The sequence below is a fragment of the Rhodococcus sp. NPDC080181 genome (assembly GCF_040702225.1).
GTDB lineage: Bacteria > Actinomycetota > Actinomycetes > Mycobacteriales > Mycobacteriaceae > Rhodococcoides > Rhodococcoides fascians.
Genome location: NZ_JBFBKN010000008.1, coordinates 56397 through 112276 on the forward strand (window position 1 = coordinate 56397; position 55880 = coordinate 112276).

A 55880-nucleotide genomic window follows, 5' to 3' on the forward strand; every position below is an offset into this window, starting at 1 on the left:
GGTAGGCACTGCGGTCGTCGGAGTGGTCCAAGTCCCACGGTGTGCCTGGCACGATCAGTTGCTGACAGCGGGCACACAGGACGGTGCCTGTTGCTACCCGTTTCTGCCAGATGGCGCGCAACTGTCGATGTCCTGCGCCGTAGCCGCGTTCTGTGGATGTGCCGCGTTTCTTGTCGGCGGCCCGTCGATGTGCTGGGCATTTGCCTTGCCCGGACTTGATGATCTGCGGGCATCCGAGTTCGTTGCATACTGCGTTGGCTGCTCTTGGCATTACGTCACCTCCGCGAGTACGTGAGTGACTGCCGTGTTTGCCTCACGCGGTCTTCGCGCATGGCGGCAGCAATCGAATCGGTGTGATAGGTGACGTTGGGGCGAGAAGCGTTCTCGGCCAGCGCACTGACTTGTCTGTTCAGTTCGCTGAGATCGAGTTGCCCACTGCCGTTCTGCCCGCCGACTGCTGCACGGAGCGAAGCCAGCTCCTTGAACATGTCGCTGTTCTGCTTGCCGGTGTAGACGTGCTCTGTGTCGCCGGACATGTTGAGCGCTGCCATTCCGTGCGGCAGTGGTCCACCTGAGTCGCGTAAGACAGCAGGCACGAGCAACTGATCCGCCAGCTTCTTCATCCACTCCTGAGGGTCGAACTTCATGTCAGGATTGACTTCGGCTGCCATACCCAGTTGATCCGCGAATGTTTTGCCGTACAACTGCTTCAAGCCTGTAGCGGCCTCACTGCCGTCGACTGGCTTGTAATTGGCTATCCCGGTCACGAGAGCGCCGATGCTGCCCATATCTTCGCTCAGTCCGATGACACCCAATGCATCCGATAGCTGCCCTGTGACAAACGACTTGGCGACGTTGCCGAGTAGATCGACTGGGTTTGATGCGGTTGCTGATCCACCGTTGGCGCTTGTCCCGCCCTCGGCCTGGTTCTTACGTTCGGCATCGAGAGCATTCTTTGCCCGCTGCAACGACAGGTCGGCATCGAGCTTCTCCGCTTCTGTGACACCGGCTTCCGCATACACTTCGTTGCGTGCAAGCCTGGCCTTCTCCACAGCCAACTCTGCCGACTTCAAACCGATCTCTTCGTCGCTGAGATTGGTTGTCAGCTCGGGTGCGTTCGGTGCTGGCGTCTTGTCGTCCTTCGATGCAGTTGCCTTGTCCCGCTTGGCTTCTAGATCACGCACCTTCTGCTCAGCCTGTGCAACCTTGATGTCAGCCTGATCGCGGTCAGCCTGCGTCTTCTTGTCGTTCGCGAACGTTGCGTCTCGGTCCTCTTGAGCCTGGCGTACTGCGACCATTGCGGAGTCAAGTGCGAGCTTGTCCTTCTCAGCCCAGTCCGCATTGGCAGCACCGTTGAAGCCTGCCGCGTTGTACCCGCTACCGCGTGCTTCGGATGCTGCAAGCAATGCATCAGCCTCGGCCATGCGTGCGGCGTAGTTGCTGCCGTCCGCGTACCCCGACTGCTGCACTCGTTGCGCTGCGGCTGCGGCATCCATGCTCTCGTAATCGAACTTCGCCAACTGCTCGTAGAACATGCCGGCTGCACGCGTCGGGTCCATACGATCTTCCGCAGTACCCCAAGCACCGTTGTCGCGCTGCTGGAAGACACCCGTTGAGTCGCGGTCGCCGTAGGGCAGGTTTTGCAGATCGGACTCTGCGAGACCTGTTGCGAGCGCTGCACGTATCCCGTTGGGTGTGATGCCACGGCGCTTGCCCTCATCGATGATGGCCTGCGCGATCTGGTCCCGTTCGGACAGCGGCATCTGTGCCGCGTAGCCGAGCGCACCTGGCATGCGATCCAACGAGGGAGGCGCTGCCATAGCCCAATGCACATGATTCGTGTGATCGCCCGCACCATCATAAAACGATGAATCGACCCGCTGACCATTCTTGATTTCCTGTCCCGCAAAAGCCGGGTCATCGTAAATCAACTCCAACGAATCCGGATAAGCCTCTGAAATCGCTTCTGCCAACGACAATTGCTCAGGGGTATTTCCGCTACCGTTTGAGAAATCTGCTGCGTTACCAGTCGAATGGTAGCCGTCATCAGTGTTGCGTAGACCTGAAGTCATTGTCAGACCGGGCACATACTTGTTAACCCACTCGGTCATGCCGCCGACAACCCCGCCGCCCTTAAATCCCGGAAGCTTCGGGAACGTGCCAGCATTGATCATCGCCAGCTCACGGTCATACTCTTCTGACGAATTACGGTTGACGATCCACTCGCCGGCATCCACATTCGCGATAGGCTTGCCCGCAGACGTGACACCCAAAATGCCGTCCACGACACCAGTACCAGGACCGGTAGTCGGCAGCCGGCCACCCGTCGCCTTGTCTGGGATCAGAACCGGAGCTACCGGCCCTTGCACGCCGTTTCGGTTGAAGTCGCGCTGAGCCTTTGCAGTCAACGCAGTGTCAATCGTGACAGTGACCCGCTTGTCCGGGATGTCCCGCACACTGGCGTCGATAGCCCGAATAGCATCAAGGGCTTCCTGCGTAGGCGCGCTAATCCGGACGATGCCAGGCTTGCCGTTGATGTCCGTCTCGACTGTTCCACCGAGTTCGACAATCTTCGCCCGAGCTTCGTCGGACAGTGCAGTGACCTCGATATCGAGCGGCTGTCCAACCTCACCGAGTAGGCCCCCAATTGCCTTAAGCTGCTCAGTTACAGTTCCGGCATTTTCGAGGCTGGCCAGCATGATGATCTCGTCGGGCAACAGCCCCTCGGCTTCCGCCATCTCCCGGATCTTCGAGATGGGCACGCCGTAGGTGTTGGCGAGGTTCAGGAGCGCTTGTTCGTTGCCGGCAATGGCCGCGCGCGCCTTATCCTGCGCGGCAGGCAGTGTGTCACCCTGCTCCAACGCGGCATCGATCGTTGCCTTCGTGACATTTGCGGTGTCCCGCGCGAGGTCACGCATCGTGTCACGGAGCTTCGACCCGTTCTCAGTCTGCGTGTTGACCGCACCGTTAGCGCCGACCAGCGCATCACCGAAACCGCGGGTTGGATCAATGGCGTCAGCAGTCGCATCGACAGTTTCGCGGATCGTGTCGTTGTATTTCTGCACCGCGTCCGACAGTGGGATCGCTTTACCAGTCATCACATCGAGGGCAGTCATGATCGCGTTGACCTGATCTTCGGATGACGCCGACTCGTCACCCAAAGTCTTGATAGCCGTCGACATGTCATAGAAACCGGGGGTTACGTTCTTGGCTACGTCGCGGGCACGCTGGAACTCGCCACGCATCTCAGCGACCTTGTTTGCCGCTTCCTCGCCACCCTCACCGGAATTACGAAGGACAGCTGCGAACGTGTCGAACTCGCTCTGAGTGCCGGAAATTTTGCCTGCCAACTCTTCAGTCGACAAACCAGTGCGATCAAACGCACCCTTCATGCGTTCGGCAGCGCCAGCAACTTCTTCCTGGGAGTTGAGCGCGTCGGTGCCTGCCTCGGCAACTCCCGAGAACCATCCCGCAATGTCCTGGCCGGCAGCTTTGAAGATCGCCATCGATCCCGGTGCAGTCGATGCCAGTTCGTTTTGCTTCTGCAGGAACGTATCGAACTGAACACCCACAGCACCCAACACGTCGTCTGAGATCGCACCCTGAGACGCTTGGAACGCTTTCGCCACATCCCGTTGTGCAGCGGCCATCGCGGTAGATGACCCGGTCAACAGATTCTGTTGCTTCTCAGCCTTGTTGAACTCGGAGTTGAGCGAATAGATCGCTGCACCAGCGGCAACGATTCCGAGCACCAGCGGTCCACCGAGTGCACCCATCATCGACTTCAGTGCGCCGCCTGCGCCACCGACACGAGCACCGACGACCGCCGTAGCAGCCCCCAGTACGCCCATCTGACGGCCCGCAGCAGCAGCAGCGAACGCCTGCGCAGCCATAGCCGTCGTGAACCTGGAAGTTGCGGCCGTCGTAGCCGTCATAGCTCCCGCGAGCGCCGCACCCACACCGGTAACCCGGAGGGCAACCAACGCCCCCGTAGCAGCCAGTACAGGGCCAGGTAGGCCACCTATAGCCGTTGCCGCAGAACCGAGTACGCCGATTACGGGCGCGACAGTCGAACCGACAGTCTTGAACCCGTCCACGATGTCCCCGGATGCACCATTGAGCTTTTCGGCACCGGCTCGGGCGTACTGCTCCATCGGGCCGTCGATCAGGTCGTACAGCTCAAGCGCAAGATTTTCCGTTGCATTCTGGATAGACGCCATAGCGCCCGGAAGGCCCTTAGACTTCGCTGCCGCGACATCCGCAGCAGTACCCTGCTTATCAACAGCAGTCCGCAAAAGATCAAACTGCGTAGCGCCCTGCTCCGCCGCGATACTCGCCAAACGCATAGCATCAGAACCAAACAAAGTCGCAGTAGCAGCCTGGTACTGCTCATCAGACATGCCCTCAGAAGCGACCTTCAACTGATCAAGCAGCGAACGCATGCCCACGAACTTTTCATTCGCGTCATACACCGAAAGCCCAAGCTCCTCGATAGCGCCCTGAGCAGGATTTCCCTGATCAGTAAGCGCCAGAAGAGCAGACTTCAACAGCGTGCCCGCATCCGAGCCTTGAATGCCAGCCTTAGCCAACAATCCCAAAGTGGCAGACGTATCCTCTAGGGTAAGTCCAAAGCCCTTAGCGACCGTGCCAGACTGCTGCAAACCCTGCGCGAAGTCAGTCATCTCGCCCGAAGCAGCATTGGCGATATTCGCTAGAACATCAGCAGACTTACCCGCATACGAAGCATCCAGCCCAAAAGCCTGCAAAGCTTGAGACTGAATCTCAGCCGCGCTCGCCGCATCAATTCCAGCAGCAGCAGCAAGTTGTAGCGTTCCTTTGGCCGCATCCATTGACTGTGCGACAGTGAACCCACCTTTTGCCAACTCGGTCATCGCCGCAGCCGCATCCGTAGCCGACGTATTCGACAAACTAATGTCGTTGCCAAGCTCTTTAGCGCGCGCAGACACAGCAGCCATCTCCGACGCGGTGGCCGACGAGACGGACTGCATCGTATTCAACGTGTTAGTCAGATCATTGCCAAGCGAGACAATCTCGCTGAACGCAGTAGCTGCACCAAACGAAACACCAAACGCGGCACCGATCTTAAGCGCGCCATTTAAGCCGCGATTAAGCGTGGAGTTAAAGTTGTCCAAATTAGGGACAACGTCGATATCAATTCTTCCGCCGGCCAATTCGGCCACCTACCTTCAATAAAACCCCTCGCGGGAATGTGTCTAGGCAGCAAAAAGCCCCGCAAGCAAAATTCGCTTGCGGGGCTCTAGATGCTGCGTTTAGTTGTTTGCTACTACTTCGCCCTGAATCAGTGCGAGAACCTGCGTCGGCGTCATTCCCTGCCGACCAAGCTCAGCGGCAAGCGGTACCACACCGCACTTCAACAGCTTGATCACAACGTTGACTGCGACGAGTCCACCCGCGGGGCCAGCCTTCGCCACTGCATCAGCAACCGTGGTGGCGATAGTTTCGCCGTCCTCAGTCGGCATCGACAGCAGCTTCGCGTAGAGCAGGTCTACGGCCAAGCGAATCTCGCCCGCATCGACCACCGCATCAGGGATACCTTGGGCATCGAATGTCAGATACTGGCTGCCACCGCTCATCGCGACGTGTACTGAGCTTGCGCCGCGGCGTAAGTCATCCTGCGCTCAACCTGATCGCGAACAGGAGCCATCACGCGTTCGTAAAGCGCAGCCTGCTCACCTTCGGTTAGCTGGTCAGCCGGGACGTTGGACCACTCGCTGATCCGAGCAACAGCGTCTCGCAAACCCTTATGGTCGATCTCCGCAAAAGGATCATCGGCATACTGCTCCAACATCGCGTACGCCTTTGACTGGCTGGGCTCGGCAGCGATTGCATGCCGCACTCGATACGGCACCTGCGCGAGCATCTTTGGGTCGATGCCCGATGCTAGAGAGGTCGGAAGGTTTTGCTTGCCGCCTGCGAACATGCGCGGCAACTGAGGGTCATCCTGGGCGTGAACCCGCGATGCGATCGCGAACTCGGCCGGCCAGGCGGCTCGATACTCGGCAGCAACTCCGTTTTCACTCCAGGGGTCTACCTCCGCGTAGACATTGCCGGAGAACAGGCTTCGCAAGTTTTCGGTGTTAGGCATGTAGTTTCCAATCTGATTAAGTGTGTGACTTCGGGTCTAGTTGTAGCTGCGAACGATTTGCGCCTGATGCTCGCGTTCGTCCTCGGGTGAGCGCACGAAAGGCTGGTTACTGGTGTCCGCTGGGAGTGCACGCCACTGTTCTTCGGTGACCTCTTTGATGAGATTGCATTCGAGGTTGTGTGCAATCTGCTCTTCTGTAGCCCAGTCAGGGACAGCCGCACCGTAGTGAAAGTAGCCGGCATCAATGCGTTCAACAGGTGCATTCGCAGCTTTCCGGATTCCCGTCCGTTCGGACTCCGTCTGACGTCTGAAGATTGCCACGGCGGACTTCACTTGGTAGTACTTCTTATCGCTCATTCATCAACCTTCACTGATTCTCGGATTAGATAACCCTCGTGCTTTTCGATCGCGTCCTGTGTTGCATCCGCTAACGCGAAAAGCTGGGCCTCGTTTATGGTCCAATTGAAATATGTTCCGTCGCGCTTCAAACGGGAGATCGTCCACCTAGGTTTGAGATCAGGGTTATTGACTTCCCGGATCTTCCACGAGGGAGGTTTCTTCGCCTCAGGCATCATTGCTGCCCTCACCGTCAGCTTCTACGGGACTTTCGCGACCCTCTGCAACTTCGGGTACCGGAACACCTGCAAGCGCTTCCTGGGGCTGCTGCGCCCACTGCGTGTACCGACCTTTGCCGCCGTACAGGCGGGGACAGTCCCTCACGCCGGCACCTTCGCCAGCTCATCAGCCAACACCCACACCAGTCGCTCCAGCCCGCCGTAGCGGTGCACAGCATCATCGAAAGCCAAATCGAACGCAACATCATCGGAATTGCGGCGCGCATTCACAGCACGCGCCCCAATAATCCGGTCGGTCTCACTAATCCTCGGAGCACTCACGCCATTACTTCCTGCTTGCCTACTGGAAATCCCGAATACTGTTCACGTCGAGCCTTCTGAATGGCTGCACAACGGTTCAAACTCTCGACTTCATACAGGACTCTTGAACGAGATTGTCGATATGCCACCACTTCATTGTGTTGACGCCACATACGCAGAGTGCGCGGGCTTCGCTCAATGTAGGTTGCGGCTTGCGGTTCGGTTAACCATCGGATTAGTTCAGGCATTGCCTAGTCACCTCCTGAGGGGTGTTGCCATCTCGGCAACGGTCGGATGGTAAAAAAGAGATGCCCCGAATTAACGGGGCCTGAGTTAGCGGCGGAGCAGCGTAAAGGCGATCACTTTCGCGCTCACGCCCACCTTAATTCTACCTATTCAGAGTGTCGCACCGGTTTATTTCTTGGGCCTTTGTGCCCGCGGCCAGGGCCTGCTGGACCGACTCGTCCGATCTGAAATTGAACGGCTTTTAGGCGATCCGAACTTGTTGTCAGCGCGAGCAATAATTCACTGGCTTCATAGACTGACTTTCCGTCCCGCCGTTTACGCCGTACCAGCTTCTTGCGGTGCCACCTGTAGATAGTGCTCGAACTTCGCCCTGATATTCGTACAGCTTCGTGCAACGTAATCCAACGTTCAGGGAAGTAGGGTGCGGGGTCATCTGAAGCTGAAACTATCGGGGGTTTCCGCATTGCGTCGCTCATCTCTTTGCGTATTTTGCCGACGATGTGGTTTCCGCAACCGACTGCTCGGATGATGTCGACGTTGCGGTAACCCTCGGCAATCATTTGTCGGACTGCGTTTGTTGCGGGGTGCCGGTTGCCGCGTCCCAGCCCTGCGCCTCTCGGCTTGTTGAGGTAGTTCTGCCGTTTGGTCTCTTTGGCGCGGAGTAGTTCGGATGCTTCCCATACGTGAATGCCTGCACGTGTGCGGCGATGGACTAATCCGGTCCTCGTCCAGCTCCTCAGAGTGCGGTCGCATCGGTCAATGAGTCGAAGCGCTTCTGCTTTTGGTAGCCAGTGTTTCGGGAACTCTTGCGCGGCCACGCCGCCGTCGATGGTTGGTGGTGTTCTCATCGAGCCCCCAGCAATAGGTCGTGGACAGCCGGCCACGTCTTCGAGTGAGTGGCTAGGAGACCGTGCAAACTTGCGTGCATCCCGGCAGGTTCGACCCAGTCGCGTGAACGCATGGCCATCAGCAGGCGGACGGATAGGCGGTCTGCTGGTCTCGGGTCGTCGTTGGCGATACCTCGGATGTATCCGGCAAGCTCGGGATGGCTGGGGTGGTAACGCCAGGTTCGGCCGATATCTGTCATGTCGACTCCACAAACTTCCGCCCAGTAGGCCAATATCTCCAACTGTTTGTCCGCGGCATCGATGACGTTGAGATCGGCCGGGGCTTGGGGTCCGGGTCCATTGGCATTCTTTGTTTCCGACGCCCCCTCTGGAACGGCTTTGGGTAGCCGGTAAAGTCCACCGCGCAGATAGGCAATCGCCTCGGGGATGGTCTTAACCATGACTTGAAGAGAGAACTGCATGGGCGGCTTAGGACTAGCATTGACGCTGTAAGCAATTTCAACCATTTAGGTACCTCAGGTATAGGGGATGCCATAAAGTCTGCGGAGAGTGTCCACAAGAGGGCAGCAATCGCTATCGGAGCAAACACAGCCAGAGAGTGTTTGTCGCGACCAACGTCACCAAGGGTTGCGCGGGAACATTTTTCTCCCACTTCGGGAACAATTAATTCCCGGTTTTTGGGCTTTGACCTGCGTAAAGTCAAAGTTCCTCTCAATACTCTTAGTCAGTGAAACTCGCACGTGGAACGCAGTTTGTAGTTTCCTGCTTTGAACTCCACCCCATACGGCGCAATGAGACAACGATCATTGGACCCGTGAGCCAACCAGCCGTTCTGCACTGCCTGCCGAACTACCTTCCGGGTATCCACATCAGAGTGCTTACCGAGCAGTTCGGTCAGTTTGCCCTTCGGCATCGGGCAGTGGCCGCGACGATCAATATGCGCCCAGCAATGAAGTGCTGCTTTCTGCCACGCAGGCACCGATCCGGTACCCAAACGCTCGAAAAGTTTCCGCTCCATAATGTTCCAGCCTCCGGGCATGCGAGTCGAGTTTGACCGAGGCTCCGGCCAATCTTCATCCGCCTGTACTAGGTCTTCCACCGATAGCTCCTGAAGCTAGAGAAACAACATGCGCGAGGTCAGCGTCATCGAGAATGAGCGCTTTGCTGGTGCCGTTGATGCCGACCTTGTGAAGGCGTTTGCCGTACTTATCGGACCAGAAGCTGGCGAGGTAGGTTTTAGGTTCCGGCATGTCGCTCCTGCTCCTCGTAATCGTCTAAGGCGTCTTGCAATCGATCGGCAAGTAGTCTCATCGCGGTCGGTGAAAGCTGCCAGAAAGATTCGCGTCCGCCATCTTGGCTTTTGCGGGTCACGATGAATCTCGTGGAAGTTGGACGCTTGCCGTTTGCACGGTCCAGGCGTGTCCGTTTGATTGTGAAGTCAGTAGGCATGGCCTTACCTTCAAAAGAGCAGGGAAAAAGAACGCCGACGCTATTTGCTGCCGGCGCGGAATAGCGCGGTGACGCGTTCCAAAGTTTCGGGCGTCAGAGGTGGCGCAGAATCAACCAAGAAACGGATGCGCTCAGCGAGCGCTGAATCACCGCGAGAGATAGCTGTGGACATGGCAGGGGCCTTCTTGCTAGGGAACGCGAAGAGCCCCGCAGCATCGAGCTGGGGGCTTCAAACGGGTGTCCGGCAAGCTGGCGCGGGTCAGTCTGATTGCAGACCCAGTCACAGAGCTTTTAGAACGTGTGTTCGATACTACACCTAGTGTCCCCCATCTGCCTAGAACACGACATCTAGGGATGGTTGACGCTGGGGTGTTCGATAACCATATGGGAGCGAAGTACCATCGGGCGCATTCCTGCGATTCAACGAGACGGGCACGCGTGGCTTAAGTCTGAACTATTCGCACATCCCAGAAGTCGAATGCCTAACTGCGCCAATCGATCCGCACATACTCAGGATCGAACTTCCGCAGACCCTTCGGCGACAGCTCGACGGTCACCACCATCAGCGCATCAATGACCTTGCCGCGGAGATCCGCCGACAACTCCGACCAACGTTCCTCAACATCGGTCTCCGACAATATGAGGTCCGCCAACGGACTCCCCATCCTGGCTGCGGCGAGCTTCGCATCCGCCGCCTCAGACAGAAGACGTACCTCAGCGTTAGCCACCTCGAATTGAGCGGCATCGAGAGTGCCGCGAGCGAACATCAGCGCCAACTGATCGGCGCGCGCCCGCAACGTATCCCGTTCAACCTGCACACTGACGGAATCGAACTCCGGCGTCTCAATCATCAACTTCGCATCCGGCCGGCTCAGTCGACCGATCACCAGACCATCCACATAGGCATCAAGCGCCTCACCCTGCCGACGCACGTGATTCGAGCTGCACTTGTACGCGCGCCGCTGTTTTGCGTCCACGTGAACTACGAGGCGACCCCCGCAAACCCCGCACGTATAGACGCCACTCCCCTGCCACTTGCGTTCAAACGACACCTTGCCCGCACGACCAGGATCAGAAAGGTACGCGAGTATCCCGCGGTGAGCATCGACATCGATCAGAGGTGTCCATTCCCCCGCCCCAACAACCGCACCGCGATGCACCCTCAGCGCCGCATACCGGGGATTCTTCAGCACCCGACGGACGCTGGTCGACACCCACTCTTTCCCATCACGCGAAGTTCGCAACCCTTGCGCATTCCACTCACGGGCCACCTGCCGAAGACTCTTCCCGGCAAGCACATCGGCGACAGCACTCCTGACCGCAGACGCCTCAGGCTCCAGCGGCTCACCATCCGGCGAATAGCCAAACGGTCTACGCGCCGTCTGCCAAACCCCCAACGCGGCCTTCTGATCGTTCGACCGCCTCCGCCGCTCACTGGTGTGTTCAGACTCCTGCCGCGCCACACTGCCAACAATCCGCGCAACCATCCGGCCCGCAGACGTAGACAGATCAAGCATCCCGCCCGACACCGTACGAATCTCAACACCGTGTGTCTCAATGATCGGAATGAACTTTTCCAACTCGACAGGCGACCTATGCAACCTGTCCGTATGCCAAGCAATCACAGCGTCAACCTGACCGCCAGCGATGTCTTTCAGCATGGCCTCATACTGGGGCCTGACGCGGCCTGAGAACGCACTAACGTCGTTGTCCGAGTACCGCTTAACGATCTCCCATTGCAACCGGTCTGCAAGCTGCTCGCAGTCTTCAAGCTGGCGCGCTACACCCAGCCCCTCACCCGACGGGTCCGAAGAAATCCTGGTGTAGATCGCGGCGCGCATCAACAAATCCTACCCGTTCAGATGTGTGGTACTTGACAGTCCATTCCCGCGAAGGTCGCCCCGCCCTTGAAGTCGACCAGTACCAGGTTCAACTGCTGCGGGGCGTGGGTGGACACCAACCCGAGAACGAGCGTACGCAGAAACTCCGACTTACCCGAACCCGTTGCGCCGATGCACAATCCGTGTGGACCCATGCCGTTCTCGGCAGACTCCTTCAAATCGATCTCGACCGCGCTGCCGTCGGGTGCGACGCCGATGGGTACCCGCAACCGGTCTCGACCGCGACGCACTGTCCACGCTCGATCCGTATCGAGCGCACCGACGTCGGCGATTCCGACGAGGCTGTTCCATCCCGACACTGCGGCCCCGTCGTCGGTGACGGTATCGACAGCGGAGGGCGACGACGGCGCGCGATACGGAGAAAGGCGTCGAGCAACGGCGTGTGCCTCGGTGGTACTCATCGCGTCCGCCACAGCGAAGACCTCGACTGCCGTGCCGCTGACCGCACCGATCGAGCCGTTCTCGACCACCAGCTGGAGCCCGCGACTTGCCGCCAGTCGCGTACACAACCCGGACAGGTCGACGATGGTGACGGAATCGAGGCCGGTGTCGGTGAGGTCGGTCGAACGGTTGGCGACCAGTCCGCCGTCCACCACGATCACCAACTGCGTGACCCCACTGTTCACCGCCCCACGTGCGAAGCGATTCCGCATCGACAGGACGTCCCCCAGCGCGCTCTCGAGCTCGAGGACACTGCCGAAGATCATTCGCGCAGAACCGGCACCGTCTCGCAACACGTCGTGTTGTGTGTGCGGCAGCCACTTGGTCCATTCCCACTGCTCCACGGTGTCGGGGCCGCAGACGACGGCAACCGCGAGGTGGTCCGGTCCGTGAAAGGTACAGAGATAGGCGACCATCGAGCGCACCATCGCACGAGCGGCATCGCGATCCCCGGCTATCGACAGAGCGGCGAATCCCCTCAGCGACACGGCAATCGGCAACTCGGCCACCACCGAGTGTGCTCGCACGAATCGGCGCAGCGACACCGCGGACACCGGTTCCAGCTCTTCCACAGGTCCGGTCTCGGGAGGCACGAGTCGGGTCGCCAAACGCTGATCGCCGAGCCCGACCCGCACGTGGGCGAAGTCGGCGTCCTGAGGCCGACGTTCCCACATACGGTGCGTTCCGGCCGTCGACCACAGAGTGCCCGGATCCGGGTGGCTCCACTCGAGTGCCCTGCGCTGATCTCGCTCGGTGTCGGCGACGTCTCGTCGAAGCTGGTCGAGATACCGCAGATAGTCCTTACGGTCCTCGTTCGCCTCGGCGGTACGTGCTCCCCCGGACTTGCCCCCGCCTGCCAACATGCCCACCATCGACATCAGCATCATGGCTGGGAACATCAACATCATCGGGTTCGCTGCCGCACCGGAAGTGAACATGAGCGCAACCATTCCGACCATGGCGGCGACCATCACCAGCGGCATCAGCTTCATCAGGAGATTGCCGGGTACCGCGCGCGGCACGGGAGGCGGCGGTTGAAGTACGACCTCGCCGCCCGGTGACCGAGGTACTTCCCGGCGCGCGCTGCGAACGAAGCGCACGGTACTCATCGATCAGCCCCCACGGCCGCGCCCCCACAACTGCATTCGCGGCGACCTCCCCCCGAGGCCGCGTGGACGACAGGCTAACGCATGCACAACCGGAGGGTCCACCGTTGCGTCGAAGCATCGGGATACAGAAATAGAACGGCACCGCATTCGGTTGAACGAAGAATGCGGCTCCGAGGCCGCACATGTTCGACGAACGAAAGGTCGGCTTCCGTGTCCGTACCCCTGTCCATCCTCGATCTCGCACACGTGGGCGAGGGCGAAACAATCCGAGACAGTTTCGACGCCAGCGTGACGCTCGCCCAGCACGCCGAGAACTGGGGTTACCAGCGCATCTGGTACGCCGAACATCACAACATGAAGACGATCGCATCGTCGGCGACGTCGGTGTTGATCGGGCACGTGGCCGCACACACGAAGCGAATTCGACTCGGCTCCGGCGGGATCATGCTTCCCAACCACGCGCCGCTCACCATCGCCGAGCAATTCGGCACGTTGGCCACGTTGTTCCCGGACAGGATCGATCTCGGACTGGGCCGCGCCCCCGGCAGCGACCAGGTGACCATGCGCGCCATGCGCCGCGACCCCGCGTCCTCGGACCGATTCCCCCAGGACGTCCAGGAGCTGCAGGGGTACCTGTCCCAGCAGTCCCTCGTCCCCGGGGTCAGTGCCACGCCGGGTGCCGGCACCGAGGTGCCGCTGTACATCCTCGGATCGTCTCTCTTCGGCGCACAGCTCGCGGCAGCCCTCGGCCTGCCGTACGCATTCGCGTCGCATTTCGCACCCGACGCACTCGAACAGGCCGTGGAGATCTATCGCCGCGACTTCCGTCCGTCGGCGCAGCTGTCCGAACCTCACCTCATCGTGGGCGTCAACGTGATCGCTGCGGACACCGTCGCCGAGGCTCAGGCCCAGTTCCTCCGAACCAAGAGAAGCCGCGTTAGCCTGCTGCTCGGACGGGGTCGCACCTTCACCGACGAGGAAGCCGACATGGTGCTGGAAGCACCCGCGGGGCAACAGATCTCGAAGATGACGAAGTACTCGGCCGTCGGGACGCCCGACATGGTCAGGGAGTACCTCGACCGATTCGCCGAACGCACGGGAGCAGACGAGTTGATCGTCGCCTCGGGCGTCTCCGATCGTCGATCCTGGCTCAGGTCGTTCGAGCTGCTGGCCCAGGTGAGCGAGCTGGTTCCTGCCTGACTGCTGCGAGCAGGTCTCGGCGGAGGCGACGAGCGGTCGAGTGTCGGCGTGATGTCGTAGGGTGTGGACGCACGATGCCCGGGGGGCGGGCATCGACAGTGCACTGCACGCATCCGGGGGGATATCCATGACACGCGCCGACAGCCGTCCCGCAACGACGAACACACCGTCCGACGCAGCCGAACCGACCATCGCATCGGACCCGGCCCGACGTGCGCAGGGGCTGCGTGCCGTCTTCGCCCAGGACGTGTGCCGGGTGACGGTGTCGGCGAGGTCGACCCAGGTTGATATGGCACTGCCCGTGGACGTTCCGGTGTCGCTGTTGATTCCGGGGATCGTCGACATGATCGCGTCACGAGCGGAGCCTGCGGAAGGACCGGGTCCGGTCGGGAGCCGGACCGCGGACTCCGGATCCGACGGGTTGTCGGGGGCCTGGACGCTGTCCCGTATCGGACGCCCGCCGCTACCGTCGACGTCCACACTGTCGGAACTGGGCGTACGTGACGGCGACCTGCTCGTGTTGGGTATCGCCGAGCGTCCGACACCGACTCCGTTGTTCGACGATCTCATGGATGCCGTGGCCCGTTCCGGCACCGACGACGTTGCTCAGTGGACCGCGCGTACTGCACGCACGGTCGGTTCGATCATCACGGGCTCGACGGTGCTGCTCGCCTGCGGAATCGTTCTGAGTGACCCGGTTCGATCCGGTGCCGAGAACACGAGCAGCCCGGTCGAGGCAGTCGCCGCGGTCACGGCCGCGGTCCTGTTCGCCGTTGCGGGGATGATCCTCGGCCGGCTGTACGAGCAGGTGGCCGTCGCGGTGCTTTTCGGGGGATGCGCGTCGGCGCTGATGTTCACCGGTGGAACTCTGTTCGTGCCCGGCCAGTTCGGGGCAGCTCACGTGATGTTGGGTTCGGCCATGGCAGGCTCGATCGCGCTGTTGTCTCTGCGAATCGGCGGTGCCGGGCTCGCCGTGTTCACCGGGTCGATCGTGCTGGCAGTGTCGGCGTTCGCCGCGGCGGTCTGCGCGTTGTTCACCGTGATGACGCCGGCGGCCATCGGTACCGTCGCAGCACTGGTAGGTCTGACCGGAATCGCCGTGTCGGCCCGACTGTCGATGATGCAGGCGCGGCTTCCGTTGCCTCCGGTTCCCACCGCCGGTGCCCCACTGGACACCCCCCAGGAGGCGGAGCTCGATTCGATGTCGTTCGCAGATCTGCAGGTGGCAGCCACGCGCGCACGGAGCTACCTGACGGGATTGCTCACGGCGTTCACGATCGTGGTGGTGATGGGAGTACTCGCTGCGGCGGCGAGCGACACCGCGACCGGTTCCGGGTGGCCCGGCATCGCCCTCGCCGCACTGTGCGCGCTGGTGCTACTTCTGCGTGGACGCACGTATGCCGTTGTGACACATGCCGTCCCACTCGTCGGTGGTGGTGCGGTCGTCCTGTTCTCGCTCTCGGTCGGGGCAGTGATCACATTTCCGGACCGTGCACTCGAGTTGTTCGGCGCGGCGTTGGCCGCCGCCGTCGTCGCATCCGTGTTCGGAGCCCTGGTTCCGACCCGCAACTATTCGCCGGTGATGCGGCGATCGGCCGAACTGGTGGAATACGCCGCGATCGCCCTCGTCATTCCGATCGCAGTATGGGTGTGCGGTCTGTACAGCGTCGTCCGCGGACTGTGACCGCGCGCCGGCGTCGTGCGCACACCGTTGCCGCGCTCACTGTCCTGACCCTCACTTACGAAGCACTGATGGGACCGTCCTTCGCGCACGCCGAACGCCCGCTCATCGATCCGGTGCAACTGCCACCGCCCAGCCCTCCCGCGCCTTTGGAACCGACCGAGCAGAAGAACGCGTGCGCCGTCCCCTCCGAAACGATCGACGCCCAGGAAATTCCGACGGCGCAGCAAGCACTCGACTTCGCGTCCGTGTGGCCGATCACTCGCGGAGCCGGTCAACTGATTGCCGTCATCGATACGGGCGTCACGCCTCACCCACGTCTGCCGGGTCTGATTCCTGGGGGCGACTACGTCGGCACCGCCGACGGATTGTTCGACTGTGACGCGCACGGCACGATGGTGGCCGGTCTCATCGCCGCGCAGACGGCCTCGGGCAGCGGTTTCGCCGGCGGCGCTCCGGACGCCCGCATCCTGTCGATCCGTCAGTCCAGCAACGTGTTTCAAGTCGTGGACAACAGGACCGACCAGGAGAAGTCGACCGAACCCGAGAACGCTGCCGGGTACGGAAACGTACGGACGATGGCCATGGCAATCCGGACGGCGGCCGACGCAGGCGCATCGGTCATCAACATCTCCGAAGTGGCGTGCGTACCGGCCGGCGCAGGCGTCGCCGACGGCCCACTCGGCGCAGCAGTGCAGTACGCCGTTCGCGAGAGAAACGTCGTCGTCGTCGCCGCGGCGGGCAACTTCGGGAGCGACGCGTGCAGGGCACAGAACCCCATGCCCGACCCGGTCCGGCCCGAGGCGGACCCGTGGGAAGGGTTTGCGACCATCGCGACACCTGCCTGGTTCGACGACGTGTTGACCGTCGGTTCGGTCGAGTCGGACGGTTCGCCGTCGTCGTTCAGCCTGGCCGGACCATGGGTGGACGTGGCTGCTCCGGGCTCCAACATGACGTCGCTGTCGCCGGCGGGCAACGGCCTGGCCAACGGCATTCGGGGCACCGACGGCGTAGTACCGATGACCGGAACCAGTTTCGCCGCACCGCTCGTCGCTGCGACAGCGGCACTGGTGCGGGCGTACAGGCCCGATCTGTCCGCTCTCCAAGTGATCGACCGCATCGAGCGAACAGCTCATGCGGCGGCCGACGGATGGAATCCGTCGGTCGGCCACGGAGTCGTCGATCCACTCGCTGCGGTGACCGACGTCGTGACACCGACGCAGCGAACCGTCCCCGCAGATGCGGTCGCGATCGGTGCGCCGCTCCCACCGCCCGCCGCCGATCATCGGCCACGCGATGCGGCGGTGACCGGGTCGGTGGTGGTCGCGGTGATTCTGGGTCTCGGAACGGCAGTCTCCATTCCCCTGCGCCGACGGCTGTGATCGGCCCGCCCACTCGCCGGGACTACTTGGACGGAAGCGCGGCTGCCTGCGGGTCCGCCGCGACCCCGTCGTGCATGGTCAGCGCCTGACCACGCCCCAGAGTCGGCCCGCTGCCCAGCAACTGCAGAATCTGCCACGGTGCAGGAGCCGGGAGTCCGAAGCCCAATGCCGACGCTGCATCCGCACCCTCGACTCCGTAGCGAACTCCCGTGTCGGCGACGAAGAAGACGCCGTCCTGACGGGTACTGGCAGTCGAGATACCGGTGCTTCGAACGAATCCGCCGCTACCCGGTGACAGATGGACCTGGTCGACCGAATCACCGCCGCCGTCCGCCTGAGCCAGTTCCACCGGTGAAGCGGTGGTATCGAGTGGCAACGACCGTCCTGCGGATTCGACCAGCTGCGCAGTCGGCCCACCGTCGGCGACATCGAGTGGTGACCATGTCAGACACCCGACCGGCCGCCGGCCCGAGTCGACGATGTCGGGAGTCGTCGGCGGGAAGGTCGATACGTCGAGCCCGGACATCGTCTTGGGAGCGTCGGCCAGGACGTCGGGATTGACGGCCGTGATGTCGGGGCTGCCCTGCGAGTCGGCGAACTTGACGAGTAGGGCTGCGGTTTCGCTGATGGCTTGGATGCCGTCCTCGAGCACGACGTAGTACCGAACGTCGCGGCCGGCAACCTTGACCACGGAGCCGACAGGCCGGTTGTCGAACGGGTAGGCGGGGATCTCACCCGCTCGCGCTATGAACGGAGCCGTCACCGCAGGCACCTGCGGTACCGCGTTGAGCAGACCGGCACTGACCGGCGTCGGCGTCGCATCCTCGAGACCCAGCGCGCGAACGACAGCTCTGTCCGCCAGATCGACCGGCGACTTGGTGCCGTCGTGGACGAGATACGCCGCACCGCCCGAAGTCCACAGGAATGCCTCGGATGGGCCGAGCGCAGCCGCGTTCTCGCCGTAGCGGGGCTCCCCCACGATCACTGTCGTCGACGTGACGCCGGCGATCGGATCGACGGTGTCGCACACGGTCCACGACTCGGCCTCGCCGTCCGGGTCGTGCGGCAGCGCCGACGGGGCACCGGGAATTCCGACCAGCGCACCGCGAGGTCGCGACGCCAGTTCCGACTCCTTCACCGTCACAGGGTTGTCGGGCCTTCCCACGATCAACCGCGCCGAAGCCAGGTTCAGCACCGGATGGAACACGCCGTCGACGCTGACGAACATGGCGGCCGACTCCTTACCGACCACGATCGACGCGTCGCCGATCTTGTCCTGAGGCCGAAACAGCGCCAGGGCAGCGCAGCCCGCCAGACCCACGCATGCGACGACGACACCCACCATGAGCGCGCGCGACTGCGACTTCATCGGGTCGTGCAACATCCGCGCGTCGCGCCTGATGAGGGCATGTTCCATTCGTCGGACGAGAAAGCGGTATCCGCCGACCTGCCATTTCGTCGTCGGAGTAGATGCCACGATTCCTCCCCAGGATTGTGCCGACCCGATCCCCCATCGGGTCACGCGACACAGTACAGTTCGTCCGCACCCATCGGCGACCGCGTCGGCGACGATCGATCGGGCTGCAACCTTCGGGGGGAGGGTATGTGATGACGCGTTCGAGGAGACGACGGCGCACGTCGGTCGTGTCGTTCGCCGTGCCATCTGTTCGAGGGTTGCTCGCGGCCGAAATAACTACTGTGACAACAACTCTCGCCCTACTCGCGGCCGACGTGCCCGTCGAGTGGACGCTCACCGCCGCAGCGACGGTGTCGCTCGTACCGTTCGTCGCCTTTCGGCGAACGTCGATCGCCGGCTGGCTGGTCGTCGCTCTGCGCTTCGGATCCGGCCGAGCCCCTGCCGTCGGGGTGACAACAGAACATGTCGACCCCGACGGCCGGCCCGTCGGTGTGCACTGGCAGCGCGATACCGTCACGTGCACCGTGGAGATCATTGCACCGGAACACGACACGACGGTGCTGGCGCGAACGCGAGCCGACACACGACACACGCTGCCCATCGAGGCGTTGACGTCGTGCTTACGGCAACACGACGTCGAGGTTGCCGCAATCGACATCGTCGCGCTCGGGTTTCGAACCGCCGACGGTTCGGTGGCCACCGACGTGTACGAGGGCCTCATCGGCCCGTTGCCCGCCGTCGCGCAGCGGACGGTGTGGGTGTCCGTCACTCTGGACGTACGAGCCAACGCCCGGGCGATGGCGGCGAGGGGCACGGGCCGGACGGGGGCGGCCCGAACCGCGGTCGTTGCAGCCCTCCGCATTGCACGCGCCTTGGAGTCTCATGGACTGTCCACACGGCTGTCGACGGCCACAGAACTCCGAGCCGCGGCATTGCACCTGAGCCGGGGTGTCGACACCGACGACCTGACTCAGGTGTGGTCCTACGCTCCATTGCCCGGCGTCGCGAGTACGGGTTACGGAATCGATTGCAGCACAATCACTGTCGAGGATCTTTCGACCTTGTGGGCGACACCGTCGCTGGGTACGACCATGTCCGTTCACCTGCGCCCCACCGACGAGCCGAGCCGCGTCCGCGTTCGTGCGTCGTGCAGATTCGCTGCGCGAGAGGCAATCTCGAGGCCCGATGTTGCTTCACTGACCTCGATGGCCGGACGTCAACGAGACGGCATTCTCGCTCAATTGCCACTGGCTGTGGCAACACACTCGGCAGTGATGCCGGTCGGAACCCTCTCGACCTCCGCACTGCAGGCCTGGGCGTTCCCGGTGAGTGGTTGCGGCCAACTACTGGGATCGGATACGAACGGAAACGGTGTGGCAGTGCGGATCTTCGGGGCGAACCTGCCGCGGGTCAGCATCGTGGGCGAGCTCTACCTCGCCCAACAGCTTCTGTTCCGAGCCGTGGCGATCGGAGCGCGAGTTGTCGTCAGAACGGACAGACCGCACGCCTGGGGAGCCCTCCGCGACGCCATCGGGGAGCCCGAGCGGTTTCTGGTCGACAGCGACCACACACGGGTGCGGCCCTCGTACGACGTCGTCGTGGTCGACTTCGCAGACGGCTCCATCTCGCTCGATCACCAATCTGTCCCCGGCGTCACTGTGATCTCGCTGACCGAGCACGAACCGCCGCATGATCCGGCGGCACCCGGGCCGACCCGACAGAGATTCGCCGCGACACTGTCGATCGTTCAGCCGCGTGCGTCCGGTGACCGTATTCGGGTGCGTTCGGGTCCGATCGACATCGAACTGACGCTGGTCACCATTCCGCAGGAAACGGCGTTCATCGGTCGACCGAGAAGTCTTCGACCCACCGTCCGAGTCTGACAGTGTCAGCCGGGGTACGGGACGCGCGCCCGCGCGCTCGACACTGCGCCGGCCCACCACTCGAGTTGGTCGAGCAATCGCCCCAAGGAGTCGACAGCAGCGGGATCGTCGACGCCACCGGCCTCGTCGAAACGCCGACGCACGCGATGAAGTGATACCGAATCCCGTACCGACACCATGTGTAGCTCTGCGGCGATGAGGCGCAGTTGCTCGGCCGCTCGCACACCACCCGCCAGACCGCCATAGGAAACGAATCCCACTGGCTTGGAACGCCATTCGTACTTCACCGTGTCGAGCGCGGTCTTCAGCGAGCCGGGCACAGCGTGGTTGTATTCGGGAGTGACGAGGACGAACGCGTCGGCCTCGCCCACGATGCGGGTGAAACGTTCGGAGCCCTCGCTCGACGTCAAGCTGTTCGGGAGATCGAAGTCCGCGAGATCGACATCCACAACCGTGAGAGAGTCGCGCGCCGACGCCACGCTGCGTACCCAGGCTGCGACGGTGGGGCCCACCCGCCCCGCCCGAACACTGCCGGTGACCACCGCGAGACGAATCGGCTGCATCGTGTCGGCACCGGACCCGGCGCGATCGTCGCTCATCCTTCTCCTCCACAACATTCGTCGCCGACTATTGCCGGTCGAGTCTCCCGGGTGGCAGCATTGCGCGCGGCCAACATGTCGGCGGGTGGATAGTCGACCCGCACCAGGGCAAGTCCGTGGGCCGGGGCCACTGCCACCTCGCTCGCACGTTCTCGACGACCGAGCAGGGAACGTGCCCAGTCGGGGGTTCGTCGTCCTTCACCGACGGCCTGCATCGCCCCGACCAGACTGCGCACCATCGACCAGCAGAACGCATCGGCGCTGACGTACGCGGTCAATCGATCCCCCTCGCGTTCCCAGTCGAAGCGCTGCAGTTCTCGCACCGTCGTGGCACCGTCTCGCCTCTTGCAGAACGCTGCGAAATCGTGCAGTCCGATCAGTGCCTGCGACGCCTCGCGTACCGCGTCCAGATCGATCGGCCGAGGCCAGGACACGACTCCGGCGACATCCAGAGGATCGACGCCGTAGAGCGCTGTGCCGAATCGGTACTCGTAGTGACGGCGATATGCCGAGAACCGAGCGTCGAAGTCGGGCGAGACCCCCGTGATCGCACGAACCCGGACGTCGGCGGGAAGGAAGCGCGCCATTCTTCGAATCAACCGGTCGTGCTCGTCCGGCACACCCACGGCGTCGAAATGTGCAACCTGACCGGTCGCGTGAACTCCGGCGTCGGTTCGACCGGCCACCGTCAGCTCGACCGGTTGACGGAGCACAGTGGAGAAAGCCTCCTCGAGCACGCCGCACACGGTTCGGATACCGGGTTGCCGAGCCCAGCCGGAGAAGTGCGTGCCGTCGTACGAGATGTCGAGCCGGTATCTGGTGGGGACCGACAAAGCGGGCCCGCCATCTCCTGAGGAAATGGCGGGCCCGCTTCGGTCGTGCTCGGAGCTCACAAGGACTAGTCCTTCTTCGCATCCTCGGCCTCGGGGGCGTCCGACGCGTGAGCGTCGTTGTCCTCGATGCCTTCGATGACTGCGTCGGCGTTGGCCACCTCGGCGTCGGTCGCGTCGGCTTCGACAGCCTCGACGACGTTGTCGTCTGCCGTGTCTTCGGCCGGAGCCTCGGTTGCGGCGGGAGCAGCCTTCGATGCCTTCACGCGGCGTGCGCGGTCGGCTTCGTTGGACACCGTCTGCTCGTTGACGAGCTCGATGATGGCCATCGGCGAGTTGTCACCCTTACGGGGGACGGTCTTGATGATGCGCGTGTAGCCACCGTCGCGATCGGCGAAGAAAGGCCCGATCTCGGCGAAGAGCTTGTGCACGACATCTTTGTTGTTGATCGTCTTGAGAACCTCACGACGATGGGCCAGATCACCCTTCTTGGCATGGGTGACGAGCTTCTCGGCGTGGGGACGAAGGCGCTTGGCCTTCGACTCGGTGGTGGTGATGCGGCCGTGCTCGAAGAGTGACGTCGCCAGGTTGGCCAGGATGGCCTTCTGGTGTGACGCCGACCCGCCGAGACGGCGGCCCTTGGTGGGCTTGGGCATGATGAATCTCCTAGTAAGAGCTCCAGCGAGCTGATTACAGCTGTTCTGTCTCGGCGTAGTCCTGCTCGGCGCCTTCGGTATCGCCGAAGGAGCCTGCGTCGGTGTCACTCCACGTGCCGGTGGTGGCGTCGTAGCCAGGCACGGTGCTCGGATCGAACGACGCGGGGCTGTCCTTGAGGGAAAGGCCGAGCGAGTGCAGCTTGACCTTCACCTCGTCGATGGACTTCTGCCCGAAGTTACGGATGTCGAGCAGATCGGACTCGGTACGACCAACCAACTCACCGACGGTGTGAACACCTTCGCGCTTGAGGCAGTTGTAGGAACGAACCGTCAGGTCCAGATCCTCGATGGGGAGTCCGAAGGATGCGATGTGATCGGCCTCGGCGGGCGAGGGTCCGATCTCGATGCCTTCTGCTTCGACGTTCAGCTCACGGGCGAGGCCGAAGAGCTCAACCAGGGTCTTGCCCGCCGAAGCGAGCGCGTCCCGCGCGGTGATGGAATTCTTGGTCTCCACGTCGAGAACGAGCCGATCGAAGTCGGTGCGCTGTTCGACGCGGGTGGCCTCCACCTTGTAGGTGACCTTGAGCACGGGCGAGTAGATCGAGTCGACCGGAATACGGCCGATCTCGGCACCCGATGCCTTGTTCTGAACGGCGGGGACGTAGCCGCGACCGCGCTCGACGACGAGCTCGATCTCCAACTTGCCCTTGTCGTTCAGGGTCGCGATGTGCAGATCCGGATTGTTCACCGTGACGCCGGCCGGAGGCACGATGTCGCCTGCGGTGACAGCGCCGGGGCCCTGCTTGCGGACGTACATGGTGACCGGCTCGTCTTCTTCGGAGCTCACCACGAGTCCCTTGAGGTTCAGGATGATGTCGGTGACATCTTCCTTGACTCCGGGAACGGTGGTGAATTCGTGGAGGACGCCGTCGATACGGATGCTGGTGACAGCAGCGCCGGGGATCGACGACAGCAGGGTGCGGCGGAGCGAGTTGCCGAGTGTGTAACCGAAGCCGGGCTCGAGCGGCTCGATGACGAATTTCGAGCGGTTGTCGGCGATGACCTCTTCGGTCAGCGTCGGGCGCTGTGAAATGAGCATTCTGTGTTCCTCCTGTACGGGCGTCCGCTATTTGACGCCCACGTGTGGAGGCGAAGACGCATGTGAGCCTCGCGGGGAGACTCACATGCGTGCTGCGCCTTACTTCGAGTAGTACTCGACGATGAGCTGCTCCTGGAGCGGCACATCGATCTGTGCGCGCTCCGGCACCCGGTGAACCAGGATGCGAAGACGGTTGGGGACGACCTGCAGCCACGGAGCCACCGGACGATCGCCGTAGCTCTCACGAGCGATCTGGATCGGCAGGGTCTGCGCGGACTTCTCGCGGACATCGATGATGTCGTACTGCGAGACGCGGTAGCTGGGGATGTCCACTCGCTTGTTGTTCACGAGGAAGTGGCCATGGGTGACCAGCTGGCGTGCCTGACGACGCGTACGTGCGAGACCCGCACGGTAGACGACGTTGTCGAGGCGAGTCTCGAGGATGGTCAGCAGGTTCTCACCGGTCTTGCCGGCGGCCCTGTTGGCTTCCTTGTAGTACAGACGGAACTGCTTCTCCATGACGCCGTAGGTGAAGCGAGCCTTCTGCTTCTCCTGCAGCTGGAGCAGGTACTCGCTCTCCTTGATCCGCGCGCGGCCGTGCTGGCCGGGCGGGTAGGGACGACGCTCGAACGCCTGGTCGCCTCCGACGAGGTCGACGCGCAGACGACGCGACTTGCGGGTGATAGGACCGGTATAACGTGCCATTTTCTAAACCTTTCCTTCCCGCTAGACCCGACGCCGCTTGGGCGGACGGCAGCCGTTGTGCGGCTGAGGGGTGACATCGGAGATGGTGCCGACCTCGAGGCCTGCGGCCTGAAGTGAGCGGATCGCGGTCTCACGGCCGGAGCCGGGACCCTTGACGAACACGTCGACCTTCTTGACGCCGTGCTCCTGAGCCTTGCGCGCAGCGTTCTCGGCTGCGAGCTGTGCGGCGAACGGAGTCGACTTGCGCGAGCCCTTGAAGCCCACGTGTCCCGAGGACGCCCACGAGATGACGTTTCCGGCGGGGTCGGTGATCGACACGATCGTGTTGTTGAACGTGCTCTTGATGTGCGCAGATCCGTGCGGGACGTTCTTCTTGTCCCTGCGACGCGTCTTCTGCGCCTTCTTCGGACCGGTACCGCGTGCTTTGGGGGGCATTACTTCGCCTTCTTCTTGCCGGCAATGGTGCGCTTGGGTCCCTTACGGGTACGCGCATTGGTCTTGGTGCGCTGTCCACGGACGGGCAGACCACGACGGTGGCGAAGACCCTGGTAGCAGCCGATTTCGATCTTGCGTCGGATGTCGGCCTGCACCTCGCGGCGCAGATCGCCCTCGACCTTGAGGGACTCGTTGATGTAATCGCTGAGCTTGCGCAGATCGTCGTCGCCGAGATCCTTGCTGCGCAGGTCGGGGCTGACGCCCGTTGCTGCGAGAATTTCCTTGGAGCGGGTACGGCCGACGCCGTAGATGTAAGTCAGTGCGATCTCCATGCGCTTTTCGCGCGGCAGATCCACACCTGCGAGACGTGCCATGTGGCATTTCCTTTTCTTGTCCGGAGGTCTGCTCCCAGTCCGTCCCCTGTGTCCTTCTCACCGCTGGGGTGGGAAGCGTCTTTCAACAAACTCAGTGGGGCCCCGGCCTCCGTGCCGGGGGTCTGCCGCAACGCGTGTGTTGCGGTTGGTGCTGGGAGGTCATCTTCTAGCTGTTGCCAAGCCGACGTGCGTGATGCTCGGTGGTTATCCCTGACGCTGCTTGTGACGCAGGTTGTCGCAGATCACCATGACGCGTCCGTTACGACGAATCACCTTGCACTTCTCGCAGATCTTCTTGACGCTCGGCTGAACCTTCACGTCGTTGATCTCCTGTGTGTAGCTCGGACGCGCTGCGAGCAGCGGACCGAGCATGGTTCTCCCCGACCGGACATGGCCGAGGAAGCTCTTACTTGTAGCGGTAAACGATGCGTCCACGCGTGAGGTCGTAGGGCGAAAGCTCTACCACGACGCGATCCTCGGGAAGGATGCGGATGTAGTGCTGACGCATCTTTCCGCTGATGTGGGCGAGTACCTTGTGGCCGTTTTCGAGCTCAATGCGAAACATCGCATTGGGCAGCGGTTCGACAACTCGGCCCTCTACCTCGATAGCACCGTCTTTCTTGGCCATATCCTCCGCGATCCTGGCTCTCACACCTGGTTGATTGCATCTGTTTCCGTTACCGTGATGCCCACTGACCGACTCCTCGGAACCGAGTCGGAGTATCGCCGGAGGGCCGCACAGCCCTCGAGGCATGCGAACATCCGGTACGCAGGGCGCACCGTCGATCTATGTTACCGGCAAAGACAGATCTGGCCAAATGCGCGCGAAGCGGGCACGAAACGCGTCGGATGGCGACGTTAGATTAACTGAGCTAACCTTTCGTCCGCCCGCCATCGTTCAGCCACCGAGCCCGCAAGGTGCCCTCTTGAGTTCCAACCCGTCCGGCCCAGCCGTCTCCGTGATCATTCCCGTACACAACGCCAGAGATGTGCTCGACGAGCAACTACGCGCGCTCGCACACCAGGACTACGACGGCCCGTTCGAGGTCGTCGTCAGCGACAACGGCTCGACCGACGGAGTGCGCGAGTTCGTGGAGGACCACGCACTACGGGCCCACTTGAATCTGAAGTACGTCGATTCGTCCGGCACCCCAGGCGCGTCGCATGCCCGCAATCGCGGAGCGGAAGCAGCCGAGGGCCCGCTGCTGGCCTTCTGCGATGCCGACGACGTCGTACACCCGACATGGCTGCGGCGCATCACCGCCGAACTGGACAGCTACGACCTCGTGGGAACCGGCCTGAGCACCGAGGCGCTGAACTCCGAAGCGACGCGCGCCGCAGTTCCGTTCGCCCCACCTTCGAATCAGGGCAAGTCGCCCTTTCGCCCGTTCGTCATCGGGGCGAGTATGGCGTGCCGCGCGTCGACCTACCGAGATCTCGGCGGGATGCTCGAATTCGTTCATGCCAGCGAGGACATGGAATTCTCCTGGCGCGCACAGCAATCGGGTGCCCGCCTGCACTTCATAGCCGAGCCGCTGGTCGAATATCGTTTGCGCACCGGCCGCCGGGACAATTGGAAGCAGGCCGGGGCACTGGGATACGGATCGGCCCACGTCCGCGGAATGTATCGGGCTGCCGGATGCCCGCCCTTCCGAATCCGCACAATTTCCGTAGCGCTCCTCGCGCTCGCGGTACGAAACCCATTGCTGCCGACCGCAGTGACTCGGATGCCGACTCGCCTCTGGCTACGCCTGACGGCCGCCCACCTCGGACTCATCCGAGGGGGCCGCCGGTACTCGTCACTCACCTGGTGAGCGTTGACCTGGTAGTTCTAACGAGGCCGAACCGTCAGGATTCGCGGGCCGTCCTCGGTCACCGCGACCGTGTGTTCCCAGTGCGCCGCACGAGAACCATCGGTGGTCACCACGGTCCACCCGTCGTCGAGAATGTCGGTCTCGTAGGTACCGAGCGTCAACATCGGTTCGATGGCCAGCGTGGAACCCACCACGAGCTCCGGTCCTTTGCCCGGCGCGCCCTCGTTCGCGAGGAACGGGTCCATATGCATTTCGCGGCCGATTCCGTGGCCGCCGTAACCGTCGACAATTCCGTATTTGCGACCGTGAGCATCCTCGGCCGCGTGCGTACCGGACTCGATGGCGTGGGAGATGTCGGTCAGACGATTGCCGGGGATCATCGCAGCGATCCCGGCCTCCATGGAAAGCCTGGTCGCGTCGCTCAGCAACGCATCGGCCTCGATGATGTCGCCGACGCCGAACGTCCACGCCGAATCTCCGTGCCAACCGTCCAGAACGGCACCGCAGTCGATGGACACGAGATCACCGGCGACCAACAACTCGTCCGCCGACGGAATGCCGTGCACGACGCGGTCGTTCACCGAGGAGCAGATGCTGCCGGTGAAACCGTGGTACCCCAGGAAAGAGGGCACCGCACCGGCATCACGGATGACCGCCTCGGCAACTCGGTCGAGTTCGAGCGTCGAGACCCCGGGCTTGGCTGCATCTCGTACGGCGACGAGAGCGGCACCTACCACGGCACCGGCTGCCGCCATCGCGTCGAGCTCACCAGCGCTCTTGAACGGGACGACTTTTCGTTTACGGCCGAACGCCATTACTTGCCGTGGTCCTCGATGGACTTCAGCGCGCGGGCGTTGACTTCGTCCACCTCACCGATCGCATCGACGGTGACCAGCTTGTCGGAGTAGTAGTCCAACAGCGGTGCCGTCTCGTCGCGGTACACCTTGAGCCGATTACGGATGACGTCCTCTTTGTCGTCCTCACGGCCGCGCGCCAGCATACGGTCCACGACGACGTCCTCGTCGACGACGAAGGACAGCACTGCATCGAGATGCGCGTTCAGGTCGGAGAGGATGTCGACCAGAGCTTCGGCCTGACCGACCGAACGCGGGAAACCGTCGAGCAGGAATCCGTTGACGGCGTCGGGCTCGGCGAGTCGACTGCGCACCATGTCCACGGTGAGTTCGCTCGGCACGAGGTCGCCCGCGTCGAGGTACTTCTTCGCTTCCAATCCGAGCGGGGTCTTCTCGCCGATGTTGGCGCGAAAGAGATCGCCTGTCGAAATGTGTGGCACGCCCAGCTTCTCGGAGAGGAGGACGGCCTGAGTGCCTTTGCCGGCACCGGGGGGACCGAGCAGAACAAGTCTCACTTGAGGAACCCTTCGTAGTTACGCTGCATCAGCTGGCTTTCGATCTGCTTCACGGTGTCGAGGCCCACGCTGACCATGATCAACACGGCGGTACCACCGAACGGAAGGTTTTGAGCTCCGCCCGAACTGCCGATGTCGAGGAACAGGTTGGGAAGCACCGCAATGGTGCCCAGGTACACCGCACCGGGCAGCGTGATGCGACTGAGAACGTAGTTGAGGTAATCGGCTGTCGGCTTACCCGGTCGGATACCCGGGATGAATCCACCGAACTTCTTCATCTCGTCGGCCCGCTCTTCGGGGTTGAACGTGATCGCCACGTAGAAGTACGTGAAGAAGACGATCAGCCCGAAGAAGATAGCGATGTACACCGGGTTCGCCGGGTTCACCAGATACTCGTTGATGATCCGCTGCCACCAGCTCGGATCGGTTGCGGTGCTGGCGGACGTGAGCTGGGCGATGAGATTGGGTAGGTAGAGGAGCGAGGACGCGAAGATCACCGGGATGACGCCGGCCTGGTTGACCTTGAGCGGCAGATACGTGGACGAGCCGCCGTACATCTTCCGGCCGACCATGCGCTTGGCGTACTGGACCGGGATTCGGCGCTGACCCTGCTCGACGAAGACCACACCGGTGATGATGAGGAACGCTGCGAAGCAGACGAACCCGAAGACCAACCCGCCGCGGCTCTCCAGAATCGAGTTGCCCTCGGACGGGATGCGCGAGGCAATTCCGGCGAAGATCAGCAGCGACATTCCGTTGCCGACACCGCGCTCGGTGATGACCTCGCCGAACCACATCACGACGGCTGCGCCTGCAGTCATGACCAGCACGATGATGACGAGCCCGAAGATGGACTGGTCGGCGATGATGTCCTGCTGACATCCCTGGAGCAATTGGCCGCGCGAAGCGAGGGCCACCAGGCCGGTCGCCTGCAGGATGGCCAGTGCGATCGACAGGTAACGCGTGTACTGCGTCATCTTGGCCTGGCCCGACTGTCCCTCCTTGCGGAGTTCCTCGAACTTGGGAATGACGACGGTGAGCAGCTGCACGATGATGCTGGCGGTGATGTACGGCATGATGCCGATCGCGAACACCGAGAGCTGGAGGAGCGCTCCACCGGAGAACAAGTTGATCAACGAGTAGATGCCCGCCGAATCTCCACCGGAGACCTGGTCGATGCATGCTCGGACATTGGCGTAGTCGACACCCGGCGACGGCAGTGTTGCACCGAAGCGATACAGGGCCACCAGACCGAGCGTGAAGAGGATCTTCCGTCTCAGGTCAGGAGTCCTGAGGGCCGACACGAAGGCGGAAAGCAAAGATCCTCCTGGCACGACTGCGTTGACGCCGCGAGTGCTTCGTCGGGAGCGACTGATGCTCCCGTGAGCCTCACGAGCATGGACTGCGGACGACATACATCGACCGCATCGGTACGAACTTCTCTGAACTCTAGAACTCTAACAGTGCGCATCGACCGGATCGACGGTCAGTGTTGGACCCTGGCCGATCGGTCGACACACACGACATTCCGTGTAGGCAACGATGGCCGCAGCTCAGCTACGAGAGCTGTGGCTGCGGCCATCGTCACGAACTGCTGCTCGACGCGCTGCTACTCAGCACATCGAAGCAATGCTCATACCTCGGTTGCAGAACCGCCGGCAGCGGCGATCTTTTCCTTGGCGGAGCCCGTGAACTTGTTGGCCGAGATATCGACCTTCACGGTGAGGTTTCCGTCTCCGAGAACCTTGACGAGCTCGTTCTTGCGAACAGCTCCCTTGGCGATCAGCTCGGGGATACCGATCTGACCACCCTCGGGGAACAGGCGCTCGATGTCGCGCAGGTTCACGACCTGGAACACGACACGGTTGCGGTTGGTGAAGCCCTTGAGCTTCGGGAGCCGCATGTGGAGGGGCATCTGGCCACCCTCGAAGCGTGCCGGCACGTTCTTGCGTGCGCCGGTTCCCTTGGTACCGCGACCTGCGGTCTTGCCGCGCTTGCCACCTTCACCACGGCCGACGCGAATCTTCGTCGACTTGGATCCGGCTGCGGGGCGCAGGTGGTGCAGTTTGATGGTCATGGTTAGACCTCCTCAACAGTTACGAGGTGGCGCACCGTGTTGACCAGTCCGCGGTTCTGCGGGTTGTCCTCGCGGACGACCGTCTGGCGGATGCCCTTGAGCCCGAGAGTACGCAGGCTGTCACGCTGGTTCGCCTTCTGGCCGATGGTGCTCTTGATCTGAGTGACCTTCAGCTGAGCCATTACTTCACCGCTCCTGCCTGTGCGCGTGCGCGCAGCATTCCGGCGGGTGCAACCTCTTCGAGGGTCAGGCCGCGGCGAGCCGCAACTTCCTCGGGACGCTGCAGACCCTTGAGGGCTGCGACGGTCGCGTGCACGACGTTGATGGCGTTGTCGCTACCGAGCGACTTCGACAGCACGTCGTGGACACCGGCGCACTCCAGCACTGCGCGAACAGCACCACCGGCGATGACGCCGGTACCGGCGCTGGCCGGACGCAACATGACGACGCCGGCAGCGGCTTCGCCCTGGATGGGGTGGGTGATGGTGCCGGCGATCATCGGGACGCGGAAGAAGCTCTTGCGAGCCTCTTCGACACCCTTCTGGATGGCCGCGGGAACTTCCTTGGCCTTGCCGTAGCCGACGCCGACCAGTCCGTTGCCGTCACCGACGATGACGAGGGCGGTGAAGCTGAAGCGTCGACCACCCTTGACCACCTTGGAGACGCGGTTGATCGTGACGACCTTCTCGATGAAGTTCGACTTGTCCGCAGCGTTGCCGCCACGGCCGTTGTCACGACGATCGCGACCGCCACCACCGCGGTTGTCGCCGCGCTGGTTGTTGTCGCCACCTGCGTTGGGGCCACTGTTCTGTCCGGCGGGGCCGCTTCCGCCGTCACGCCGTTGACGTCCCGGCATCAGGCTGTCCTTCCGTTGTCAGTCATTGTCATCATCAGAACGTCAACCCGCCTTCGCGGGCAGCGTCTGCGAGTGCCGCGATGCGGCCGCTGTAGTTGTTGCCGCCGCGGTCGAACACGACTGCCTCGACGCCGGCTGCCTTCGCACGGCTGGCGATGAGCTCGCCGACCTTCGCGCTGACGGCCTTCTTGTCGCCCTCGAGTGCGCGCACATCGGCTTCGATGCTCGACGCGCTGGCCAGCGTGTGGCCCGCCAGGTCGTCGATCAACTGCACGTGGATGTGACGCGAGGACCGGTTGACGACCAAGCGCGGACGCTCGGGCGTTCCGGAGATCTTCTTGCGAAGGCGGAAGTGACGACGTGCCTTCGACAGGCGACGCTTCGTCGAGACGTCGGTGCCGCGCGGTGTGCGCTTGACGACGTTCGCCTTGTCTGCTGTTTGCTGGCTCATATCACTTACCCGTCTTTCCGACCTTGCGGCGGATCACTTCACCCTCGTAGCGGATGCCCTTGCCCTTGTACGGGTCCGGACGCCGCAGACGACGAATGTTGGCAGAGATCTGACCGACCTTCTGCTTGTCGATGCCGACAACGGTGAATCGCGTGGGCGACTCGACCGTGAACGTGATGCCCTCGGGTGCTTCGATCAGCACGGGATGGCTGTAACCGAGTGCGAACTCGAGGTCCTTGCCCTTGAGTACGACGCGGTAACCGACGCCGTGAATCTCCATCTTGGTGGTGTAACCGTTGGTGACACCGGTGATGAGGTTCGCGACGAGAGTGCGCGAGAGACCATGCAGCGAGCGGCTCTTACGCTCGTCGTCGGGCCGAGTGACGGCGATGGTGCCGTCGTCGGCGCGGGCGATCTTGATGGGCTCGGCGACTGTCAGGCTCAGGGCACCCTTGGGGCCCTTGACCGCAACGTCCTGGCCGTCGATGGTGATATCGACGCCAGCGGGGACTGCGACCGGCAATTTTCCAATACGTGACATGGTGTGGCCTCCCCTACCAGACGTAGGCGAGGACTTCTCCGCCCACACCCTGCTTGGCAGCCTGACGCTCCGTGAGCAGACCGGTGGACGTGGAGATGATCGCCACGCCCAGGCCGCCGAGAACCTTGGGCAGATTGGTGGATTTTGCGTACACCCGGAGACCGGGCTTGGAGACGCGTCGCACGCCGGCGAGGCTGCGCTCACGGCTCGGGCCGTACTTCAGATCGACGATGAGGGTCTTGCCCACCTCGGCGTCTTCCGTGCGGTAATCGGAGATGTAGCCCTCGCGCTTGAGGATCTCGGCGATGTTCGCCTTGAGCTTCGAGTGGGGAAGCTTCACCTCGTCGTGGTACGCCGAGTTGGCGTTGCGCAGACGGGTCAAGAAGTCTGCAATTGGATCGGTCATCGTCATGGTGTGACCTGTGCACCTTTCTCGCAGCGGTTCCCATGCAGCACGCGCGGGCTGGTGCCTTCCGGTTCCGGAGAACCCATCGGGCCTGGCTCGTCACATCGTGGGCCTACAGCGAAGTGAACATGTCCTGACCGACTGTTGCCGGTCAGGGGTTGCGCTCCAAGCAATGCATCGCTGCACTGCCAGGTGTTACGAGCTTCCGCATGTTCAATGCTGACGTACGGAGAACTCGAGGTTGCGTTCTGTATTGCAAGGACTCGCGTGCAGGCACGACGAAGCCCGGGCAACCGCTCTAGTGTAGGGAACCGGGTGCCATTCTCAAAATCGATCGTGGTAGTGCTCCAGGGGCACGCTGCCGGTGCGAGGCGGCAAACACGACCGCGTTCGTCGGTTCGGTGCAGTAGCCTTCCGACATCATTCCATCGCTCCGGGGGGTTCGATGCATTCGATTGGTTTTTTCGAAACGGTCGGCGTCCGGCCGTGGCCGGGTCCGTCCCGGAAGACGCTGTGAGAGCCGATCCGGACCGCATACGTCGAGCCGCAGCCCGAATATCCGGTCTCGCCGATGCGCTGTGGGACGACATCGACCTCATCCGCCGTGACGCCGACGAGTTGATGGATTCCTCCTGGACGGGCAACGCGGCCGATTCCCACGCAGTTCTGTGGGCGGAATGGGTCGATTCGGCTCGGAAGATGTGTGGCGCGCTGACCGAGGACGCTGTGCTGCTCGATCGCGTTGCAATCGACTACACCGCAGCGGACAAGAAGATCGACGCGCACGTGATGGATTCCGGCCTGCGGTTGGACCGTTGATGGCACGCTATGTCGCCGACGTCGAGCGGATTCTCGCTCTTGTCGATCGCGCGCATGTAGTTGGAGCCACGATCGAATCCGCGATCGCCGATGTCGAGCGCGAGGTGAACGATCTCGGCATCGAATGGGAGGGCGAAGCGGCCGAGGCGCACCGCTCGAAGCACGAGCTACTCCGGCAGGAACTGAACGATATGCGAACCGCGCTCGCCCAACTCGGCACGCTGGCACGAGGCGCCCATGATCGCTACCGCGCAGCCGTGGACCACAACAAGCGAATGTGGCCCTGATGGCCCCGATCAGCGTCGACCCGGACATCCTTGCCGATGCGGCTTCCCGGTACGGCAGCGCCAAGACCATATCGAGCGGCGCGATGGCGGAACTCGCCGCGGAACTCGACCGCAACTGGGGCTGCGCAGGCACCGACAACGCCGGAAAGTCTTGGGCCGACAGTTACGATTCCGCGGCATTCGACGCGGTTTCCACAGGAACCGACATCACGAATGCGTTCGGCAAACTTCACGATCTGCTGGCGGCAACCGGCATCAACCACGCCAACGCGGAGAATGCGAACACCGTTCCGCCGCCCCCACCGCTACCCACTCCCCCACAACTTCCTCATACGGATACACCGCGCTTCAACGGTTCCTACGGCGGCGACACCGACGCTCCGATGGGGTGGGGCCTGATCACGCGATGGCTGCAGGGCCACATGTGGCCCAACGGCGATCCGGACAAGTTGCGGGGTCTCGGAAGCGCGTGGCGCACCGCCGCCGAGGAGCTACGCCGAGCGAGCGACGAAACGAACTCCGCATGGACCGGCATCGAGGAACTTGCCTCCGACGAATTGCCGCAGGTCCTCGCCCAGATGGACGGCGTCTTCATCGCTGCGCACAACGTCGCCGACCAATTCGACATTCTCGCGAGCGCTTGCGGCGAATGGGCCACCACCATTCAGGAGGCTCACCAGAGCGTCATCGATATCGTGGGGACGGCCATCGTTGCCGGCACGATCGCCGGTGCAGTTGCCGGCTTCTTCACACTCGGTGTGGGAACGGTCGCCGTCACGGGCGCAACGGGCAGCGTCATTGCCGGAAGTGTCATCGCCGTCCTCACCGGAGTGGAAGCGGCGTCGGCAATTGCCGTCGGTGTCACTGTGGCAACCGGGGCGGCGGCCATCGGAATCGCATCGGACGTGCAACCGCTCCTCGAAGCGAGTCCGACGACATTCCACGCAAACACTGGTGGAGGAAATTGGCACTACCATCCCGCGCCCCGGGGCGGTCTGCCAGGCTTTCCAAACGCCACACGAGGAAAACCGCTCAACCGCAGAACGCGGTGGACTGACGACAAAGGGAACATCTACGAATGGGATAGCCAGCACGGCGCAGTCGAGAAATACAGCAAGAACGGCAAGCACTTAGGCGAATTCGATCCGAATACCGGAGCACAAACCAAGCCCCCAGATCCCACTAGAAAGCCTGGTCGATGACCAACCAAGGCCCGACATCCTGGCAACTCGAACCTGACACGACGCCGGTTCACGACCGCTCGAGAATAAGGCAGCACGGTCTGACTACTACCAACAAGGAGAAGACAATGTGGTACTTGGAATCATACGATAACCAAACCGATTTGATCGCGGACAGCTATCTCCTGACTGCTATCACCGGAGACGAAATCAGAGAACTGATTGACGTCGATGAAAGTGAACTTCCACTCGAAATGGGACCGTACCCAGTCGCATTGGCCGACGTGCCGAAGTTCGCCAAGTACATCGAGGGCGATTTCAGAGTCAGCTCCGATAATGAATACTTCATCGGCTTGTTCACCGACTGAGGAATGGGAAATTCGATACGTGGGTGGTGAACTACCTGAGACTGGAGCACACGTGATACCAGAATCTATTCGACTGATCAAGCGATTGCCGGTCACACGGAACGCGCTTGTCCTCGCTAACTTCTGAAAACTAAGATGTGGCACCTAGAGAAATTCGATAAGACTACCCAACTCCTTATGGGCGAACATGTCCTTCACGACATGTCAGCCGCGGTAGTCGGGAGGATTCTCGGAATAGCAGATGACGAGAACGAACTTCCCATTGGGATTCGTCAACACGACGTTCCGCTGTCCAAGGCGTCAGAGTTTGCAGCGTTCCTGAACGAGGACTTCACTCTGGACGAGAAATGCGAGTACAAAGTTGGCTATTCTTCAGATTGACGATCACCAACAACACGTCCTGCAGCGTAGACCTCGGTATCGTTATCGCTCTGGTCGGATCTCAATCTCAGTGTCCGCACCTCAGCGATGAACGTCCACCGGACGATCGGCCACATCGGACAGGCAACAGAAGATATCGATTCGTATGCACTTACCGACATGGGGTCCGAATGCACACGAGGAACGGGCACCGCCTCGACAAGTTCGACCCAGTCACCGGCGATATGACAAAAGCGCCGGTGCCCGGCCGAAAACCACGGAGATGACAAATGTGGTACCTGGACGCGTACGAGGAAAAAATCTGAGCTTCTTACCAAGAGCTACCCGCTTCGGGGTGTTACCACCACGATCATAAAAGAGTTGATCGAAGTAGACGAAGGATACGGACCAGTTGAAGCCGCAATGCACGAGGTTGCGCCCACGGATTTGGCAAAATTTGCGAAATATATTGATGGCGAGCTTTCGATCGACTTCAGCTGCAGCTATTTCGTAGGCCTCTTCGCAGACTGAATCCAAGGAGAAGGCGCACCACGACGCGGCGGCCTGGAGGTTCAGATACGAGCCTCGGGCACGTTCCAACCCTGTTCCAATGTCGTCCGTGAGACTCACGCCGCGTCGACGCCGCTCTGGACTCCACCGCAGAGACGATGAAGCGCGGGCAACCGCTCAGTTCGGCGCGGCACACGCGCAGCCAAGCCATTCCGCAATCCGCAGACCCAGTTGGACACCCGAACTCCCACTTCTTCGCTAACGTCGGACCATGACGGACTCGAAGGCAGTCGACATCGACCACCTCACCCACACTCTGCGCGACCGCAACATCGTCGGCGTGACCATCGGCTGGGTCGACAACAACGGCATCGTCCGATCCCGCACCGTGCCCACCGCAGAATTGACTGCAGTCGCACGGCGTGGAGTGGGAGTCACCGCGGTGTTCGCGGTATTCGATTCGCATGACGGGATCACATTCGCCCACGAAGGACTGTCGACGCCGTCCGGCGATGTGCGGTTGATTCCGGTGATCGAGAGCGCGTCGAGCGTGGTCGCCCTGTCCGGACAGCCGGGGCTGGCCTGGGCGCACGGACGACAGGTCTCGGCGGACGGCACACCGTGGCCCTACGATCAGCGCTCAGTTCTCGAGCGGCAGGTGCAGAAGGCGTCCGATGCCGGTTTCGAGGTACGGGCCGGATTCGAGATCGAGTTCGCCCTGACTCGCGAGTCGGACGGACTGTCCGCTCATCGCGGACCTGCCTACTCGGCGAACGCACTCCGCGATGTCGATCAATTCGTAGTACTGCTGCTCGAGGCGCTGTCTGCGAATGGCCTCGACATCGGGCAGATTCATGCCGAGTACGGCGGCTCCCAGCTGGAGATCGCATTGAGTCCACTCGATCCACTTGCTGCGGCCGACGCGCAGGTACTCGCGCGGCAGACCATCCACTCAGCGGCCAAAGCCCAGGGCCTGAGGGCAAGCTTCGCTCCCCTGCCCTCGTCGAGCAGTGCGGGTAACGGATGGCACCTACACACATCACTGGTTCGCGACGGTCACAACGCTCTGACCGGCGACGGAGAGTACGGACTGTCCGACACCGGGCAGGCGTACATCGCGGGCCTCGTTCGAGAACTCCCGGGACTCACTGCCATCACGGCACCGAGTTCGGGGTCACTGCTGCGTCGTCGACCGGGGTACTGGGCAGGTGCCTTCGGATTCTGGGGCGTCGAGAACCGCGAGGCTGCAGTGCGACTCGTACCGGCCACGCCCCTTCTCGGCCCGGAACACACCAACGTCGAATTGAAGGCGTGCGACGCGTCCGCCAATCCGTATCTAGCGCTGGCCGTCACGATCGCGGCCGGTCTGGCGGGAGTGGCGGATTCGGCGCAGTTGCCGTCTCCGGTCCAGGAGGACGTAGGAGGTTGGGACGATGCTCGTCGGGATGCCGCGGGGATCTCCCCACTCGCGACGACCCACGCGCAACAGCGCGAAGACCTCCTGTCGTCCGCACTGGTCCGAGACGTGTTGGGCATGGAACTTCTGGGCGCGTTCGTCGCCTGCCGGGACGCCGATGCCACGTGGGCGGAGAGCCATACCGAGGACGAACTGCTCGAATCGCTGCGCTGGATCTACTGACGTGTTGCGACGGTTTGTCGGGGCAACCACAATCGTCTCGGCCCTCGATCATGCTCTGCCACAACCGGATCAACTCTGCGGACCGTTCTCGGCATCGGTTGCGCTGACGGCCGTCATGGGCGACGACGCACCGGGCGTAACGGCACTCGCGGTCGCGTCGAGGTCCGCGATCTGGCCGGGTGCAATCGACTCGGCCCGTCCTCCCGGAACCCCCCGAATCACCGACGGGTGGGATCTACTGCCGAGAGCCGCATCGATCGACGCAGCCGGGACCACGGCAGCAGGTCTCACGGAGGGCATCGAGACCGCGACCGATCACCGCGTCGCCGTGGTTCCCATCGTGGGGCCCTCCGTCGAGCGATTGCGTCTACTTCTCGACCGTCTTGCCGACGGGCCTTTCCGCTTCGCATCGTTGGCGAATGTACATACTGCAGAGTTGACCGACTTCGACTGGAACGTAGGACATTTCGTGACCGTCTGGGGATTCGATCCAGTCGAGGACGTAGTGGCGATTGCCGACACCTACCGGGAACTCGGAGACCCGGACATGCCGCCTGGATGTAGAACCGTCTCCACCGATGCCCTCGCGTCGGCGATGTCCGAGCGTGGCCTGCTGCTGCTCGTCGACAGCCAGGATCATCATGCGGCGGTGGATCTGGTCCGCTCTCTGGATCTACGACACGACGTGTGGTCGGTGTGAAAGTCAGGACCTGAGCAACGCAAAATGGGCGTGGGTTCCTTTCGGAACCCACGCCCATCAGCGTGGTGTGGTGAAGCCCGGAGGCTTCAGATCACCAGGAGCTCTTGCGAACTCCGGGAAGCTCTCCGGCGTGTGCCATCTCGCGCACGCAGATACGGCAGAGGCCGAACTTGCGGAACACGGAATGGGGACGGCCGCAGCGGTTGCAGCGAGTGTATGCACGCACCGCGAACTTCGGCTTCTTGTTGGCCTTGTTGACCAATGCCTTCTTCGCCATGGACTCAGTTCTCCTTGAACGGGAAGCCGAGGTGCTTGAGCAGCGCGCGGCCTTCTTCGTTGTTGGTTGCGGTGGTTACTACGGTGATGTCCATGCCGCGCGGACGGTCGATCTTGTCCACGTCGATCTCGTGGAACATCGACTGCTCGTTGAGGCCGAACGTGTAGTTTCCGTTGCCGTCGAACTGCGTGCCCGAGAGGCCGCGGAAGTCCCTGATTCGGGGAAGGGCAATGGAAACCAGACGGTCGAGGAACTCCCACATGCGGTCGCCACGGAGGGTGACGCGTGCGCCGATGGGCATTCCTTCGCGCAGCTTGAACTGTGCGATGGACTTGCGAGCCTTGCGGATCTCCGGCTTCTGGCCGGTGATGGCAGCGAGGTCTGCAACTGCGCCGTTGATCAGCTTGGCGTCACGGGCGGCGTCGCCGACACCCATGTTGACGACGACCTTGACGATGCCGGGGATCTGCATGACGTTCTCGTATGCAAACTCGGTGTTCAGGGCGTCTTTGATCTCAGCGCGGTAGCGCGCCTTGAGGCGGGGCTGTTCGCCCGCGATGTTCTCGGTGGTAGTCATCTCAGATGTCCTTCCCGTTCTTGCGGGAAACACGAACGCGCTTGCCGGATTCTTCGTCGGTCCGGTAGCCCACGCGAGTGGGGTTTCCGTCCGAGTCGACAACTGCGACGTTCGATACGTGGATCGGGGCTTCCTGAGTGACGATGCCACCCGAGGATGCGCCGCGCTGGTTGGCAGAGACCGCGGTGTGCTTCTTGATGCGGTTCACGCCTTCGACCAGAACCTTGGAGTCAGCGGGGTAGGCCTGAATGACCTTGCCCTTGGCACCCTTGTCCTTGCCTGCGATCACGAGAACGGTGTCGCCCTTGTGCACCTTCATTTACAGCACCTCCGGGGCGAGCGAGACGATCTTCATGAACTTCTTCTCACGCAGCTCGCGGCCGACCGGGCCGAAGATGCGGGTTCCACGGGGGTCGTGGTCCGGCTTGATCAGCACCGCAGCGTTCTCGTCGAAACGGATGTACGAGCCATCCGGACGGCGACGCTCCTTGACGGTGCGGACGATGACGGCCTTGACGACCTCACCCTTCTTGATGTTTCCACCGGGAATGGCGTCTTTCACCGTAGCTACGATGATGTCGCCGATTCCGGCGTAGCGACGTGACGAACCACCGAGAACGCGGATGCAAAGGATTTCCTTCGCGCCCGTGTTATCAGCGACGCGTACTCGCGACTCCTGCTGAATCACTAACTTCTCCTTGACCTGGATGTACGTACGTGCCGGATTTCCGTCCCGACACGCGCGGTCGGCTGCCGAGAGCGGGCGCACGAAGACACACCGCTGCCACAGGCAACCGGTCAAGTGTAGGGGAACGCCGATGCCAGAGCCAAATCGCCGTCACGGAGACGTGCTCGCCCCCTACGTGTCGGACCTTGTCGGTACGGTTCGGAGATGGGGCAACAGGGGTGGGCGGGGAGCAGCTGTGACCGGGAACGGTGAGACCGCAGGCTGGTGGTCGAGTCTTCCCGCAGATCGAGTGACTCGACTTCGCGGGGCGTCCGAACGCGAGCTCGCCGAATCCGCGAACCCGCTCCCCGCCGACGCACCTGCGATCGTCTTCTTCACTGTCGACGAGCCGGCATCTCGTCGTTCGGCAGACCTGGTCGAGATGGTGGTCACGTCGCTGGAGACCGCAGCGGTCCACTCGACCGCGCTGTGGCTCCCCGAGTTCGAGCACAACGCAGGGACCTCCACGTTGGAGCGGCGTGCCGCTCGCACGTCCGCCGTTCGCCTGGCTGCCGACTCGGCACACTTCGGCCCCTACATAGCGGCTCTGGCCGAGTCGGCCTCCTCGGGACGGCCGATACGCCGGGCGGTGTTCACCGTCGAGACCCGCGCGGCAGGTTCGGCGCGAGCTCTCGCGGCAGCTCACGGCCGCGACGTTGTCGCTCTCGTGCTGGTCGTACCCGACGCCGTGGACGCCGACTTCGTGTCGACCGCAGCGGAATGGCTGTGTGCTCACGCACGGGCGGGCGTGTGGCTCACCGGCGGTGGCTCGTCGAGGATGGACAGATTCCCGTCCGTATCGGTGCGCGCACCCGAAGTGCCTGCCGGCGTCAGCACTGTCCTCGATCGCTTCCGGCCGTTGAGCTATCCGCCGATCGCCGGGCACCCACACCCGGCGAGCGATCCGGAGAAGCGCCTGTACAGAGCGCTGGACCAGCACGAATGGGCCACCGGTCGAGAGCACAATCGCTCGATTCGGCTCGGCGAACTCAGCCGTCCGTTCACAGTCGACGTACTGTGGCGCACCGAGAGAGTCATCGTGGAAATCGACGGCGACGAGCACCGTGCCGCCCAGCGCTTCGCCGAGGACCGCGTGCGCGACAACCAGCTGCAGACACACGGGTACATGGTGTTGCGGTTCACCAACGCTCAGGTGATCGACGACCCGCACCGCGCTGTGGCTACCATCCGCGAGGCAGTATCGAGAAGACGATCGAAGGGGGATCCTCGATGAGTACCGAAGACCTGAACGGCACCGAAGCAGCAGTACTGCTCGTTCTGATGGCCGAAGCGAGTCCGGTGAAGAACAGCGCCCTCAAGGGACTCGGCCCCGAACTACCGAAGGCTTCCCGCGACAAACTGAAGAATGCGGGATTGATCGAGGTCGATTCTTCGGTGCGCCCGATGACCCTGGAGCTGACCGACAAAGGGTGGCGCACCTGCGGTGAGCTCATCGGCGGTGAACCACCGGCTCGGTCGACAGGCGCAGGCAAGGCCATGTTCACCGTGTTGGCAGGGTTACGTCGCTGGCTGGATCGCACCGACAGCCGTCCGGCCGATGTGTTCTCGCCCCGCGGGGACGAGACCGCCCCCCTCGACAGCTCCGAGAAGGCCGACAAGACCGTCGACATCGAGGCCTCGATTCGCACCGCGTACGCGTCGCTCGCACGTGAACCCGGTAGCACCGTTCGGCTGTCTCGCTTGCGAAACGAGTTGCGAGACATCCCTCGTGGCGATCTCGACGATGCTCTCGCACGGCTGCGACGCGCCGCGGACGTCTCGCTGATACCCGAGGAGAACCAGAAGACGCTGACCGACGAGGAACGCGCTGCAGCCGTCGTCGTCGGTAATCAGCAGAACCACCTTCTCTCGATCGAATCATGATGGGCGTGAACTCCACGATGACGGACAACGAGCAGATCCGGGCTCTGGAATCGGTACGGCTGAGCTGGGCCCCGACCCCCGACGACGTGTGGCGTTCGCAGTCCAACGTGCACGTTCCCGGCATGCACGAGCGGGTGTTCCTCGAGGTGATGAACGCCTACGACGACGCGGAGACGTCGGATGACGCCAGTCCGCTCGGAGTCGTCGTACGCGGGCCGGCCGGATCCGGCAAGACGCATCTGCTGGGGCAGGTGCGCGAGGAGGTGCAGCAGAAGGGCGGGTACTTCTTCCTGATCAGGCTGCTCGACGCCGCGGGCTTCTGGCGATCGACTCTCATGGGGATGCTCGACGACCTGATGCGGCCCTCCGGCCAAGGATCCGACAGCCAACTCGCACTTCTGCTGCGTCGCTTGTGCACGATCGGCGACATTCCCGACGAACAACGCGCAAAGATCATGGGCGAGAGCATGATCGACGCCGAGACGCTGAACGACTTCGTCACCGCCGTATACAAGGTCCACCCCCGACATCGGCGTACCTCGCAGCACACGCTGCGCGCCTTGGTGCTGTCCATCGCCCCCGATTCGGCCGTCCAGGATCTCGGTGACGCATACCTGCAGTCGATCGACGACGTCGATGCCGAAGAATTCTCGCCCTGGGGAATCCGCCGGGCCGAGCTCGGTCACCAAGGCATTGCCGAGAACATCTCACGGCTGCTGGCCATCACCGGTCCGACAATTCTCGCGATAGACCAGATCGACACGTTGGTCGCGCAATCCCGAACGGGATCGGATCAGGAGTTCGCCGACGCACAGGAAGACAAGGTCGTCGAGCAACTGGCGCACGGTCTGATGTCGCTGCGCGAAACGCTTCCTCGCACCGCGTCGGTACTCTCGGCACTGTCGAGCGCGTGGGAGTTGATCGCCGCCCGCGGCGTGGCACCGATGCGCGACCGCTTCCGAGTGACGCAGCCTCTCAAGCCGATTCCGTCGTCCGACATCGGACGCCTGTTACTGGGACGACGTCTGGCGGCGTGCTTTCTCGAGGCCGGCTTCACCCCGCCGCATCCGACGTGGCCGGTGGCACCCGACGCATTCGAGCAGGCCCCGGACTTCACTCCGCGGCAGCTGCTGATCGCGGTCGACCGTCACATCAGGCACTGCCTCGACACCGGCGTCGCGTCGGAGTTGGAGAGTTTCACGGACAAGTCCGGGCCCGCGGATGCGCAGGACCTCCCCAAAGCACGGGTCGACGAACTCGACATACTCGACGATCGCTACGCAGAACTGCGCAAACAGGTCGACGTCTCCATTCCGCTGAAGCCCGACAGTGAGGACTCGATCGTCCCCGCACTCCTGTCTGCGGGCCTGACCGCGTGGATCCACGAGCATCAGTCCTCGGACGACAGCCTTGCCCAGGACCCACCTCCGAGCGGCAAGCCTGCCCTGCATGCCAGGCTGCGACATACCGTCGACACCGATACGGACGACGAGGAGCACTGGTGCTTCCGCGCGGTCACCTCCGGCAACGCCAGGGCCGCGTTGGCCCGTGTGGAGCGTGCAGTGACCACGGCCGGCCTCAGGGCAGACATGCCGAAACGGCGACTGATCCTCATCAGAAACGACCCGTGGCCGAATGGCGCGAAGACCGAGCAGACCGTCGCCGCTCTGCGACGTGCCGGCGGCATTGTCGTGCCGCTCGGCGACGAGGACCGCAGGGCCTTGGCGGCTCTGTCGGTGCTCCTCGCCGAGAACTCCCCCGCTCTCACGTCGTGGTTGCTCGCACGCAAGCCCGCACACGAGGTCGAACTGTTCTCCTCCGTGTTGCCTGCAGTCAGCGTCGTCGACGACGACACCGCATTGATCGAACCCGAGAACACCGTCGCGGCCGAGCCGATTGCGAGCCGCCGGCCGTCGATCGTCGCCGGTTCGGAAGTGAGCACCGGTGCGGACGTCGCAATCCAACTCGAAGCGCTGCGTAAGCACACAGCGATCTTCGCGGGTTCCGGATCTGGGAAGACGGTACTGATTCGCCGACTGGTGGAAGAATGTGCGCTGCAGGGTGTTTCGGCGATCGTGTTGGACGTCAACAACGACCTGGCTCGCCTAGGCACCGCGTGGCCCGAGGACGAACGGACGTGGCCGCCGGGCGACGAGGCCAAGGCGACGGCGTATCTACGCGACACCGACGTCGTGGTGTGGACGCCCCGCAAGTCGGCGGGCCGACCGCTGAGCTTTCAGCCACTGCCCGATTTCGTCAGCGTTCTCGGTGATTCCGACGAATTCGACTCCTCTGTCGAATCCGCATTGGCGTCGCTCGAGCCCGCCGCCGGCGTCCTGGGTACGTCCCAGAAGGCGAAACACGGCCGCGCAGTGCTGAAGTCGGCGCTCGATCTCTTTGGTCGACGCCCACAGGGCGGCACGCTGGCGGACTTCATCGACCTGCTCGAAGAATTGCCCGAGGACACCAGCGACCTGCGCGATGCTGTACGGATCGCGCAGGGACTGGCCGAAAATCTGAAGGCTGCCGTGGCCAACGACCCCATGTTCGCCGGGGCGGGCACCCCGGTCGACCCGTCAGTGCTGTTGACTCCGGCCGAGGGAAAGAAGGCCAGAGTGTCGGTGATCAATCTTGCGGGCCTGACCACCGACGAGCAGAAGCAGAGCTTCGTCAATCAGCTGCAGATGGGCCTGTTCTCCTGGATCAAGAAGAACCCGGCAGGTGACCGGCCGCTCGGCGGACTGTTCGTCATGGACGAGGCGCAGAACTTCGCCCCCTCCGATCGGACGACCGCAGCGACACACAGCACACTTGCGCTGGCGTCGCAGGCGCGTAAGTACGGTCTCGGTCTCGTGTTTGCCACACAGGCACCGAAGGGGTTGCACAACCGCATCGCCGGAAACGCGTCGACGCAGTTCTACGGACTGCTCAACAGCCCGTCCCAGGTCGAGGCGGCCAAGGAGATGGCCCGCGTCAAAGGCGGCTCGGTACCCGACGTCGGCCGTCTGCCCGCGGGGCAGTTCTACGCTGCCGTCGAGGGCGCAGAGTTCCGGCGAACCGCCACTCCCCTGTGCCTGTCCTACCACCCGAAGAGCCCGCCGACCGAGGAAGAAGTCATCGAACTCGCGCGTTCCTGACAGCACGCGTCGACACTGGCACACTGGATCCGATGAAAAACCTCGCTCGCGGGGAGAACTGCCCCGCTCCGACCGGCCGGCTGACGGTGACACTTGCCGCCTCGACGTCGGTCGACGTGTCCGCGCTGCTGTTGGGGCCGGACGGACGGGTGCGTTCGGACGCGGATCTGGTGTTCTACAACCAACCCGAGGGCGCGGGCCTCGAGTACCAGCGCGGGCCGTCCGGCCATCTCGTCCTGATCGATCCCTCCGCGATTCCAGCCGATATCGAGACCGTTGTCATCGCGGCATCGCTGGACGGTACCGGTCCGGCAACGTTCTCTGCCGCCGGCCCGACATCGGTGACCGTCTCCGACGCGTCGGGCGGTGCGATTGTCGGATTTACCGCCGACGCACTCGGCGACGAGAGTGCTCTCGTCATCCTGGAGTTCTATCGCCGCAACCAGCAATGGAAAATTCGGGCGGTGGGCCAGGGGTACGCCGATGGGTTGGCGGGCCTGGCCACCGCGTTCGGTATCAGCGTCGAGGACGACGATCCGCCCACATCCGAGGCACCGACGGCACCGCCCTCGCACCGACGCGATGCGATCGTGAATTCACCTGTCCCACAAGGAGTCCTGGCCATGAGAAGTGAACTGTTCGCGCCCGCCCACGCCGAAGTTCCCGGATCCGGGATCCAGAAACAGGGCAGCAAGATGTGCCGGGTCGGCATGAACGGCGAGATCATGGCTCGGGCCGGCTCGATGGTCGCGTACCAGGGCAATCTGCAGTTCGAGGCCAAGGGCTCCGGGGGTATAGGTCGAGCCCTCAAACAAGCCCTGTCCGGCGAAGGCGTCCCCCTGATGAAGGTCACGGGCCAGGGCGACCTGTTCCTCGCCAACGCCGCACAGGACGTTCATCTGATCGATCTCGACGGCACGGACGGGCTCACCATCAACGGGGCCAACGTTCTCGCGTTCGACTCCTCGCTGAGTTACGACATCAAGCGTGTCCAGGGTGCCGCTGCGGGTGGAAACGCGGGGTTCTTCAACTGTGTGTTCACCGGTCGGGGCCGTATCGCCATCACCACCGACGGAGTGCCGGTCGTCCTGAACGTCGACCAGCCGACGTTCGCCGACCCGCAGGCAGCAGTTGCGTGGTCGTCGTCTCTGCAGACGAGAGTGAAGAAGAACGACTCGTTCGGGCTCGGAACGTTGATCGGCCGCTCGACCGGAGAGAGGTTCACGCTGGAATTCGCCGGCCAGGGGTTCGTGGTGGTGCAGCCGTCGGAACAGCCGCCGGGTGGACCGGTCGGCGGTACCGGTGGCGGCGAGCAAGCAGGCGTCGGCGGAGCGCTGGGCGGCTTGCTGGGCAGGTAAGCCGCACGCTTCGGAAAGCACAAATGCCCGCCCCCGGGAAGGGAGCGGGCATTTTTGTGAAGGTCCTACTTGGCCTTTTCGAGAACCTCGACCAGTCGCCAGTGCTTCGTGGCGGACAGCGGACGGGTCTCCATGAGCTGAACGCGATCGCCTACGCCGGCGTCGCCCTTCTCGTCATGTGCCTTGACCTTGGTGGTACGACGAATGATCTTGCTGTAGAGGGGGTGCTTGACCCTGTCCTCGAGCTCGACGACGATCGTCTTCTCCATCTTGTCGGATACGACGTAGCCGATCCGAGTCTTGCGGTTGTTGCGCTCTTCAGTCACAGTCTTTTCCTCGCTCATGCCGCGTCACCTGCAGTGTCCTCGGAAGGACCAGATGCCAAGCCGAGCTCACGCTCGCGCAGGACGGTGTAGATGCGCGCGATCTCGTGACGGACGGTGCGCAGTCGACGGTTGTTGTCCAACTGGCCGGTAGCCATCTGGAAACGAAGGTTGAACAGCTCTTCCTTCGACTCACGCAGCTTGGTGACCAGCTCTTCACCGGTGAGCTCGCGGAGCTCTGCGGCTGGGGTTCCGGTAGCCATCAGAACTGCTCCTCCCTGGTGATGATGCGTGCCTTGATGGGCAGCTTGTGGATGGCGCGAGTCAGTGCCTCACGCGCAATGGTCTCGTCGGGGTACGACAGCTCGAAGAGCACGCGACCCGGCTTGACGTTCGCGATCCACCACTCGGGCGAACCCTTACCGGAACCCATGCGGGTCTCGGCAGGCTTCTTGGTGAGCGGGCGGTCCGGGAAGATGTTGATCCAGACCTTGCCGCCACGCTTGATGTGGCGAGTGATCGCGATACGAGCGGACTCGATCTGACGGTTGGTGATGTAGGCGGGCTCGAGAGCCTGAATGCCGTAGTCACCGAATGTCACCTGAGTTCCGCCCTTGGCGGCACCCGAACGCTTCGGGTGGTGCTGCTTGCGGTGCTTGACCCGGCGGGGGATCAACATGCGTCAGCCCTCCTGAGTGGGCTCGGTCGAGGCCGGAGCCTCGGTTGCGGATGCCGCGCGGCCGGCCTCGGTGCTGGTCGCCGTGGTGCCCGAGGCACCGCTGCGACGCGGACGAGTGGGACGCTCACGACGGGGACGGTCTGCGCCGGCGGCCGGAGCCGCAGCGGCAGCGAGTTCACGCCGTCCGCCGACGATGTCGCCCTTGTAGATCCAGACCTTGACGCCGATGCGGCCGAAGGTGGTCTTGGCCTCGTACAGCCCGTAGTCGATGTCGGCGCGGAGCGTGTGCAGGGGAACGCGTCCCTCGCGGTAGAACTCCGAGCGAGACATTTCAGCGCCACCGAGACGGCCGGAGCACTGAACACGAATGCCCTTGACGTTCGGCTGACGCATGGCCGACTGGATGGCCTTACGCATTGCGCGACGGAATGCGACGCGGTTGCTGAGCTGCTCGGCAACACCCTGGGCCACGAGCTGAGCCTCGGACTCGGCGTTCTTGACCTCGAGGATGTTGAGCTGAACCTGCTTGCCGGTCAGCTTCTCGAGAGCTCCGCGGATGCGGTCGGCCTCGGCACCACGGCGACCGATGACGATGCCCGGACGTGCCGTGTGGATGTCCACGCGAACACGGTCACGAGTGCGCTCGATCTCGACCTTGGCGATACCCGCGCGCTCCATGCCGGTGGCGAGGAGCTTGCGGATCTCGACGTCTTCCTTGACGTACTCCGAGTATTGCTTGTCTGCGTACCAACGCGACTTCCAGTCAGTGGTGATACCCAAGCGGAAGCCGTGCGGGTTGATTTTCTGACCCACTACTGAGCCCCTTCCTTGGACGCCTGGCCCTTACGACGGTTACGAGACGTTCCGCCGGTCTTGGGCAGGCTTTCGACGATCACCGTGATGTGGCTGGTGCGCTTGCGGATCCGGAATGCCCGGCCCTGAGCACGCGGCTGGAATCGCTTGAGGGTGGTGCCCTCGTCGACGAATGCAGTGGCGACGATCAGCGTGCTGGGATCGAGATCCAGGTTGTTCTCTGCGTTGGCGGCTGCGGACGCGATCACCTTGGCGACCGGCTCGCTCGCTGCCTGCGGCGCGAACTTGAGGATGTTGAGCGCGTCCTCGACGGAGCGCCCACGAACCAGATCCACGACGCGACGTGCCTTCATCGGCGTGACGCGAACGTGCTTCGCTACGGCCTTGGCAGTCGGATTGGCGGTGGGGGTGAAGTTGGTCATCGCCTCTTCGCCTTCCGGTCGTCCTTGATGTGACCCTTGAACGTGCGGGTCGGTGCGAACTCTCCGAGCTTGTGGCCGACCATCGAGTCGGACACGAACACCGGTACGTGCTTGCGACCGTCGTGGACGGCGAAAGTGTGACCGATGAAGTCGGGGAGGATTGTCGATCGACGGGACCAGGTCTTGATGACCTGCTTGGTTCCCTTGTCGTTCTGGACGTCAACCTTCGCGAGGAGGTGATCGTCTACGAACGGGCCTTTCTTCAGGCTGCGTGGCATTCTGAACTCCCTCCTAGCGCTTGTTCTTGCCGGTACGACGACGACGGACGATGAGCTTGTCGCTCGCCTTGTTCTTGCGGGTACGGCCTTCAGGCTGTCCCCAGGGGCTGACCGGGTGGCGTCCACCGGAGGTCTTGCCCTCGCCGCCACCGTGCGGGTGGTCGACCGGGTTCATCACGACACCACGAACGGTCGGGCGCTTGCCCTTCCAGCGCATGCGGCCGGCCTTACCCCAGTTGATGTTCGACTGCTCGGCGTTGCCGACCTCGCCGACGGTTGCGCGGCAGCGCACGTCGACGCGACGGATTTCACCGGACGGCATACGCAGCGTGGCGTAGGGGCCTTCCTTACCGAGGAGCTGGATGCTCGCTCCGGCGGAGCGGGCCATCTTCGCGCCACCACCCGGACGGAGCTCGACCGCGTGAATGGTCGTACCCGTCGGGATGTTGCGCAGGGGCAGGTTGTTGCCGGGCTTGATGTCGGCATTGGCACCCTGCTCGATCGGCGAGCCCTGGGCGATGCCCTTGGGTGCGACGATGTAGCGCTTCTCGCCGTCTGCGAAGTGCAGCAGTGCGATGTTCGCGGTGCGGTTGGGGTCGTACTCGATGTGAGCGACCTTGGCCGGCACGCCGTCCTTGTCGTTGCGACGGAAATCGATGAGACGGTACGCACGCTTGTGACCGCCACCCTTGTGCCGGGTGGTGATACGACCGTGTGCGTTACGTCCACCGCGACCGTGCAGCGGGCGGATCAGCGACTTCTCGGGGGTCGAACGCGTGATCTCAGCGAAGTCGGACACGCTGGAGCCACGACGGCCCGGGGTTGTCGGCTTGTATTTACGGATTGCCATGAGTCTTCTCGTCCTCTATATCCGAAGAGTCCCAGTCGCTTACGCGACCGGACCTCCGAAGATCTCGATGGGCTTGCTGTCGGCGGAGAGCGTTACGAGCGCGCGCTTGGTGTCCTTGCGCTTGCCGTAACCGAACCGGGTCCGCTTACGCTTGCCCTGACGGTTCATCGTGTTGACGCTGGTCACGGTGACGTCGAAGATCTTCTCGACGGCAATCTTGATCTGCGTCTTGTTCGAGTCCGGGTGCACCAGGAACGTGTACGTGCCTTCTTCGATCAGTCCGTAGGACTTCTCGGAGATGACCGGTGCCAGCAAGATGTCGCGGGGATCGGCGATCGTGGTCACTTGCTTGCCTCCTCGTTCTTTGCAGGCCCAGCGATGAAGGTGTTCAGCGCTTCCACGCTGAAAACGACATCATCGGCGTTGAGCACGTCGTACGTGTTGAGCTGGTCGGGTGCGATGGGGTGCACGCCGTCCAGGTTCTGAACGCTCTTCCAGGCTGCGATGTCCTCGCGGCCGACGACGAGCAGGACCTTTTTGCGGTCCGAGATCTCGGCGAGGAACGTCTTCGCACCCTTGGTGGACGGAACCTGTCCGGCAACCAATTCGGTGATGACGTGCAGGCGCTCGCTGCGGGCCCGATCGGAGAGGGCTCCGCGCAGTGCGGCGGCCTTCATCTTCTTGGGGGTCCGCTGGCTGTAGTCGCGCGGCTGCGGTCCGTGGACCGTGCCACCGCCGACGAACTGAGGAGCGCGGGTCGAGCCCTGACGGGCGCGGCCGGTGCCCTTCTGCCGGTACGGCTTCTTGCCGCCGCCGCGAACCTCGCCACGAGTCTTCGTGGAGTGGGTTCCCTGACGAGCAGCTGCCAGCTGTGCGATGACGACCTGGTGCAGCAGCGCGATGTTCGCCGGTGCGTCGAAGATCTCCGCGGGGAGATCGACGGTGCCGTTGGTCTTGCCGCCGGCTTCCTTGACATCGAGCGTCAGCTTGGTCTCGGTGTTCTTCTCGAGGCTGGTCATGCCCGTGCACCACCCTTCAATGCAGACTTGACGATCACGACGTTGCCGCGACGGCCCGGGATCGCTCCCTTGATCAGCAGCAGACCGTTCTCGCTGTCCACCTTGTGGACCGAGAGGTTCTGCGTCGTGACGCGGTCGCCACCCATACGTCCGGACATGCGCATTCCCTTGAACACGCGACCCGGCGTTGCACAGCCACCGATGGATCCGGGACGACGGTGCACAGCCTGTGCACCGTGGCTCGCGCCCTGTCCCTTGAAGCCGTGACGCTTCATGGTTCCGGCGAAGCCCTTGCCCTTGCTGGTGCCGGTGACGTCGACGTATGCGCCGTCCTCGAACACTGCAGCCGTGAGCTCCTGGCCGACCTCGAACTGCGAGGCGTCGGCAACGCGAATCTCCACGATGTGGCGACGCGGCGTGACACCTGCCTTCTCGAACTGGCCGGTGGTGGGCTTGTTCACCTTGCGCGGGTCGATCGCACCGAATGCGACCTGGACGGCGCTGTAGCCGTCACGTTCCTGGGTGCGGATCTGGGTGACCACGTTGGGGCCTGCCTTGATCACGGTCACCGGAACGACGCGGTTGTTCTCGTCGAAGACCTGGGTCATTCCGAGCTTGGTGCCCAGAATTCCTGTCGCAGGCCGGTTCTTGTTATCAGTCATCGTTGTCTCCGCGCTCACTGGATGTTGACGTCGACACTGGCCGGGAGGTCGATGCGCATGAGCGCGTCCACCGTCTTCGGTGTCGGGTCGAGGATGTCAATGAGCCGCTTGTGAGTACGCATCTCGAAGTGTTCGCGCGAGTCCTTGTACTTGTGCGGCGAACGGATGACGCAGTACACGTTCTTTTCTGTCGGCAACGGCACCGGTCCGACGACGCGGGCACCCGTACGGGTGACCGTTTCGACGATCTTGCGCGCTGACGCGTCGATCGCCTCATGGTCGTAGGCCTTGAGCCTGATGCGGATCTTTTGTCCCGCCACGCTTAGTGTCCTTTTCTTGCCGCTTGGTCGTAGAACGGGCCGTTCGGCCTGCTCCACCTCGTCTGCACAGTCCCCGAGCCGGGGGAACCCCTCCGACTCGAACTGCCTTCGTGCACACACGACAGTGAAAAACGTTGACGACCAGGCGTGACCTGTATCCGTTGCCGCTCTTCATCTGTCATGGTTCTCCGGTCCACGCGGTCGGGCGTGTCGCGATTCCGCTCATTCTTCTGCGCTGAAACTTTCGCTTCAACCATCCGAGGGAGGAAACCCACACCGATCGAGCTGGTGGTCCGGACGCGCTCACGTGGAGCGCTGGTCTCATGTTCTGCTCAGCCGATCTATCGATCGACTCACCTGGTTCAGGCCGCACGCAAGCGCGTCCCGTGTCCAGGCAACCCGACCAGTATGCCGCAGTGTGCGCGACAGATCAACTCGGGGTCGATCCATACGCTCCGCACGACCTTACTCAGCAGTAAGGTAAGCCCATGAACACAGTCGCAACCACCACCGGGGCCACGTATCGAGCCTGGTCGAAGCTCCCGAACAACACTATCGGATCCACCGTGTTCTCCATCGGCATGTGTCTTCGGGTGCCCTACTTCGCGTCCGTGCTGCCGCGGGTGGTTGCGCTGGAACCGGGGCGCTGCGAGGTCACGGCCCCGAAATGGCTGGGGATCCGCAACCACCTCGGCACGTTCCACGCGATCGCCGCGTGCAACCTCGCCGAGGTTGCGATGGGGATGCTCGCCGAGGCCACCGTTCCGACGTCGCACCGCTGGATCCCCAAGTCGATGACCGTCCAGTACCTGACGAAGGCGACCACGTCACTGCGCGCGGTGGCAGAACTCGAGACCATTCCCGAGTTCGCGACCATCACCGACGGATGCGAGATCGTCGTGCCGGTTGCCATCCGTGACACTGCGGGCGTCGAGGTGGTGCACGCCGACATCACGATCTGGGTATCTGCAGCCTCTCGTTGACATACTCGACCGATGGACACGGTGACGCGGTCGGAGCAGCAGAACTCGGTAGTGGTGGTCGGGGGCTCCGGTGCCGTCGGCCGGCTACTGGTCGATCTCCTGCGCGGCGACGGCGTGCAGGTGACCGTCGTCGACGCTCGAGCCGCTTCGACATCGGTCGACGCCGCGACCGCGACGCTCGTCGGCGACATCACCGCACCCGACCACCGCGTCACAGCTGCATTGTCGACTGCGTCGACGATCGTGCTCGCTGTGCCCGAGTCCGTGGCACTGTCGGCCGATCTGACCGCGGTACGCCCCGACGCACTGCTGGTGGAGACGTTGTCGGTCAAGTCCGGCTACTCGCAGTACGCCGGCCGCGGCGGACACCTCGGCCCGACGCTGGGCATCAACCCGATGTTCGCACCGTCCCTGGGCATGAACGGACGCCCCGTTGCCGTCGTCGTGCACCGACCCGGCACCTCGGCCGACGCGTTCGTCGACAGACTGCAGCACTGGGGTGGCCGGACCGTTCTCCTCGACGCCGAGCGTCACGACCGACTCGCTGCGGCGACCCAAGCGCTCACCCACGCCAGTGTTCTCGCGTTCGGGCTCGCCCTGGCCGAGCTCGATCTGCCGTTCGCCGACATCGACGCCGTCGCTCCTCCCCCACACACGACGATGCTCGCCGTCCTCGCACGCATCACCGGTGGGGAGCCCGAGGTGTACTGGGACGTTCAGGCAGGTAACCCGCACGCCGCCGACGCGCGGGCGGCGCTCCACCGCGCGACGCAACTGCTCGGCGAGACCGTCGAATCCGGCTCGGAGTCCGAGTTCGCCGAACTGATGAACCGAGCAGGCAGCGCCCTCGGCAGCTCCGCCGATCGCTATCGATCCGTCTGTGCCGAGTTGTTCGGTATCGTTCGAGGTTCCGGCGACAATTCGTGATCGCCGGTCCGGACGCGGAGGCGGGGCACACCATGTTGGAACAGCCGACCTTGCCGGAGCACGACCCCCACGATGTCGTCGAGAGCGCGGTCGTAGCGCGGTTGGCGAAGAACTGGTCGCAGCGTGCCACCGTCAAGAAGCCCGAACCCCAGTTGGACGATTTGTTCGACACGACCAAGCGAGATTTCCCCGACGCCTTGATCCCGTTCGGAGAACACGACACATTCCTCGGTGCCGAACCGGAACAGCAGGATCGGCTGCGGGCCTGGGGCTGGATCGCGTTCAACAAGAACGTGATGGATGTCGAGCAGCACGTCGTTCACCCGGGATTTTCGCTGCTCGCCCAGGATGTGTTCGAGACCGGGATGGGCGACACCCTTGCGGTCGCGGTGACTCAGGCCATGGTGGACGAGCAGTACCACACGCTGATGCACCTCAACGCCAGTGCGGCGACCCGTCGCGGTCGCGGTTGGGCGTTGTCCGAACGATCCCTGCCGTTCAGTTCCACCGTCCGTCGCCAGCGGACCGCTCAGGCGAAGAGCGACGACCCGTGGTCTGCGGCGATCAGCTCGCTCGCCTTCATGACGGTCGCAGAGATCTCCATCACGTCGTACCTCGATCTGATCGAGGACGACGACGTCATTCAGCCGATCAATCGGGCGACGGTCAAACTCCACAATCGCGACGAGTACTGCCACGCATCGATTGCCGACGACATGGCGGCGATCGTCTTCGACAGGCTCGGATCCAACGATCGGCAGAAGTTTCTCGACGGCCTCGTCGACGGCATGGATGCGTTCTCGAGCAGCGACTTCTCGACGTGGGCGCGCATTCTCGAACTCGAAGGTGTCCGCGGAGCCGAGGCCATGATCGCCGACGTCGAGGCCGACAAGAGCCGTCGAGCGCTGGTTCAGGACTACAGCGGACTGCGATCCCTGTGCCGAAAGCTGGACGTCGAGGACAGTATCGATATCGATTGGGGCTGACGGCAGAACATCTGCGACTGCAATCCACAGGTAACATTTCCCGGCAGTTCCCGTATCAAGTAGTGGCCCTCCCCTCCACGGGCCCCGGCACTGCCTCGGCCCCATTCACCCCACAGCTCGGAGATCCGATGTCGTCAGCTCAGCACGCAGCCGTACACGTGGAGGACGTGCACAAGTCCTTCGGCGATGTGCATGCGCTGCGCGGCATCAGCTTCTCGGCCGAGCGGGGAACCGTACTCGGCATCCTCGGCCCCAACGGTGCGGGCAAGACCACGACTGTCAAAGTGCTGTCGACGCTGATCGCGCCCGACAGCGGCCGGGCCTTCGTCGCCGGCCACGATGTTGCTGCCGACGCTCCCGCGGTGCGGCGATCGATCATGATGACGGGTCAGTACGCCGCCCTCGACGACACTCTTTCGGGGCGCGAGAACATCGAATTGTTCGGCCGCCTCATGGGTCTGGACAAGAAGGCTGCCAAGGCTCGCGCCAAGGCCCTGCTCGACGAATTCGACCTGTCCGATACCGGCAAGCGTCCGGTCCGCGGCTACTCCGGCGGCATGCGCCGTCGTATCGACATCGCATGTGGCTTGGTCGTGCGTCCCGAAGTCGTGTTCCTGGACGAGCCGACCACCGGACTCGACCCTCGGAGCCGACAGGGTGTGTGGTCGTTGGTCGAGGCACTGAAGGCCCAGGGCATCACCGTGTTGCTGACGACGCAATATCTCGAAGAGGCAGACGTACTGAGCGACAACATCATCGTCATCGACAAGGGCACGGTCATCGCCGAAGGTACGTCCGATCAGCTCAAGGCCATGACCGGCGGTAGCTACTGCGAAGTGGTGCCTCTCGATCCAGGTCAGCTACGAGCAGCGGCCGAGGCGCTGGGTGAGATGGTGCCTCCGGCGGTGCACGCCGAGATCACTGCCGCGTCCGACCGCCTGTCCGTGCCTGCCCCCGACGGTGCCGCAACCTTGTCCGAGATCCTCCGCCGTATCGACGCCCGTGGCATCGTGCTGGCCGACA

General features: G+C 63.0%; 64 protein-coding genes (2 of these 64 cut by a window edge). 20 read left to right on the forward strand and 44 right to left on the reverse strand.

The annotated features are described in order from the left end of the window. The 10 genes from AB0O58_RS11970 to eccCa all read right to left on the reverse strand — a co-directional run. On the reverse strand, positions 1-271 hold the 5' portion of the coding sequence (locus AB0O58_RS11970; protein ID WP_322544478.1) for a hypothetical protein. It extends 65 nt beyond the left edge of the window; the window shows 271 of its 336 coding nt (coding positions 1-271); it begins with the start codon at positions 269-271; its stop codon lies beyond the left edge, outside the window. Positions 272-275: 4 nt separating this feature from the next. Continuing rightward, entirely contained in the window at positions 276-5201 is a 4926-nt protein-coding gene (locus tag AB0O58_RS11975; RefSeq protein ID WP_366238221.1) for a phage tail tape measure protein, read from the reverse strand. 90 nt (positions 5202-5291) lie between these two features. Beyond that, positions 5292-5615 carry a hypothetical protein gene (locus tag AB0O58_RS11980; RefSeq protein ID WP_287454257.1) on the reverse strand — a complete coding sequence of 108 codons (324 nt, stop codon included), beginning with the start codon at positions 5613-5615 and terminating at the stop codon, positions 5292-5294. Next, the gene (locus tag AB0O58_RS11985) at positions 5612-6127 is read right to left on the reverse strand and encodes a hypothetical protein (protein WP_287454259.1); all 516 of its coding nucleotides are present in this window, start codon (positions 6125-6127) and stop codon (positions 5612-5614) included. Before AB0O58_RS11985 ends, AB0O58_RS11980 begins: the two co-directional genes overlap by 4 nt. A gap of 36 nt (positions 6128-6163) precedes the next feature. Continuing rightward, positions 6164-6484, reverse strand: coding sequence for a hypothetical protein (locus tag AB0O58_RS11990; RefSeq protein WP_287454260.1), 321 nt, complete (start codon positions 6482-6484; stop codon positions 6164-6166). Positions 6485-6843: 359 nt separating this feature from the next. Continuing rightward, entirely contained in the window at positions 6844-7023 is a 180-nt protein-coding gene (locus tag AB0O58_RS11995; RefSeq protein WP_366238222.1) for a hypothetical protein, read from the reverse strand. Beyond that, positions 7020-7250: a MerR family transcriptional regulator gene (locus AB0O58_RS12000; RefSeq protein WP_366238223.1), complete on the reverse strand. Its 231-nt coding sequence runs from the start codon at positions 7248-7250 to the stop codon at positions 7020-7022. The genes AB0O58_RS11995 and AB0O58_RS12000 overlap by 4 nt, the downstream gene beginning before the upstream one ends. An 842-nt stretch (positions 7251-8092) precedes the next feature. Further along, positions 8093-8602 (reverse strand): hypothetical protein, encoded by a 510-nt coding sequence (locus tag AB0O58_RS12005; RefSeq protein WP_366238224.1) that lies wholly within the window; start codon positions 8600-8602, stop codon positions 8093-8095. Between the two features lie 1425 nt (positions 8603-10027). Continuing rightward, positions 10028-11386, reverse strand: a complete 1359-nt coding sequence (locus AB0O58_RS12010) for a recombinase family protein (RefSeq protein ID WP_366238225.1) — start codon at positions 11384-11386, stop codon at positions 10028-10030. A 17-nt stretch (positions 11387-11403) separates the two neighbouring features. Continuing rightward, the gene (gene eccCa / locus AB0O58_RS12015; RefSeq protein WP_366238226.1) at positions 11404-12996 is read right to left on the reverse strand and encodes a type VII secretion protein EccCa; all 1593 of its coding nucleotides are present in this window, start codon (positions 12994-12996) and stop codon (positions 11404-11406) included. Between the two features lie 210 nt (positions 12997-13206). On the opposite strand from eccCa, the gene AB0O58_RS12020 reads away from it, so the two are divergent. The 3 genes from AB0O58_RS12020 to mycP all read left to right on the forward strand — a co-directional run bounded on the left by AB0O58_RS12020 (position 13207) and on the right by mycP (position 17259). Then, the gene (locus tag AB0O58_RS12020; RefSeq protein WP_027496339.1) at positions 13207-14196 is read left to right on the forward strand and encodes an LLM class flavin-dependent oxidoreductase; all 990 of its coding nucleotides are present in this window, start codon (positions 13207-13209) and stop codon (positions 14194-14196) included. 127 nt (positions 14197-14323) lie between these two features. Beyond that, the gene (gene eccD, locus AB0O58_RS12025; RefSeq protein WP_366238227.1) at positions 14324-15880 is read left to right on the forward strand and encodes a type VII secretion integral membrane protein EccD; all 1557 of its coding nucleotides are present in this window, start codon (positions 14324-14326) and stop codon (positions 15878-15880) included. Between the two features lie 68 nt (positions 15881-15948). Then, on the forward strand, positions 15949-17259 hold the full coding sequence (gene mycP / locus AB0O58_RS12030; RefSeq protein ID WP_230591649.1) for a type VII secretion-associated serine protease mycosin: 1311 nt from the start codon (positions 15949-15951) through the stop codon (positions 17257-17259). A 22-nt stretch (positions 17260-17281) separates the two neighbouring features. On the opposite strand, the gene eccB is transcribed toward mycP, so the two are convergent. Continuing rightward, positions 17282-18736, reverse strand: a complete 1455-nt coding sequence (eccB, locus tag AB0O58_RS12035) for a type VII secretion protein EccB (RefSeq protein ID WP_366238228.1) — start codon at positions 18734-18736, stop codon at positions 17282-17284. Positions 18737-18957: 221 nt separating this feature from the next. On the opposite strand from eccB, the gene eccE reads away from it, so the two are divergent. Then, entirely contained in the window at positions 18958-20559 is a 1602-nt protein-coding gene (gene eccE / locus AB0O58_RS12040; RefSeq protein ID WP_366238229.1) for a type VII secretion protein EccE, read from the forward strand. Between the two features lie 5 nt (positions 20560-20564). Here the strand turns inward: eccE and AB0O58_RS12045 are convergent, their stop codons facing one another. The 9 genes from AB0O58_RS12045 to infA all read right to left on the reverse strand — a co-directional run bounded on the left by AB0O58_RS12045 (position 20565) and on the right by infA (position 25885). After that, complete coding sequence (locus AB0O58_RS12045; protein ID WP_283542223.1) at positions 20565-21158, reverse strand: NAD(P)H-dependent oxidoreductase; 594 nt, start codon at positions 21156-21158, stop codon at positions 20565-20567. Continuing rightward, a complete protein-coding gene (gene truA, locus AB0O58_RS12050) occupies positions 21155-22051 on the reverse strand; it encodes a tRNA pseudouridine(38-40) synthase TruA (protein ID WP_032400137.1) in 897 nt (298 codons plus the stop codon). The genes AB0O58_RS12045 and truA overlap by 4 nt, the downstream gene beginning before the upstream one ends. A gap of 5 nt (positions 22052-22056) precedes the next feature. Continuing rightward, positions 22057-22644, reverse strand: a complete 588-nt coding sequence (gene rplQ, locus AB0O58_RS12055) for a 50S ribosomal protein L17 (RefSeq protein ID WP_027496333.1) — start codon at positions 22642-22644, stop codon at positions 22057-22059. A 34-nt stretch (positions 22645-22678) separates the two neighbouring features. Next, the gene (locus AB0O58_RS12060; RefSeq protein ID WP_027496332.1) at positions 22679-23743 is read right to left on the reverse strand and encodes a DNA-directed RNA polymerase subunit alpha; all 1065 of its coding nucleotides are present in this window, start codon (positions 23741-23743) and stop codon (positions 22679-22681) included. 99 nt (positions 23744-23842) lie between these two features. After that, positions 23843-24448, reverse strand: a complete 606-nt coding sequence (gene rpsD / locus AB0O58_RS12065; RefSeq protein WP_008718223.1) for a 30S ribosomal protein S4 — start codon at positions 24446-24448, stop codon at positions 23843-23845. Positions 24449-24469: 21 nt separating this feature from the next. Then, the gene (gene rpsK / locus AB0O58_RS12070) at positions 24470-24883 is read right to left on the reverse strand and encodes a 30S ribosomal protein S11 (RefSeq protein ID WP_027496331.1); all 414 of its coding nucleotides are present in this window, start codon (positions 24881-24883) and stop codon (positions 24470-24472) included. Then, positions 24883-25257, reverse strand: a complete 375-nt coding sequence (rpsM, locus tag AB0O58_RS12075; RefSeq protein WP_027496330.1) for a 30S ribosomal protein S13 — start codon at positions 25255-25257, stop codon at positions 24883-24885. The genes rpsK and rpsM overlap by 1 nt, the downstream gene beginning before the upstream one ends. 204 nt (positions 25258-25461) lie before the next feature. Next, positions 25462-25575, reverse strand: coding sequence for a 50S ribosomal protein L36 (gene rpmJ, locus AB0O58_RS12080; RefSeq protein ID WP_025347279.1), 114 nt, complete (start codon positions 25573-25575; stop codon positions 25462-25464). 88 nt (positions 25576-25663) lie between these two features. After that, positions 25664-25885: a translation initiation factor IF-1 gene (gene infA / locus AB0O58_RS12085; protein ID WP_005140011.1), complete on the reverse strand. Its 222-nt coding sequence runs from the start codon at positions 25883-25885 to the stop codon at positions 25664-25666. 298 nt (positions 25886-26183) lie between these two features. Between infA and AB0O58_RS12090 the strand changes: the two genes are divergently transcribed. Beyond that, on the forward strand, positions 26184-27071 hold the full coding sequence (locus tag AB0O58_RS12090; RefSeq protein ID WP_176457134.1) for a glycosyltransferase family A protein: 888 nt from the start codon (positions 26184-26186) through the stop codon (positions 27069-27071). Positions 27072-27088: 17 nt separating this feature from the next. Here the strand turns inward: AB0O58_RS12090 and map are convergent, their stop codons facing one another. The 9 genes from map to rpsH form a co-directional block, all read right to left on the reverse strand. Beyond that, a complete protein-coding gene (gene map, locus AB0O58_RS12095) occupies positions 27089-27886 on the reverse strand; it encodes a type I methionyl aminopeptidase (protein ID WP_027496329.1) in 798 nt (265 codons plus the stop codon). Beyond that, positions 27886-28440 carry an adenylate kinase gene (locus AB0O58_RS12100; protein ID WP_027496328.1) on the reverse strand — a complete coding sequence of 185 codons (555 nt, stop codon included), beginning with the start codon at positions 28438-28440 and terminating at the stop codon, positions 27886-27888. The genes map and AB0O58_RS12100 overlap by 1 nt, the downstream gene beginning before the upstream one ends. Further along, positions 28437-29759 (reverse strand): preprotein translocase subunit SecY, encoded by a 1323-nt coding sequence (secY, locus tag AB0O58_RS12105; RefSeq protein WP_027496327.1) that lies wholly within the window; start codon positions 29757-29759, stop codon positions 28437-28439. The genes AB0O58_RS12100 and secY overlap by 4 nt, the downstream gene beginning before the upstream one ends. A 314-nt stretch (positions 29760-30073) precedes the next feature. Next, entirely contained in the window at positions 30074-30517 is a 444-nt protein-coding gene (rplO, locus tag AB0O58_RS12110; RefSeq protein WP_027496326.1) for a 50S ribosomal protein L15, read from the reverse strand. A gap of 2 nt (positions 30518-30519) precedes the next feature. After that, the gene (gene rpmD / locus AB0O58_RS12115) at positions 30520-30699 is read right to left on the reverse strand and encodes a 50S ribosomal protein L30 (protein WP_008718256.1); all 180 of its coding nucleotides are present in this window, start codon (positions 30697-30699) and stop codon (positions 30520-30522) included. Next, positions 30699-31373 (reverse strand): 30S ribosomal protein S5, encoded by a 675-nt coding sequence (gene rpsE / locus AB0O58_RS12120; protein WP_032365630.1) that lies wholly within the window; start codon positions 31371-31373, stop codon positions 30699-30701. The genes rpmD and rpsE overlap by 1 nt, the downstream gene beginning before the upstream one ends. A gap of 34 nt (positions 31374-31407) precedes the next feature. Further along, complete coding sequence (gene rplR, locus AB0O58_RS12125; protein WP_032365631.1) at positions 31408-31824, reverse strand: 50S ribosomal protein L18; 417 nt, start codon at positions 31822-31824, stop codon at positions 31408-31410. A gap of 1 nt (position 31825) precedes the next feature. Beyond that, entirely contained in the window at positions 31826-32365 is a 540-nt protein-coding gene (rplF, locus tag AB0O58_RS12130; protein WP_027496323.1) for a 50S ribosomal protein L6, read from the reverse strand. A gap of 13 nt (positions 32366-32378) precedes the next feature. Next, positions 32379-32777: a 30S ribosomal protein S8 gene (gene rpsH, locus AB0O58_RS12135; protein ID WP_008718266.1), complete on the reverse strand. Its 399-nt coding sequence runs from the start codon at positions 32775-32777 to the stop codon at positions 32379-32381. A 507-nt stretch (positions 32778-33284) separates the two neighbouring features. Between rpsH and AB0O58_RS12140 the strand changes: the two genes are divergently transcribed. From AB0O58_RS12140 to AB0O58_RS12170, 7 genes are all read left to right on the forward strand, one after another. Next, the gene (locus AB0O58_RS12140; RefSeq protein WP_196250999.1) at positions 33285-33590 is read left to right on the forward strand and encodes a WXG100 family type VII secretion target; all 306 of its coding nucleotides are present in this window, start codon (positions 33285-33287) and stop codon (positions 33588-33590) included. Beyond that, positions 33590-33877, forward strand: coding sequence for a WXG100 family type VII secretion target (locus AB0O58_RS12145; protein ID WP_032400139.1), 288 nt, complete (start codon positions 33590-33592; stop codon positions 33875-33877). The genes AB0O58_RS12140 and AB0O58_RS12145 overlap by 1 nt, the downstream gene beginning before the upstream one ends. Next, a complete protein-coding gene (locus AB0O58_RS12150; RefSeq protein WP_230593434.1) occupies positions 33877-35079 on the forward strand; it encodes a colicin E3/pyocin S6 family cytotoxin in 1203 nt (400 codons plus the stop codon). Before AB0O58_RS12145 ends, AB0O58_RS12150 begins: the two co-directional genes overlap by 1 nt. After that, positions 35076-35426 (forward strand): hypothetical protein, encoded by a 351-nt coding sequence (locus tag AB0O58_RS12155; protein ID WP_283542226.1) that lies wholly within the window; start codon positions 35076-35078, stop codon positions 35424-35426. Before AB0O58_RS12150 ends, AB0O58_RS12155 begins: the two co-directional genes overlap by 4 nt. Positions 35427-35603: 177 nt before the next feature. Then, positions 35604-35807 carry a hypothetical protein gene (locus AB0O58_RS12160; protein ID WP_032400140.1) on the forward strand — a complete coding sequence of 68 codons (204 nt, stop codon included), beginning with the start codon at positions 35604-35606 and terminating at the stop codon, positions 35805-35807. 760 nt (positions 35808-36567) lie between these two features. Continuing rightward, positions 36568-37935, forward strand: coding sequence for a glutamine synthetase family protein (locus AB0O58_RS12165; protein WP_283542227.1), 1368 nt, complete (start codon positions 36568-36570; stop codon positions 37933-37935). A gap of 1 nt (position 37936) precedes the next feature. After that, the gene (locus AB0O58_RS12170) at positions 37937-38635 is read left to right on the forward strand and encodes a hypothetical protein (RefSeq protein ID WP_032400141.1); all 699 of its coding nucleotides are present in this window, start codon (positions 37937-37939) and stop codon (positions 38633-38635) included. 91 nt (positions 38636-38726) lie between these two features. On the opposite strand, the gene AB0O58_RS12175 is transcribed toward AB0O58_RS12170, so the two are convergent. Genes AB0O58_RS12175 through rplN form a run of 4 tightly spaced genes read right to left on the reverse strand, consistent with a single transcriptional unit; the run spans position 38727 to position 40177 of the window. After that, positions 38727-38912, reverse strand: a complete 186-nt coding sequence (locus AB0O58_RS12175; protein WP_008718273.1) for a type Z 30S ribosomal protein S14 — start codon at positions 38910-38912, stop codon at positions 38727-38729. A gap of 4 nt (positions 38913-38916) precedes the next feature. Beyond that, a complete protein-coding gene (gene rplE, locus AB0O58_RS12180) occupies positions 38917-39489 on the reverse strand; it encodes a 50S ribosomal protein L5 (protein ID WP_008718275.1) in 573 nt (190 codons plus the stop codon). Position 39490: 1 nt separating this feature from the next. Further along, complete coding sequence (gene rplX / locus AB0O58_RS12185; protein WP_008718278.1) at positions 39491-39808, reverse strand: 50S ribosomal protein L24; 318 nt, start codon at positions 39806-39808, stop codon at positions 39491-39493. After that, on the reverse strand, positions 39809-40177 hold the full coding sequence (gene rplN / locus AB0O58_RS12190; RefSeq protein ID WP_027496320.1) for a 50S ribosomal protein L14: 369 nt from the start codon (positions 40175-40177) through the stop codon (positions 39809-39811). A gap of 235 nt (positions 40178-40412) precedes the next feature. On the opposite strand from rplN, the gene AB0O58_RS12195 reads away from it, so the two are divergent. From AB0O58_RS12195 to AB0O58_RS12210, 4 genes are read left to right on the forward strand one after another with little or no spacing between them, the layout of a single operon-like run. Then, complete coding sequence (locus tag AB0O58_RS12195; RefSeq protein ID WP_032400142.1) at positions 40413-41450, forward strand: DUF559 domain-containing protein; 1038 nt, start codon at positions 40413-40415, stop codon at positions 41448-41450. Continuing rightward, positions 41447-42100, forward strand: a complete 654-nt coding sequence (locus tag AB0O58_RS12200) for a hypothetical protein (protein ID WP_032383556.1) — start codon at positions 41447-41449, stop codon at positions 42098-42100. The genes AB0O58_RS12195 and AB0O58_RS12200 overlap by 4 nt, the downstream gene beginning before the upstream one ends. Before the next feature lie 17 nt (positions 42101-42117). Next, the gene (locus tag AB0O58_RS12205; RefSeq protein WP_366238236.1) at positions 42118-45237 is read left to right on the forward strand and encodes a DUF87 domain-containing protein; all 3120 of its coding nucleotides are present in this window, start codon (positions 42118-42120) and stop codon (positions 45235-45237) included. A 32-nt stretch (positions 45238-45269) separates the two neighbouring features. After that, on the forward strand, positions 45270-46595 hold the full coding sequence (locus AB0O58_RS12210) for an AIM24 family protein (RefSeq protein ID WP_363797635.1): 1326 nt from the start codon (positions 45270-45272) through the stop codon (positions 46593-46595). Between the two features lie 65 nt (positions 46596-46660). Here the strand turns inward: AB0O58_RS12210 and rpsQ are convergent, their stop codons facing one another. From rpsQ to rpsJ, 11 genes are read right to left on the reverse strand one after another with little or no spacing between them, the layout of a single operon-like run. Continuing rightward, a complete protein-coding gene (gene rpsQ, locus AB0O58_RS12215; protein ID WP_027496315.1) occupies positions 46661-46939 on the reverse strand; it encodes a 30S ribosomal protein S17 in 279 nt (92 codons plus the stop codon). After that, positions 46936-47181: a 50S ribosomal protein L29 gene (rpmC, locus tag AB0O58_RS12220; protein ID WP_027496314.1), complete on the reverse strand. Its 246-nt coding sequence runs from the start codon at positions 47179-47181 to the stop codon at positions 46936-46938. The genes rpsQ and rpmC overlap by 4 nt, the downstream gene beginning before the upstream one ends. Further along, positions 47181-47597: a 50S ribosomal protein L16 gene (gene rplP, locus AB0O58_RS12225; protein ID WP_027496313.1), complete on the reverse strand. Its 417-nt coding sequence runs from the start codon at positions 47595-47597 to the stop codon at positions 47181-47183. The genes rpmC and rplP overlap by 1 nt, the downstream gene beginning before the upstream one ends. A 3-nt stretch (positions 47598-47600) precedes the next feature. Then, positions 47601-48410: a 30S ribosomal protein S3 gene (gene rpsC / locus AB0O58_RS12230; protein ID WP_027496312.1), complete on the reverse strand. Its 810-nt coding sequence runs from the start codon at positions 48408-48410 to the stop codon at positions 47601-47603. Then, positions 48410-48832 carry a 50S ribosomal protein L22 gene (rplV, locus tag AB0O58_RS12235; protein WP_027496311.1) on the reverse strand — a complete coding sequence of 141 codons (423 nt, stop codon included), beginning with the start codon at positions 48830-48832 and terminating at the stop codon, positions 48410-48412. The genes rpsC and rplV overlap by 1 nt, the downstream gene beginning before the upstream one ends. Beyond that, on the reverse strand, positions 48829-49110 hold the full coding sequence (gene rpsS, locus AB0O58_RS12240; RefSeq protein ID WP_008718309.1) for a 30S ribosomal protein S19: 282 nt from the start codon (positions 49108-49110) through the stop codon (positions 48829-48831). The genes rplV and rpsS overlap by 4 nt, the downstream gene beginning before the upstream one ends. Positions 49111-49123: 13 nt before the next feature. Beyond that, positions 49124-49960 (reverse strand): 50S ribosomal protein L2, encoded by an 837-nt coding sequence (gene rplB, locus AB0O58_RS12245; RefSeq protein ID WP_008718311.1) that lies wholly within the window; start codon positions 49958-49960, stop codon positions 49124-49126. 39 nt (positions 49961-49999) lie between these two features. Further along, complete coding sequence (rplW, locus tag AB0O58_RS12250; protein WP_027496310.1) at positions 50000-50305, reverse strand: 50S ribosomal protein L23; 306 nt, start codon at positions 50303-50305, stop codon at positions 50000-50002. Then, positions 50302-50979, reverse strand: coding sequence for a 50S ribosomal protein L4 (gene rplD / locus AB0O58_RS12255; RefSeq protein WP_008718317.1), 678 nt, complete (start codon positions 50977-50979; stop codon positions 50302-50304). Before rplD ends, rplW begins: the two co-directional genes overlap by 4 nt. Then, positions 50976-51641: a 50S ribosomal protein L3 gene (gene rplC, locus AB0O58_RS12260; protein ID WP_027496309.1), complete on the reverse strand. Its 666-nt coding sequence runs from the start codon at positions 51639-51641 to the stop codon at positions 50976-50978. The genes rplD and rplC overlap by 4 nt, the downstream gene beginning before the upstream one ends. Positions 51642-51655: 14 nt before the next feature. Next, on the reverse strand, positions 51656-51961 hold the full coding sequence (gene rpsJ / locus AB0O58_RS12265; RefSeq protein ID WP_003938093.1) for a 30S ribosomal protein S10: 306 nt from the start codon (positions 51959-51961) through the stop codon (positions 51656-51658). Positions 51962-52449: 488 nt separating this feature from the next. Here rpsJ and AB0O58_RS12270 point away from each other — a divergent pair, with 488 nt between their 5' ends. The 4 genes from AB0O58_RS12270 to AB0O58_RS12285 all read left to right on the forward strand — a co-directional run. Beyond that, on the forward strand, positions 52450-52944 hold the full coding sequence (locus tag AB0O58_RS12270) for a hotdog fold domain-containing protein (protein ID WP_283542230.1): 495 nt from the start codon (positions 52450-52452) through the stop codon (positions 52942-52944). 12 nt (positions 52945-52956) lie between these two features. Continuing rightward, positions 52957-53871 carry a prephenate dehydrogenase dimerization domain-containing protein gene (locus AB0O58_RS12275; protein WP_283542231.1) on the forward strand — a complete coding sequence of 305 codons (915 nt, stop codon included), beginning with the start codon at positions 52957-52959 and terminating at the stop codon, positions 53869-53871. 32 nt (positions 53872-53903) lie between these two features. Next, entirely contained in the window at positions 53904-54857 is a 954-nt protein-coding gene (locus AB0O58_RS12280; RefSeq protein WP_027496306.1) for a diiron oxygenase, read from the forward strand. A 128-nt stretch (positions 54858-54985) separates the two neighbouring features. After that, a protein-coding gene (locus tag AB0O58_RS12285) for a daunorubicin resistance protein DrrA family ABC transporter ATP-binding protein (RefSeq protein ID WP_027496305.1) crosses the window boundary here: on the forward strand, positions 54986-55880 show its 5' portion. Its footprint extends 77 nt past the window's final position; only the first 895 of its 972 coding nucleotides appear in the window; the start codon lies at positions 54986-54988; its stop codon lies beyond the right edge, outside the window.

Excerpts from the sequence above, each read along its gene's own strand:
- AB0O58_RS11980 (WP_287454257.1), bottom strand. The coding sequence starts at position 5,615 with ATGAGCGGTGGCAGCCAGTATCTGACATTCGATGCCCAAGGTATCCCT.
- AB0O58_RS11985 (WP_287454259.1), bottom strand. The coding sequence starts at position 6,127 with ATGCCTAACACCGAAAACTTGCGAAGCCTGTTCTCCGGCAATGTCTAC.
- AB0O58_RS11990 (WP_287454260.1), bottom strand. The coding sequence starts at position 6,484 with ATGAGCGATAAGAAGTACTACCAAGTGAAGTCCGCCGTGGCAATCTTC.
- AB0O58_RS12000 (WP_366238223.1), bottom strand. The coding sequence starts at position 7,250 with ATGCCTGAACTAATCCGATGGTTAACCGAACCGCAAGCCGCAACCTAC.
- AB0O58_RS12005 (WP_366238224.1), bottom strand. The coding sequence starts at position 8,602 with ATGGTTGAAATTGCTTACAGCGTCAATGCTAGTCCTAAGCCGCCCATG.
- AB0O58_RS12010 (WP_366238225.1), bottom strand. The coding sequence starts at position 11,386 with ATGCGCGCCGCGATCTACACCAGGATTTCTTCGGACCCGTCGGGTGAG.
- eccCa (WP_366238226.1), bottom strand. The coding sequence starts at position 12,996 with ATGAGTACCGTGCGCTTCGTTCGCAGCGCGCGCCGGGAAGTACCTCGG.
- eccD (WP_366238227.1), top strand. The coding sequence starts at position 14,324 with ATGACACGCGCCGACAGCCGTCCCGCAACGACGAACACACCGTCCGAC.
- mycP (WP_230591649.1), top strand. The coding sequence starts at position 15,949 with ATGGGACCGTCCTTCGCGCACGCCGAACGCCCGCTCATCGATCCGGTG.
- AB0O58_RS12045 (WP_283542223.1), bottom strand. The coding sequence starts at position 21,158 with ATGAGCGACGATCGCGCCGGGTCCGGTGCCGACACGATGCAGCCGATT.
- rplQ (WP_027496333.1), bottom strand. The coding sequence starts at position 22,644 with ATGCCCAAGCCCACCAAGGGCCGCCGTCTCGGCGGGTCGGCGTCACAC.
- AB0O58_RS12060 (WP_027496332.1), bottom strand. The coding sequence starts at position 23,743 with ATGCTCATTTCACAGCGCCCGACGCTGACCGAAGAGGTCATCGCCGAC.
- rpsD (WP_008718223.1), bottom strand. The coding sequence starts at position 24,448 with ATGGCACGTTATACCGGTCCTATCACCCGCAAGTCGCGTCGTCTGCGC.
- rpsK (WP_027496331.1), bottom strand. The coding sequence starts at position 24,883 with ATGCCCCCCAAAGCACGCGGTACCGGTCCGAAGAAGGCGCAGAAGACG.
- rpsM (WP_027496330.1), bottom strand. The coding sequence starts at position 25,257 with ATGGCACGTCTCGCAGGTGTGGATCTGCCGCGCGAAAAGCGCATGGAG.
- infA (WP_005140011.1), bottom strand. The coding sequence starts at position 25,885 with ATGGCCAAGAAAGACGGTGCTATCGAGGTAGAGGGCCGAGTTGTCGAA.
- map (WP_027496329.1), bottom strand. The coding sequence starts at position 27,886 with ATGGCGTTCGGCCGTAAACGAAAAGTCGTCCCGTTCAAGAGCGCTGGT.
- rplO (WP_027496326.1), bottom strand. The coding sequence starts at position 30,517 with ATGACCATCAAACTGCACCACCTGCGCCCCGCAGCCGGATCCAAGTCG.
- rpmD (WP_008718256.1), bottom strand. The coding sequence starts at position 30,699 with ATGGCTCAGCTGAAGGTCACTCAGATCAAGAGCACCATCGGCCAGAAG.
- rpsE (WP_032365630.1), bottom strand. The coding sequence starts at position 31,373 with ATGCCGGGACGTCAACGGCGTGACGGCGGAAGCGGCCCCGCCGGACAG.
- rplR (WP_032365631.1), bottom strand. The coding sequence starts at position 31,824 with ATGAGCCAGCAAACAGCAGACAAGGCGAACGTCGTCAAGCGCACACCG.
- rplF (WP_027496323.1), bottom strand. The coding sequence starts at position 32,365 with ATGTCACGTATTGGAAAATTGCCGGTCGCAGTCCCCGCTGGCGTCGAT.
- rpsH (WP_008718266.1), bottom strand. The coding sequence starts at position 32,777 with ATGACGATGACCGATCCAATTGCAGACTTCTTGACCCGTCTGCGCAAC.
- AB0O58_RS12145 (WP_032400139.1), top strand. The coding sequence starts at position 33,590 with ATGGCACGCTATGTCGCCGACGTCGAGCGGATTCTCGCTCTTGTCGAT.
- AB0O58_RS12150 (WP_230593434.1), top strand. The coding sequence starts at position 33,877 with ATGGCCCCGATCAGCGTCGACCCGGACATCCTTGCCGATGCGGCTTCC.
- AB0O58_RS12155 (WP_283542226.1), top strand. The coding sequence starts at position 35,076 with ATGACCAACCAAGGCCCGACATCCTGGCAACTCGAACCTGACACGACG.
- AB0O58_RS12160 (WP_032400140.1), top strand. The coding sequence starts at position 35,604 with ATGGGCGAACATGTCCTTCACGACATGTCAGCCGCGGTAGTCGGGAGG.
- AB0O58_RS12165 (WP_283542227.1), top strand. The coding sequence starts at position 36,568 with ATGACGGACTCGAAGGCAGTCGACATCGACCACCTCACCCACACTCTG.
- AB0O58_RS12175 (WP_008718273.1), bottom strand. The coding sequence starts at position 38,912 with ATGGCGAAGAAGGCATTGGTCAACAAGGCCAACAAGAAGCCGAAGTTC.
- rplE (WP_008718275.1), bottom strand. The coding sequence starts at position 39,489 with ATGACTACCACCGAGAACATCGCGGGCGAACAGCCCCGCCTCAAGGCG.
- rplX (WP_008718278.1), bottom strand. The coding sequence starts at position 39,808 with ATGAAGGTGCACAAGGGCGACACCGTTCTCGTGATCGCAGGCAAGGAC.
- AB0O58_RS12200 (WP_032383556.1), top strand. The coding sequence starts at position 41,447 with ATGAGTACCGAAGACCTGAACGGCACCGAAGCAGCAGTACTGCTCGTT.
- AB0O58_RS12205 (WP_366238236.1), top strand. The coding sequence starts at position 42,118 with ATGACGGACAACGAGCAGATCCGGGCTCTGGAATCGGTACGGCTGAGC.
- AB0O58_RS12210 (WP_363797635.1), top strand. The coding sequence starts at position 45,270 with ATGAAAAACCTCGCTCGCGGGGAGAACTGCCCCGCTCCGACCGGCCGG.
- rpsQ (WP_027496315.1), bottom strand. The coding sequence starts at position 46,939 with ATGAGCGAGGAAAAGACTGTGACTGAAGAGCGCAACAACCGCAAGACT.
- rpmC (WP_027496314.1), bottom strand. The coding sequence starts at position 47,181 with ATGGCTACCGGAACCCCAGCCGCAGAGCTCCGCGAGCTCACCGGTGAA.
- rplP (WP_027496313.1), bottom strand. The coding sequence starts at position 47,597 with ATGTTGATCCCCCGCCGGGTCAAGCACCGCAAGCAGCACCACCCGAAG.
- rplV (WP_027496311.1), bottom strand. The coding sequence starts at position 48,832 with ATGACCAACTTCACCCCCACCGCCAATCCGACTGCCAAGGCCGTAGCG.
- rpsS (WP_008718309.1), bottom strand. The coding sequence starts at position 49,110 with ATGCCACGCAGCCTGAAGAAAGGCCCGTTCGTAGACGATCACCTCCTC.
- rplB (WP_008718311.1), bottom strand. The coding sequence starts at position 49,960 with ATGGCAATCCGTAAATACAAGCCGACAACCCCGGGCCGTCGTGGCTCC.
- rplD (WP_008718317.1), bottom strand. The coding sequence starts at position 50,979 with ATGACCAGCCTCGAGAAGAACACCGAGACCAAGCTGACGCTCGATGTC.
- rplC (WP_027496309.1), bottom strand. The coding sequence starts at position 51,641 with ATGACTGATAACAAGAACCGGCCTGCGACAGGAATTCTGGGCACCAAG.
- AB0O58_RS12270 (WP_283542230.1), top strand. The coding sequence starts at position 52,450 with ATGAACACAGTCGCAACCACCACCGGGGCCACGTATCGAGCCTGGTCG.
- AB0O58_RS12275 (WP_283542231.1), top strand. The coding sequence starts at position 52,957 with ATGGACACGGTGACGCGGTCGGAGCAGCAGAACTCGGTAGTGGTGGTC.
- AB0O58_RS12280 (WP_027496306.1), top strand. The coding sequence starts at position 53,904 with ATGTTGGAACAGCCGACCTTGCCGGAGCACGACCCCCACGATGTCGTC.